Annotated in this window: 54 protein-coding genes, 1 pseudogene and 1 riboswitch (1 of these 56 only partly in view); of the genes and pseudogenes, 33 read left to right on the forward strand and 22 right to left on the reverse strand. The window is 74.0% G+C overall.

Translation table 11 applies throughout. From position 1 onward, the window contains the following. The coding region (locus tag AB0D32_RS22200) for a M4 family metallopeptidase (protein WP_357093209.1) at positions 1 to 1305 on the forward strand (1305 nt) is incomplete at its 5' end. 121 nt (positions 1306 to 1426) lie between these two features. After that, positions 1427 to 2200 (forward strand): enoyl-CoA hydratase/isomerase family protein, encoded by a 774-nt coding sequence (locus AB0D32_RS22205; RefSeq protein WP_357093509.1) that lies wholly within the window; start codon positions 1427 to 1429, stop codon positions 2198 to 2200. Positions 2201 to 2358: 158 nt separating this feature from the next. On the opposite strand, the gene AB0D32_RS22210 is transcribed toward AB0D32_RS22205, so the two are convergent. From AB0D32_RS22210 to AB0D32_RS22220, 3 genes are all read right to left on the reverse strand, one after another. Continuing rightward, complete coding sequence (locus AB0D32_RS22210) at positions 2359 to 2802, reverse strand: HNH endonuclease (RefSeq protein WP_357093212.1); 444 nt, start codon at positions 2800 to 2802, stop codon at positions 2359 to 2361. Between the two features lie 369 nt (positions 2803 to 3171). Next, on the reverse strand, positions 3172 to 4695 hold the full coding sequence (locus tag AB0D32_RS22215) for an FAD-dependent oxidoreductase (RefSeq protein WP_357093216.1): 1524 nt from the start codon (positions 4693 to 4695) through the stop codon (positions 3172 to 3174). 94 nt (positions 4696 to 4789) lie between these two features. Next, entirely contained in the window at positions 4790 to 5281 is a 492-nt protein-coding gene (locus tag AB0D32_RS22220; RefSeq protein WP_357093218.1) for an MSMEG_6728 family protein, read from the reverse strand. A 100-nt stretch (positions 5282 to 5381) separates the two neighbouring features. Here AB0D32_RS22220 and AB0D32_RS22225 point away from each other — a divergent pair, with 100 nt between their 5' ends. Further along, a complete protein-coding gene (locus tag AB0D32_RS22225) occupies positions 5382 to 7160 on the forward strand; it encodes an NAD-binding protein (RefSeq protein WP_357093220.1) in 1779 nt (592 codons plus the stop codon). 39 nt (positions 7161 to 7199) lie between these two features. Here the strand turns inward: AB0D32_RS22225 and AB0D32_RS22230 are convergent, their stop codons facing one another. After that, complete coding sequence (locus AB0D32_RS22230) at positions 7200 to 8438, reverse strand: APC family permease (RefSeq protein WP_357093223.1); 1239 nt, start codon at positions 8436 to 8438, stop codon at positions 7200 to 7202. A gap of 9 nt (positions 8439 to 8447) precedes the next feature. Then, the gene (locus AB0D32_RS22235; RefSeq protein WP_357093225.1) at positions 8448 to 9215 is read right to left on the reverse strand and encodes a phosphatase PAP2 family protein; all 768 of its coding nucleotides are present in this window, start codon (positions 9213 to 9215) and stop codon (positions 8448 to 8450) included. 111 nt (positions 9216 to 9326) lie between these two features. Here AB0D32_RS22235 and AB0D32_RS22240 point away from each other — a divergent pair, with 111 nt between their 5' ends. Further along, positions 9327 to 10538, forward strand: coding sequence for a DUF4032 domain-containing protein (locus tag AB0D32_RS22240; protein WP_357093228.1), 1212 nt, complete (start codon positions 9327 to 9329; stop codon positions 10536 to 10538). A gap of 492 nt (positions 10539 to 11030) precedes the next feature. Here the strand turns inward: AB0D32_RS22240 and nagA are convergent, their stop codons facing one another. The 3 genes from nagA to AB0D32_RS22255 are packed head-to-tail and all read right to left on the reverse strand — an operon-like array spanning position 11031 to position 13986. Continuing rightward, complete coding sequence (nagA, locus tag AB0D32_RS22245; protein ID WP_357093231.1) at positions 11031 to 12140, reverse strand: N-acetylglucosamine-6-phosphate deacetylase; 1110 nt, start codon at positions 12138 to 12140, stop codon at positions 11031 to 11033. Next, positions 12140 to 13060, reverse strand: coding sequence for an ROK family protein (locus tag AB0D32_RS22250; RefSeq protein ID WP_357093233.1), 921 nt, complete (start codon positions 13058 to 13060; stop codon positions 12140 to 12142). The genes nagA and AB0D32_RS22250 overlap by 1 nt, the downstream gene beginning before the upstream one ends. Beyond that, a complete protein-coding gene (locus AB0D32_RS22255; RefSeq protein WP_357093236.1) occupies positions 13057 to 13986 on the reverse strand; it encodes an SIS domain-containing protein in 930 nt (309 codons plus the stop codon). Before AB0D32_RS22255 ends, AB0D32_RS22250 begins: the two co-directional genes overlap by 4 nt. A 195-nt stretch (positions 13987 to 14181) precedes the next feature. Here AB0D32_RS22255 and AB0D32_RS22260 point away from each other — a divergent pair, with 195 nt between their 5' ends. The 8 genes from AB0D32_RS22260 (at position 14182) to AB0D32_RS22295 (ending at position 20929) form a co-directional block, all read left to right on the forward strand. Then, entirely contained in the window at positions 14182 to 14967 is a 786-nt protein-coding gene (locus AB0D32_RS22260) for a DeoR/GlpR family DNA-binding transcription regulator (protein ID WP_357093238.1), read from the forward strand. A 152-nt stretch (positions 14968 to 15119) separates the two neighbouring features. Then, complete coding sequence (locus tag AB0D32_RS22265) at positions 15120 to 16130, forward strand: ATP-binding cassette domain-containing protein (RefSeq protein ID WP_357093241.1); 1011 nt, start codon at positions 15120 to 15122, stop codon at positions 16128 to 16130. Beyond that, on the forward strand, positions 16127 to 17143 hold the full coding sequence (locus AB0D32_RS22270; protein WP_357093244.1) for an ABC transporter permease subunit: 1017 nt from the start codon (positions 16127 to 16129) through the stop codon (positions 17141 to 17143). Before AB0D32_RS22265 ends, AB0D32_RS22270 begins: the two co-directional genes overlap by 4 nt. A gap of 271 nt (positions 17144 to 17414) precedes the next feature. After that, entirely contained in the window at positions 17415 to 17915 is a 501-nt protein-coding gene (locus AB0D32_RS22275) for a DUF3263 domain-containing protein (protein ID WP_357093247.1), read from the forward strand. A gap of 322 nt (positions 17916 to 18237) precedes the next feature. Further along, positions 18238 to 18954, forward strand: a complete 717-nt coding sequence (locus AB0D32_RS22280; RefSeq protein ID WP_357093249.1) for a hypothetical protein — start codon at positions 18238 to 18240, stop codon at positions 18952 to 18954. After that, positions 18951 to 19343 carry a phage holin family protein gene (locus tag AB0D32_RS22285; protein WP_357093252.1) on the forward strand — a complete coding sequence of 131 codons (393 nt, stop codon included), beginning with the start codon at positions 18951 to 18953 and terminating at the stop codon, positions 19341 to 19343. The genes AB0D32_RS22280 and AB0D32_RS22285 overlap by 4 nt, the downstream gene beginning before the upstream one ends. A gap of 22 nt (positions 19344 to 19365) precedes the next feature. Next, positions 19366 to 20061, forward strand: coding sequence for a DUF3618 domain-containing protein (locus AB0D32_RS22290; RefSeq protein ID WP_357093255.1), 696 nt, complete (start codon positions 19366 to 19368; stop codon positions 20059 to 20061). Beyond that, entirely contained in the window at positions 20030 to 20929 is a 900-nt protein-coding gene (locus AB0D32_RS22295) for a hypothetical protein (RefSeq protein ID WP_357093258.1), read from the forward strand. The genes AB0D32_RS22290 and AB0D32_RS22295 overlap by 32 nt, the downstream gene beginning before the upstream one ends. Positions 20930 to 21003: 74 nt before the next feature. Here AB0D32_RS22295 and AB0D32_RS22300 read toward each other — a convergent pair whose 3' ends face one another. Beyond that, on the reverse strand, positions 21004 to 22368 hold the full coding sequence (locus tag AB0D32_RS22300) for a low temperature requirement protein A (protein ID WP_357093260.1): 1365 nt from the start codon (positions 22366 to 22368) through the stop codon (positions 21004 to 21006). A gap of 215 nt (positions 22369 to 22583) precedes the next feature. Here AB0D32_RS22300 and AB0D32_RS22305 point away from each other — a divergent pair, with 215 nt between their 5' ends. From AB0D32_RS22305 to AB0D32_RS22355, 11 genes and pseudogenes are all read left to right on the forward strand, one after another. Beyond that, a complete protein-coding gene (locus tag AB0D32_RS22305; protein ID WP_357093263.1) occupies positions 22584 to 23093 on the forward strand; it encodes a GNAT family N-acetyltransferase in 510 nt (169 codons plus the stop codon). Positions 23094 to 23381: 288 nt separating this feature from the next. Further along, positions 23382 to 23792 carry a hypothetical protein gene (locus tag AB0D32_RS22310; RefSeq protein ID WP_357093266.1) on the forward strand — a complete coding sequence of 137 codons (411 nt, stop codon included), beginning with the start codon at positions 23382 to 23384 and terminating at the stop codon, positions 23790 to 23792. A 2-nt stretch (positions 23793 to 23794) separates the two neighbouring features. Beyond that, positions 23795 to 25021, forward strand: a complete 1227-nt coding sequence (locus AB0D32_RS22315) for an SRPBCC family protein (RefSeq protein ID WP_357093269.1) — start codon at positions 23795 to 23797, stop codon at positions 25019 to 25021. A gap of 62 nt (positions 25022 to 25083) precedes the next feature. Then, a pseudogene (gene gvpJ / locus AB0D32_RS22320) lies at positions 25084 to 25233 on the forward strand (gas vesicle protein GvpJ); the annotation flags it as partial. A 206-nt stretch (positions 25234 to 25439) separates the two neighbouring features. Next, complete coding sequence (locus tag AB0D32_RS22325) at positions 25440 to 26195, forward strand: GvpL/GvpF family gas vesicle protein (RefSeq protein ID WP_357093272.1); 756 nt, start codon at positions 25440 to 25442, stop codon at positions 26193 to 26195. A gap of 3 nt (positions 26196 to 26198) precedes the next feature. Continuing rightward, the gene (locus AB0D32_RS22330) at positions 26199 to 26630 is read left to right on the forward strand and encodes a gas vesicle protein GvpG (RefSeq protein WP_357093275.1); all 432 of its coding nucleotides are present in this window, start codon (positions 26199 to 26201) and stop codon (positions 26628 to 26630) included. After that, positions 26590 to 26937, forward strand: coding sequence for a gas vesicle protein (locus tag AB0D32_RS22335; protein WP_357093277.1), 348 nt, complete (start codon positions 26590 to 26592; stop codon positions 26935 to 26937). Before AB0D32_RS22330 ends, AB0D32_RS22335 begins: the two co-directional genes overlap by 41 nt. 1 nt (position 26938) lies before the next feature. Continuing rightward, complete coding sequence (locus tag AB0D32_RS22340; RefSeq protein ID WP_357093280.1) at positions 26939 to 27307, forward strand: gas vesicle protein; 369 nt, start codon at positions 26939 to 26941, stop codon at positions 27305 to 27307. After that, positions 27291 to 28130 (forward strand): GvpL/GvpF family gas vesicle protein, encoded by an 840-nt coding sequence (locus AB0D32_RS22345; protein WP_357093283.1) that lies wholly within the window; start codon positions 27291 to 27293, stop codon positions 28128 to 28130. Before AB0D32_RS22340 ends, AB0D32_RS22345 begins: the two co-directional genes overlap by 17 nt. A 55-nt stretch (positions 28131 to 28185) precedes the next feature. Next, the gene (locus tag AB0D32_RS22350; RefSeq protein WP_357093286.1) at positions 28186 to 28440 is read left to right on the forward strand and encodes a gas vesicle protein; all 255 of its coding nucleotides are present in this window, start codon (positions 28186 to 28188) and stop codon (positions 28438 to 28440) included. After that, complete coding sequence (locus AB0D32_RS22355) at positions 28437 to 28823, forward strand: gas vesicle protein K (RefSeq protein WP_357093289.1); 387 nt, start codon at positions 28437 to 28439, stop codon at positions 28821 to 28823. Before AB0D32_RS22350 ends, AB0D32_RS22355 begins: the two co-directional genes overlap by 4 nt. Positions 28824 to 28878: 55 nt before the next feature. Here the strand turns inward: AB0D32_RS22355 and AB0D32_RS22360 are convergent, their stop codons facing one another. From AB0D32_RS22360 to AB0D32_RS22390, 7 genes are read right to left on the reverse strand one after another with little or no spacing between them, the layout of a single operon-like run. Further along, positions 28879 to 31176: an AAA family ATPase gene (locus AB0D32_RS22360; protein ID WP_357093292.1), complete on the reverse strand. Its 2298-nt coding sequence runs from the start codon at positions 31174 to 31176 to the stop codon at positions 28879 to 28881. A 22-nt stretch (positions 31177 to 31198) separates the two neighbouring features. After that, the gene (locus AB0D32_RS22365) at positions 31199 to 31747 is read right to left on the reverse strand and encodes a hypothetical protein (RefSeq protein WP_357093295.1); all 549 of its coding nucleotides are present in this window, start codon (positions 31745 to 31747) and stop codon (positions 31199 to 31201) included. 44 nt (positions 31748 to 31791) lie between these two features. Next, positions 31792 to 32529 (reverse strand): ATP/GTP-binding protein, encoded by a 738-nt coding sequence (locus AB0D32_RS22370; RefSeq protein WP_357093298.1) that lies wholly within the window; start codon positions 32527 to 32529, stop codon positions 31792 to 31794. After that, positions 32507 to 32962 carry a DUF742 domain-containing protein gene (locus AB0D32_RS22375; RefSeq protein ID WP_357093300.1) on the reverse strand — a complete coding sequence of 152 codons (456 nt, stop codon included), beginning with the start codon at positions 32960 to 32962 and terminating at the stop codon, positions 32507 to 32509. The genes AB0D32_RS22370 and AB0D32_RS22375 overlap by 23 nt, the downstream gene beginning before the upstream one ends. Further along, positions 32959 to 33429, reverse strand: coding sequence for a roadblock/LC7 domain-containing protein (locus AB0D32_RS22380; RefSeq protein WP_357093303.1), 471 nt, complete (start codon positions 33427 to 33429; stop codon positions 32959 to 32961). The genes AB0D32_RS22375 and AB0D32_RS22380 overlap by 4 nt, the downstream gene beginning before the upstream one ends. Continuing rightward, complete coding sequence (locus tag AB0D32_RS22385; RefSeq protein ID WP_357093306.1) at positions 33426 to 35936, reverse strand: nitrate- and nitrite sensing domain-containing protein; 2511 nt, start codon at positions 35934 to 35936, stop codon at positions 33426 to 33428. The genes AB0D32_RS22380 and AB0D32_RS22385 overlap by 4 nt, the downstream gene beginning before the upstream one ends. Then, positions 35923 to 37122, reverse strand: coding sequence for a hypothetical protein (locus tag AB0D32_RS22390; protein WP_357093308.1), 1200 nt, complete (start codon positions 37120 to 37122; stop codon positions 35923 to 35925). The genes AB0D32_RS22385 and AB0D32_RS22390 overlap by 14 nt, the downstream gene beginning before the upstream one ends. Before the next feature lie 361 nt (positions 37123 to 37483). On the opposite strand from AB0D32_RS22390, the gene AB0D32_RS22395 reads away from it, so the two are divergent. Both AB0D32_RS22395 and AB0D32_RS22400 read left to right on the forward strand, forming a co-directional pair. After that, a complete protein-coding gene (locus tag AB0D32_RS22395) occupies positions 37484 to 40351 on the forward strand; it encodes an alpha/beta fold hydrolase (RefSeq protein ID WP_357093311.1) in 2868 nt (955 codons plus the stop codon). Then, positions 40348 to 41223, forward strand: coding sequence for an ABC transporter permease subunit (locus AB0D32_RS22400; RefSeq protein ID WP_357093314.1), 876 nt, complete (start codon positions 40348 to 40350; stop codon positions 41221 to 41223). Before AB0D32_RS22395 ends, AB0D32_RS22400 begins: the two co-directional genes overlap by 4 nt. Before the next feature lie 13 nt (positions 41224 to 41236). Here AB0D32_RS22400 and AB0D32_RS22405 read toward each other — a convergent pair whose 3' ends face one another. Next, positions 41237 to 41953, reverse strand: coding sequence for a DUF4232 domain-containing protein (locus AB0D32_RS22405; protein WP_357093317.1), 717 nt, complete (start codon positions 41951 to 41953; stop codon positions 41237 to 41239). Between the two features lie 367 nt (positions 41954 to 42320). Here AB0D32_RS22405 and AB0D32_RS22410 point away from each other — a divergent pair, with 367 nt between their 5' ends. Then, complete coding sequence (locus tag AB0D32_RS22410; protein WP_357093320.1) at positions 42321 to 43244, forward strand: hypothetical protein; 924 nt, start codon at positions 42321 to 42323, stop codon at positions 43242 to 43244. Positions 43245 to 43266: 22 nt separating this feature from the next. Here the strand turns inward: AB0D32_RS22410 and AB0D32_RS22415 are convergent, their stop codons facing one another. Continuing rightward, complete coding sequence (locus tag AB0D32_RS22415) at positions 43267 to 44007, reverse strand: hypothetical protein (protein ID WP_357093323.1); 741 nt, start codon at positions 44005 to 44007, stop codon at positions 43267 to 43269. 171 nt (positions 44008 to 44178) lie between these two features. On the opposite strand from AB0D32_RS22415, the gene AB0D32_RS22420 reads away from it, so the two are divergent. The 4 genes from AB0D32_RS22420 (at position 44179) to paaN (ending at position 49594) form a co-directional block, all read left to right on the forward strand. Beyond that, positions 44179 to 44607 carry a DoxX family protein gene (locus AB0D32_RS22420; RefSeq protein ID WP_357093326.1) on the forward strand — a complete coding sequence of 143 codons (429 nt, stop codon included), beginning with the start codon at positions 44179 to 44181 and terminating at the stop codon, positions 44605 to 44607. Between the two features lie 120 nt (positions 44608 to 44727). Continuing rightward, positions 44728 to 44863: riboswitch (SAM riboswitch) on the forward strand. Positions 44864 to 44873: 10 nt separating this feature from the next. After that, the gene (gene thrC, locus AB0D32_RS22425; protein WP_357093328.1) at positions 44874 to 46160 is read left to right on the forward strand and encodes a threonine synthase; all 1287 of its coding nucleotides are present in this window, start codon (positions 44874 to 44876) and stop codon (positions 46158 to 46160) included. 688 nt (positions 46161 to 46848) lie between these two features. Next, positions 46849 to 47868, forward strand: a complete 1020-nt coding sequence (locus tag AB0D32_RS22430; protein ID WP_357093331.1) for a GNAT family N-acetyltransferase — start codon at positions 46849 to 46851, stop codon at positions 47866 to 47868. 52 nt (positions 47869 to 47920) lie between these two features. After that, a complete protein-coding gene (paaN, locus tag AB0D32_RS22435) occupies positions 47921 to 49594 on the forward strand; it encodes a phenylacetic acid degradation protein PaaN (protein ID WP_357093334.1) in 1674 nt (557 codons plus the stop codon). A gap of 75 nt (positions 49595 to 49669) precedes the next feature. On the opposite strand, the gene AB0D32_RS22440 is transcribed toward paaN, so the two are convergent. Further along, positions 49670 to 50203 (reverse strand): GNAT family N-acetyltransferase, encoded by a 534-nt coding sequence (locus AB0D32_RS22440; RefSeq protein WP_357093336.1) that lies wholly within the window; start codon positions 50201 to 50203, stop codon positions 49670 to 49672. A 210-nt stretch (positions 50204 to 50413) separates the two neighbouring features. Here AB0D32_RS22440 and AB0D32_RS22445 point away from each other — a divergent pair, with 210 nt between their 5' ends. From AB0D32_RS22445 to groL, 3 genes are all read left to right on the forward strand, one after another. Further along, positions 50414 to 50617: a cold-shock protein gene (locus AB0D32_RS22445; protein ID WP_067305333.1), complete on the forward strand. Its 204-nt coding sequence runs from the start codon at positions 50414 to 50416 to the stop codon at positions 50615 to 50617. An 86-nt stretch (positions 50618 to 50703) separates the two neighbouring features. After that, entirely contained in the window at positions 50704 to 51804 is a 1101-nt protein-coding gene (locus tag AB0D32_RS22450; protein ID WP_357093338.1) for a hypothetical protein, read from the forward strand. A gap of 274 nt (positions 51805 to 52078) precedes the next feature. Continuing rightward, the gene (gene groL / locus AB0D32_RS22455; protein ID WP_357093341.1) at positions 52079 to 53701 is read left to right on the forward strand and encodes a chaperonin GroEL; all 1623 of its coding nucleotides are present in this window, start codon (positions 52079 to 52081) and stop codon (positions 53699 to 53701) included. A 56-nt stretch (positions 53702 to 53757) separates the two neighbouring features. Here the strand turns inward: groL and AB0D32_RS22460 are convergent, their stop codons facing one another. The 3 genes from AB0D32_RS22460 to AB0D32_RS22470 form a co-directional block, all read right to left on the reverse strand. Then, on the reverse strand, positions 53758 to 53955 hold the full coding sequence (locus AB0D32_RS22460) for a hypothetical protein (protein ID WP_357093344.1): 198 nt from the start codon (positions 53953 to 53955) through the stop codon (positions 53758 to 53760). 90 nt (positions 53956 to 54045) lie between these two features. After that, entirely contained in the window at positions 54046 to 54978 is a 933-nt protein-coding gene (locus AB0D32_RS22465; RefSeq protein ID WP_357093346.1) for a GNAT family N-acetyltransferase, read from the reverse strand. Positions 54979 to 55024: 46 nt separating this feature from the next. After that, positions 55025 to 56049 carry the 3' end of a S8 family serine peptidase gene (locus AB0D32_RS22470; RefSeq protein ID WP_357093349.1) on the reverse strand. The gene runs 1528 nt beyond the window's last position, so 1025 of the gene's 2553 nt are visible here — the last part of the coding sequence; its start codon lies beyond the right edge, outside the window; it ends in the stop codon at positions 55025 to 55027.

Below are 56049 nucleotides of genomic sequence, written 5' to 3' on the forward strand. Positions count from 1 at the left end.
GACATCTTCGGCAACATGGTCGAGTTCTACGCCAACAGCCCTGCCGACCCGGGCGACTACCAGGTCGGCGAGAAGATCAACATCAACGGTGACGGTACGCCGCTGCGCTACATGTACAACCCGAACCTGGACGGCTCGAGCGACAGCTGCTGGTCCACCTCCACCAAGAACAAGAACGTGCACTACTCGTCCGGCGTGGCCAACCACTTCTTCTTCAACCTCGCCGAGGGCACCGGTGCCACCCCGTACGGCACCTCGCCGATCTGCGGCTCCGCCCCGGCGGTGACCGGCATCGGCCGCGTCAAGGCCGAGAAGATCTGGTGGCGGGCGCTGGACGCGTACTTCACCTCGAACACGTCGTACGTGAACACCAGCAACCCGGCGAACACTGCCCGGGCGTACACCCTGCGCGCCGCGACCGACCTGTACGGCAGCTGCTCCACCGAGTACCGGACCGTCCAGGCGGCCTGGACGGCGGTGAACGTGGCCGGCAACGACGCGCCGTGCTCGACCGGCAACGACTTCTCGGTCTCGCTCTCGCCGACCTCCGGCGCGGTCAACCCGGGCAGTTCGGTCTCCACCACCGTGGCGACCGCCATCACCAGCGGCTCGGCGCAGACCGTGACGCTGTCGGCGGCCGGCCTGCCGAGCGGGGCGACCGCCTCGTTCAGCCCGGCCTCGGTGACCTCGGGCGGCTCGTCGACCCTGACCGTCGCCACCACGGCTGCCACGCCGGCAGGCACCTACACGGTCACCGTGAACGGTGCCGGCTCGGTCACCCGTAGCGCCACCTACACGTTGACCGTGAACGGCACCGGCGGCGGCTGCACCAGCCCGGGTCAGAAGCTCGGCAACGCCGGCTTCGAGTCCGGGGCCACCACCTGGTCGCAGAGCTCGGGCGTGATCGGCCAGCACGGCGCCTCGCAGCCGGCCCGCACCGGCACCTGGAGCGCGTGGCTGAACGGGTACGGCAGCACCCGCACCGAGACGCTCTCCCAGTCGGTGAGCCTGCCGGCGGGGTGCACGTCGTACAACTTCAGCTTCTGGCTGCACATCGACTCGGCGGAGACCACCACCGGCACCGCGTACGACACGCTGCGGGTGCAGGTGCTCAACTCCTCCGGGACGGTGCTGGCGACCCTGGCCACGTACTCGAACCTGAACAAGGCCGCCGGGTACAGCCAGAAGTCGTTCTCGCTGGCCGCGTACAAGGGGCAGACCGTGACCCTGAAGTTCACCGGCACCGAGGACGTGTCGCTCCAGACGTCCTTCGTCGTGGACGACACCGCGCTCAACGTCTCCTGACGTAGCCGTACCGTCGCCGGCCCGGCGACCACCCCGCCACGGTGGTCGTCGGGCCGGCGCCGCTATGGTCGCCGCACCGACGTGCCGCCGCTCCCGGCGGCCGGGCGGGTGCCGAAGGGTGGTGACGGTGTCGGACGCGGAACTCCTCGTCGAGGTGACCGGGCCGGTGGCGACGGTGGTGATCCACAACCCGGCCCGGCGCAACGCGATGACCACCGGGATGTGGCGGCGGCTGCCGGAGCTGCTCGACGGGCTGGAGGCCGATCCGGCCGTCCGGGCACTGGTGCTCACCGGCGCCGGGGGCACCTTCTGCGCCGGTGCGGACCTGGGCGACCTGGACGAGCTGCTGGACGCCGGTGACGCCAGCATCGCGGTGGCCGCCGAGGAACGGCTCGCCGCCTTCGCCAAACCGACCGTCGCCGCCGTCCGGGGCGCGTGCGTGGGCGGCGGCTGCCAGCTCGCCGTCGCCTGCGACCTGCGGGTCGCCACCGTCGACGCGCGGTTCGGCGTGCCGCCGGCGCGGCTGGGCCTGGTGTACCCGGCACCGACCACCCGCCGGCTGGCCGGGCTGGTCGGGCCGGCCGCGGCCAAGCACCTGCTCTTCACCGCCGAGCTGATCGACGCCGAACGGGCGCTGCGGGTGGGCCTGGTCGACGAGGTGCTGCCGGTCGACCTGCTCGCCGCCCGGGTGGACGAGCTCACCGCCGCCATGGTCGCCCGGTCGCAGCTCAGCGTCGCGGCGGCCAAGGAGATCGTCGACGGCCGGGCGGACGACGACCGGATCGCCTGGTGGCACGGGCAGGTACGGGCCAGCGGTGAGGCCCGCGAGGGGGTTGCCGCCTTCCACGAGCGCCGCCCGGCCCGCTTCGGCTGGACGCCACCGGCACCACGCTGACTGTCGTTCGCAGACCGCCAACGGGGTCCGGGTCGTCGGGTCCACGTGATGGCCCGCGCCAGGAGTTCGTGGACGGACCACTGGTCCCCGGAGGGCCGGCGGGTGCCGCGCCGGGGTCGTACCCCCGACGCGGCCCCCCGTTCCCGCCGGCCGGTCCGTCACCGCCCGGTCATCGCCGCCCAGCTCGGGGCCACCGGCTCGCGCCGCAGCGGCATGCCTGCCTCGGCCGGCGTGCGGTCGCCCTTGTGCTGGTTGCAGCCGTAGCAGGCGGCCGTCGTGTTCCGCCAGGTGTTCCGGCCGCCGCGCGAGCGGGGCAGGACGTGGTCGACGGTGCCGGCCGGCCCGCCGCAGTACGCGCAGCAACGCCCGTCCCGGCGCAGCACCCCGGCACGGGACCAGGTCGGACCGGCGCTGAACCGCCACCGGGTCACCACGTAGCGGACGAGGCGCACCACCCGGGGCACCGGGAACACCCCGATCACCCGGTCCGGCTCGGCCTCGTGGATCTCGGCGACCCGCCGGCAGAGCATCCGGATCGCGTGCTGGACGGTGACCCGGTGCAGCGGGCCGAGGTCGGCGTTGACGACGAGGACGGCGTCCACCGGTGTCTCCCTTCGTGGCGGTGACGATCTGGGTGGGCCGGACAGCGAAAGAGCCGCCGGTCCGGTGCGGACGGGCGGCTCGACGTCGTGCGGGCACACGTCAGTCGGGCCGGCCGCCCCGGGGGTCTTCAGCTCGGCAACCGCCGCCGCCCGCCGGCGAGGCCAGGGGCGTGGGCAGCCACGACGGCACGTGGGTGACGTGCGACATCGACATGACCGGCTCCCGTGGCGGTGGTTGACCTTGCGCGCTCACGGTAGGTCGGCGGGGGACAGAGGGGCAACGGATTTCGATCGAGGCGCCGGCACGTCAGGGTGGCGTTGCGGTAGGCCAGGTGAGCCGAGCGATCCCGTTGCCTGTCCTGCACCCGGTCAGGCGAGCAGGCCCCGCGGCCGGATCGAGCGGACCGGCTCCGCCGCGCCGCCCTCGGCCCGCAGGATGTGGTTGGCCGCGATGATCCCGGTCGCCGCCGACCGCTCCATCAACGCGCTCGGGAAGTCGGTCCGGATGCCGTCGCCGGCCAGGTAGAGCCCGTCGGCGTCGGTGCGCACCCCCGGCCGCCAGGCGTGGCTGCCGGGCGTGAACGCCGGTGCCCGCGCCTCCACCCGGGCGCGCAGCTCGCGTACCCGCAGCCGGGCCGCCTCCGGCCAGAGCGCGGTCAGCTCGACCCGCATCCGTTCGGCCAGCTCCTCGGCGGGCACGCCCGGCTCGCAGGCGTACGCGTGCAGCTCCACGACCGAGCCGCCGGTGCGTCCGGCCCAGCGGCGGGACTCGTTCTCCAGCCGGTGGTAGAGGGTCACCGAGTCCAGGGTGGGCTGCCGGGACACCCCGCTGAACACCGCCCGGTCGGCGGCCACGTCCCCGTCGCACCAGTAGCGCGCCACCGCGTACGGCGGGCCGGGCCGGCCGAACGCGGACACCTGCGCCGCCAGCCGGGGTGCGTGGTCGGCCAGCCCGGGCGAGGCCGCGACCAGCGTGGCCAGGGCGGGCGGGTCGACGGCGAGCACCACGTGCCCGGCCGGGTACGCCGTGCCGTCGGCGGTCGCCACCCGCCAGCCGGCGCCGTCGCGGGCCAGGGCGGTGACGGCGGCGTCGGTGACGACCCGGCCGCCGTGCCTCTCCACGTGCCGGGCCAGCGGCTCCCAGATCGCCGCCGCGTAGTCCTCGTCGGGGCAGTCGAAGGCCAGCCCCTCCGGATTGCCCAGCAGGTAGAAGTGGAACTGCGCGATCATCTCGGCGGCCGACATCTCCGCCTCGTGGTTGAAGAACGAGTGGGAGAACACCTCGAAGAGCATCGCGCGGGCCCGGTCGGGCAGCCGCAGCGAGGTGAGCAGCGCGTCGGCGGTGCTGTCGTCGAACTCGGCGTAGGTGCGCCGCGGGTCGTAGGTGAGCAGCGGCAGCGCCGCGTCCCGGTCCATTCCGAGCAGGTCAGCCAGGCGCAGGCTCGGGCTGCGCAGCAGCAGCGCCAGCAGGTTCATCGGCGGCGCGGGCGGCAGCCGGCCGAACTCCTCGGTCGGCCACCGCTCGCTGAGGACCGGGTAGCCCGGAACCGGCCGGAGGAAGCCGAGCCCCGGGTCGGCGCGGCGCAGGATCGAGCGCCAGTTGTAGTACTGCCGGAAGAACGCGTGGAAGCCGTGCTCGTTCATCTGCCGCGTGCCGTCGGCGAACGTCTCCGGCCACGCCCCGAGCCGCCCGCCGAGGGTGGGCGCCGTCTCCAGCACGGTCACCGTCACCCCTCGTTCGGCCAGCACCACCGCCGCCGACATGCCGGCGATCCCGCCGCCGACCACCACGGCCCGCACGTGACGCGGCACGCGGGGGGCGCCGCCACCGCCCGGGTCGACCTCGTGCTCGCGTACGCCGATGAGCCGACCGACCACTTTCGACAGCGCCATGTGCACCTCTCCGCCAGGTGTGCCCCCAGTCTGCCCTCAGGTGAAAGGAAGGGACCCTTCTTCTACCTCAGGCGTTGACGAGGTGCCCTTCCTTTCACGCCGGCGGGGGCGGGCAGCGGCGCTCGCGGTCGGAGTCGGGCCAGACGTACTCCAGGTCGGGCGGGACGTCGTCGCCGAAGATCGGGCCGTAGTGCCCGGGGTCCTTGCGCAGCAGTGACGAGCGGTGGCTCAGGTGCAGGTCGTCGCGGCCCAGCCACGGCGGCAGTTCCCCGGCCTCGGCGAGCTCACGCTGGGTGCGGACCCGGGTCAGGCCGCAGGCGGTGGCGAGATCGGCGGTCATCGTGGCCGCGCAGGTGTCGGCCCGACCGGGCTCGCACCAGACCGCGCAGACGTCCAACCCGTACCGGGTGAGGGCCTCCTCGTACCCGGCCCACATCTTCACCGCCGGATGGTTGCGCCAGCCGTACGTGGGCCAGGTCAGCCCGCGCAGCACCTGGATGGTCTCCACCCGCTGCTTGCCGAGCCGCCTCTGGTCCAGCGTCCGGGCACTGGCCAGAAAGTCCGGGTACGGCAGGAACGTCTGCATGCCGGTGCCCTACCCGTCTCCGGCCGGGACATGCCGGCGCGACCAGTTTTCATGATCAAGGGGCTGCGCCCGGAGCGACCGGCTGACTACGATTCGGCACATGGCGGAGCCCCTGCTGGATCGTGCGCGGCGTGCCAGCCGGCGGCTCCGGGTCAACGGTGACGCGCGGGCGCACTACGTGGTCTGTGGACGCGACGCCCTCGCCTACTGGGTGGTGCGGGCGTTGCTCGCCACCGAGTTCCAGGACGGACGCGTCCGGATCACCCTGGTCGTGCCGGAACGACCGCGCTCCGACGAGCCCGACGGGCGGGGCCTCCAGGGCGTCGAGGTGGTGCGCGCCGACCGGCTGGACGAGGTCACCTTCCGCCGGGCCGGGCTGGCCGGCGCCGACGGGCTGGCCCTGCTGCACCAGGACGACGTCGGCAACATGCACGCCGCGCTGTGCGCGCAGGAGGTCGAGCCCCGGCTGCGCCTGGTGGTACGGATGTTCAACACCGGCCTCGCCAACGGGGTGCGGCGGATCTTCCCCGACTCGGCGGTGCTCTCCGACGCCTCCATGGCCGCCCCCGCCTTCGTGGCCGCCGCCCTCGGCGAGGTCGCACCCACCCACTTCCGGCACGGCGGACGCACCCTCTACGTGGCCCGCCGCGACGACGTACGCCCCACCGACGTGGTCTGCGGGGTGGCCGACACCCGCGACTCCCAGCAGGTCCGCCTGCTGCCCGCCGACGAACCCGTGGCCGACCTGGTGATCGCCGAGGCGACCGGGACGCCACCCGGGACGGAGTTGGCCGCCCGCCGCCTGGTGCGGGCCCGCCGACGCCGCCGCCCCCTGACCGTGCTGCTGCGTGCGGTACGCAGCTTCGCCACCCGCAAGATCGGCCTCGCGGTGATCGTGCTGCTGATGGTGATCGGCGTGCTCGGCTGGCTCAACGGGTACGCCTCGCACAAAGGCTGGGCCGACTCGCTCTACCTCACGCTGGTCACCACGCTCACCGGGCAGGATCCGGACCCGGACAAGTCGGCGGCCGAGCAGGTCATGCAGGTGGTGCTCAACCTGGCCGGGCTGGCGCTGATCCCGCTGATCACCGCCGTGGTGGTGGACGGCATAGTCAACGCCCGGCTGGCCCTGCACTCCGGCCGCATCCAGCCCGAGCGCTCCGGGCACGTGGTGGTGGTCGGGCTGGGCAACGTCGGCACCCGGGTGATGGCCCAGCTCTGCGACTTCGGCGTCGAGGTGGTGGCGATCGACAGGGTGCCCGAGCCGCGCGGTGGCGCGCTGGCCCGGCGGCTGGGCGTACCGCTGATCGTGGGGGACGCCGCGCTGGAGGAGACCCTCCAGTCCGCGTCCGTGGGTGGCTGCCAGGCGCTGGTGGTGGTCTCCACCGACGACGAGACCAACCTCCAGGCGGCGCTCAACGGCCTGGCCGTCAACCCGGAACTCCAGGTGGTGCTGCGCCTCTTCGACGGCCACTTCGCCGAACGCATCCAGCAGGCGTTCGGCATAGGCGTCTCGCGCAGCGTGTCCTACCTCGCCGCGCCGTCGTTCGCCGCCGCGCTGCTGGACCGCGCGGTGATAGCCACCATCCCGGTCGGCCGACACGCGCTGCTGGTCACCGAGGTCTCGGTCGCCGCCGGCTCGTCGCTGGACGGTCGACCGCTCGCCGTCGTCGGGCGGGCCGAGAGCGTACGCCTGCTGGCGCACGCCCGGGCCGGTCAGCGCCTCGACTGGGCACCCGATTCGCGCCTGGTGATCGTCGCGGGCGACCGGCTGACGGTGGTGGCCCGCCGGGCCGGCCTGAACGCCCTGCTCCGCGAGGCCGCGCCACCCCCGCCGGAGGACCCGGTCGCGCCGGTGCCCCGGCAGCCGGAGGAGTGACGGCCCGTCCGACCGGCCGGCATCCCGGCGCCTCGGCGGTCAGCCCCGCCGGGGGCGCAGGGCGTACCAGGCGGTGCCGGCGGCCAGCACGGCGAAGCCGGTGAGCACGCTGGAGAGCGGCAGGTTGACCGCGAGCAGCAGGCAGCCGACCAGCCCCAGCACGGCCAGCGCCCGCACCGGCAGCCGGCGGCCCGGGTCGCGGCCCAGCGTCAGCGCGGCGGCGTTGGTGATCGCGTAGTAGACCAGCACGGTGCAGCTGGAGAAGCCGATGGCGTCGCGGACGTCGCCCAGCAGCACGATCAGCACCACCACCGCGGCCACGGCCAGCTCCGCCCGGTGCGGCACCCGGTGCACGGGGTGGACGGCGGCGAGCGCCCCCGGCAGGTCGCGGCGGCGGGCCATCGCCAGCGCGGTGCGCCCCACCCCGGCGAGCAGGGAGAGCAGGACGCCCGTCACCGCCACGGTCGCCCCGGCCCGGACCAGCCAGGCCAGGCCGGGCAGCCCGGCGGCGGTCACCACGTCGGCCAGGGGCGCGGCGGAACCGGCCAGCCGGTCGGCCCCGAGCACGCCGACCGTCACCACGGCGAGCACCAGGTAGACCGCCAGCACCACGCCGAGGGCCAGCGGGACCGCCCGGGGGATGGTCCGCTGCGGGTCGCGTACCTCCTCGCCGAGGGTGGCGATCCGGGCGTACCCGGCGAAGGCGAAGAAGAGCAGCCCGGCGGCGGTGAGCACGCCCCGCCCGGAAGCGTCGAGGTCGCCGAGCCGGTCGAGCGAGACGCCGCCGCCGACCGCGCCGACCACCGCGACCAGGGCCAGCACCGCGAGCACCACGCCGACCAGCACCTTCGTCGCGGTCGCGGTCCGGCCGATGCCGCGCAGGTTCACGGCGGTCACCGCCAGCACCGCGCCGACCGCCACGAGCCGGGCCTGCCCCGGCCAGAGGTACGCCCCGATGGTCAGCGCCATCGCCGCACAGCTCGCCGTCTTGCCGACCACGAAACCCCAGCCGGCCAGGAAACCGGCGAACGGGCCGAGTCGCTCCCGCCCGTACACGTAGGTGCCGCCGGACTCCGGGTAGCGGGCGGCCAGCCGGGCCGAGCTGGTCGCGTTGCAGAAGGCGATGAAGCCGGCCAGCACGAGCGCCGCCAGCAGCCCGGCCCCGCCGGCCGCCGCCGCGGCGGGCGCGAAGACGACGAAGACGCCCGCGCCGAGCATCGAGCCCAGACCGATGACCACCGCATCTCGTACGCCCAGCCGGCGCGCCAGTTGCTCCACGGCGGGACCCTAGGGGGCGGAGATGAACGGCCGGTTCCAGTCCCGCAGCGCCCCCGGCAACGGCAGGTCGTCCCACGGCACCCGGTGCACCAGCCGGTCCAGGAGGAGCCCGAGCAGCAGCCCGGCGACCGAGTCGGTCAGCCAGTGCCAGCCCAGGTAGGTGGTGGTGCAGAGCACGACGACCGGCGGCACCACCCGGACGACGGTGACCAGCCGGGGCGGCACGGTCCGGCCGTACGTGCGCAGCAGCGGGGCGAGCAGCAGCGCGATGACGCCGTACCAGAGGATCGCGTTCGCGACGTGGCCGGAGGGGTAGGACTGGGCGAAGCGGAGTGGCAGTTCGTCCTGGAACAGCGGGAGGGTCTGCTCGGCGGGCAGGAAGGGATCCTTGACGCTCGCGCTGGGCGCGGGTCGGGCGGTCCACACCTTGAGCGGGCCGATGGTGAGATAGCTGAGGGCGAAGGCGAGCACCGGTGGCAGCACCGGGCGGACCGATCTCAGCCGCACCGCGAGTAGCACCCCGAGCCCCAGGGCGATCAACGTCAGCGGGGTGCCCTGGCCGAGATAGTTGAGGATCACCGCCGTCCAGTGCGCGGCCGTCGGCCGGTGCGCCGCCGACCAGTCGGCGATCGCGCGGTCGATCCCGAAGAGCCGTTCGGCGGCGAGCGCCACGGTCAACCCGATCAGGGCGGTGAGCAGGAGCGCGTCGAACCACCAGCCGGCCGGCCGGACCGGCCTGAGCCGCACCTTTCCCCGTACCGCCGTGGTCTCCCGCACCCCGACCACGCTACCGGCCCCGGTCGGCGCCGGACCGGGACGGGCCGGGGCGGCTGTGTGCCCAGCCACGATGGGAGGCGCTCGATGGGTACACCCGTCAGACTTGTCCCCGTGCGGATCACCTCGGCCCTCGTGGACCCGGCGTTGCTCGATCTCCCCTGGTCGACTCCGCTGGAGGAGTGGCCTGCGCAACACCTGGTGGCGCTGCCCCAGGGCATCTCCCGGCACATCGTCCGCTTCGTCCGGCTGGGCGGCTACGTCTACGCGGTCAAGGAGACCGGCGAGCGGGTCGCCGAGCGGGAGTACGACCTGCTGCGCGCCCTGGAGCGGATCGACTTCCCGTCGGTGGAGGCGGTGGCGATCGTCGCCGACCGGCAGACCGACGACGGCGAACCGCTCGACCCGGTGCTGATCACCCGGCACCTCCAGTTCTCGCTGCCCTACCGGGCGCTCTTCTCGCACACACTGCGCCCGGAGACGCTGGGCCGGCTGCTCGACGCGTTGGCGGCCCTGATCGTGCGGATGCACCTGACGGGCTTCTTCTGGGGCGACTGCTCGCTGTCGAACACGCTGTTCCGGCGGGACGCCGGCGCGTTCGCCGCCTACCTGGTGGACGCCGAGACCGGCGCCCTGCACCACTCCCTCTCCAACGGCCAGCGCGGCGAGGACCTGGAGATCGCCCGGGTCAACATCTTCGGCGAGGCGCTCGACCTCCAGGCCGCCGGGCTGCTGCACGAGTCGATCGACCCGGAGGTGGTCTGCGAGGAGGTCGTGCAGCGCTACGAGCGGCTGTGGCACGAGATAACGTACGAGCAGCAGGTCGAGCGGGAGGCCCGGCACGACATAGAGGGGCGGATCCGCCGCCTCAACGAGCTGGGCTTCGACGTGGCCGAGGTGGCCATGTCCACGATCGACAACGGGCGCTACCTGGTCCGGCCGAAGGTGGTCGACGCCGGCTACCACACCCGGCGGCTGCTTCGCCTGACCGGCCTGGACGCCGAGGAGAACCAGGCCCGCCGGCTGCTCAACAACCTCGACGCCTACCGGGCCGAGAGTTACCTGACCGACGAGCAGCAGGCCGCGCACCGCTGGCTGACCGAGGTCTTCGAGCCGGTGGTCCGGGCCGTGCCCGCGCACCTGCGCCGCAAGTTGGAGCCGCAGGAGCTCTTCTCGCAGATCATCGAGCACAAGTGGCTGCTCTCCGAGCGGGCCGGCCGGGACGTCGGGATGGGCCCGGCCGTGCAGTCGTTCCTCTCCGACGTGCTGGTGCACCGCCCCGACGAGCAGGCCGTGCTCGGCGTCGAGGTCCCCACCGTCGGCTGACGGTCCGTCGCCCGCCCGTCGTTTGCCCGTCGCTCGTCGCTCGTCGTTCGTGTCCGTCCCGACGTGCTTTGGCTGGCGCTGTCGAGCTGCCCCTACAGACGGGGCAGACCCGAGGGTGCCACCGCCTCGTCACCCGGTGAATCCCGAACGCCCCTCGTCGCAGCTCGATGCCAGTGCCCGCTCCAGCCGCCGCTTGCCGATGTACGCCCACGCGCAGACGACGTCGGTCCAGAGCTCGATTCGCATGGCTGACGGATGCCGTAGCCGATGACGCGACACAGTGGCAGGGCGCAGGAGTGCGATGGACACCGCATCGCGGTCTCAGCGGGTGACCTCGCGCCTGATGGCCCCGGCCAATTCGAAGGGGCACCCCGGGGGCATCGGCGACAGCATCAGGCCGGCGGGGGTGGTCTCACAGATGGGGCAGCTCGACAGCGCCCGGACCGAGTAGGCCGGTCCGAGCAGGCCGGCCCGAGCAGGCCGGCCGTCCGATCACTCCACCCAGGAGCCGCCGCGCATCACCCGGACCACGTTCAGGTCGTCGTCGAGCACCACCAGGTCGGCCCGGAGCCCGACCTGGAGCGCGCCCAGCTGGTCGCCGAGGCCGATCGCGCGGGCCGGCGTGGTGGCGGCCATCCGCACGGCGTCCGCGATCGGGATCCCGGCGGCCACCGCGTGCCGCAGCGCGGCGTCCATGGTCAGGGTGCTGCCCGCGATCGCGCCGTCGCGGGCCAGCCGGGCCACGCCGTCCGCCACCGTGACGGTCTGGCCGCCCAGGTCGTACTCGCCGTCGGACATGCCGGCGGCGGCCATCGCGTCGGTGATCAGGGCGGCCCGCTCGGGGCCCGCCGTCGAGGTGGCGAAGGTCAGCATTCCGTCGTGCAGGTGCACGCCGTCGGCGACCAGCTCGCAGACCACGTTCGGGGCGTCCAGCAGGGCCACCACCGGGCCGGGCTCGCGGTGGTGCACCGGCCGCATCCCGTTGAACAGGTGGGTGCCGACGCTCGCGCCCGCCGCGACCGCGGCGCGGGTCTCGTCGTACGTGGCGTCGGTGTGGCCGACCGCGGCGACCACCCGGTGCGCGGTGAGCAGCTTGATCGCCGCCAGTGCGCCGTCCCGCTCGGGGGCGAGGGTGACCATCCGGACCGCCCCGCCGCCCAGCTCGATCAGCTCCGCCAGCTCGTCCGTCGACGGGTCGCGCAGGTACTCGGGGTTCTGCGCGCCGCAGCGGGCGGAGGAGAGATACGGCCCCTCGAAGTGGATCCCGGCCAGCACCCCCTCGGCGACGAGCGGGGCGAACGCCTCGGTGGCCGAGCGCATGAGCGCGAAAGGCGAGCTGACCAGGCTGGCCAGCAGGGTGGTGGTGCCGTGCCGCAGGTGGAAGTCGGCGGCCTGCCGGGCCTGCTCGGCGTCGCCGGTGGTGAAGGTGTGCCCGCCGCCGCCGTGCGTGTGCATGTCGACGAAGCCCGGCACGATCCAGTGCCCGTCGCGGACCGACGGGTATTCGGCCACCGCCCGGATCCGGCCCTCTTCCAACTCCACGCAGCCCTGCCGGATCACGCCGGTCGGCGTCACCACCTTGCCGTTCACCCGGTTGGCCATCACTTCTCCAGAGTGTCGAGGGCGAGCAGGGCGGCGCCGAGGCAGCCGGCCTCGTCGCCGAGGGCCGCCGCGACCAGGCGCGGCTCCCGGTGGAACGTCATCCGCTCGTGCAACGCGGCCCGCAGCGGGTCGAACAGCAGCGCGCCGGCCCGCGTCAGCCCGCCGCCGAGCACGACGGTCTGCACGTCGTAGAGGGCCTGGCCGGCGGCGAGGCCGTCGGCGAGCGCCTCGACGGCTTCCCGCCAGACGTCCGCCGCCAGCGGCTCGCCGGCCGCCGCCCGTTCGGCGACCTCGGCGGCGGTCGCCGGTACGCCGGCCAGTGCCGAGTAGCGCCGTCCGATCGCGGCGGCGGAGGACACCGCCTCCAGGCAGCCGGGACGGCCGCAGCCGCAGCGCGGCCCGCCGGGGCGTACCTGGATGTGGCCGATCTCGCCCGCGGCGCCGTGCGCGCCGGTGGCGGCCGTGCCGCCGACCACGTGCGCGGCGGCGATCCCGGTGCCGATCGCGACGAAGAGGACGTGCCCGGCGTCGCGGCCGGCGCCGAGCCGGGCCTCGGCCAGGCCGCCGGCGCGCACGTCGTGGCCGAGCGCCGTCGGCAGCCCGAGCCGCTCGTGGGCCAGGTCCCGCAGCGGTACGTCCCGGAAGCCCAGGTTCGCCGACCAGGCGGCGATCCCGCGCGCCTCGTCGATCACCCCGGGCACCGCGATGCCGGCCGCGACCGGGTCGAGCCCGTCGGCGCGGGCCTTGCCGGCGAGCCCCTCGGCGACCGCCAGGACGGTGTCGACCACGGCGTCCGGGCCGCGCCCGGCGTCGGTGGCGTGCCGCTCGGCGTGCAGTACGACACCGTCGGCCCGGACCAGCGCGCACTTCATCCCGGTGCCGCCGACGTCCAGCGCGACGACGACGTCGGTGGGCCTCACGCGAGTACCACGGACCGGCTCAGGTGCCGGGGCGCGTCGGGGTCGAGGCCCCGGCTGGTGGCGAGAGCGACGGCGAACCGCTGCGCCAGGATCAGGTCGGCCATCGGGTCGACCGGCGTACGGCCGGCCGCCCAGCTGCCCAGCACGGTGCGGCAGCCGTGGGTGCGGCTGTGCACGAACGCCGCCCCCGTCGCCGCGACGTCCTCCGGTAGCCCGTCGGGCAGCTCGCCGAACGCCCAGACCAGCCGGCCCGGCGCCGCGATCGAGATCGGCCCGTGCCGGTAGTCCATCGCCGGGTACGCCTCGGCCCAGAAGGTGGCCGCCTCGCGGCACTTCAGCGCGGCCTCCTGGGCCAGCCCGACCGTCCAGCCGCGGCCGAGGAAGGTGACCTGCTCGATCTGGGTCGGGTCGATCGGCAGCGGCGCACGTACGGCCACCTCCGCGTCGGCGGCGAGCACGTCGATGTTGTCGCCGAGGTGGGCGCGGAGCAGCGCCAGCGCGGTGGTCGCGAAGCGGGTCTGCACCACCGAGCGCTCGTCGGCGAAGGGCATGGGCACCGCCGCGTCGGCCAGCGCGACGGCGGGGGAGTCGGGGTCGCCGACCAGGACGGTGGTCGGCACCTGCCCGCGCAGGGCGGCGATCAGCTCGGTGACCTCGGTGGTGGTGCCGGAGCGGGTGATCGCGACGAGCCGGTCGTAGCGCCGCCCGGCGGGGAACTCGGAGGCCTGGAAGGCGTCGGTCTCGCCCTGGCCGAGGTGCTCGCGGCGGGCCGCGTACGCCATCGCCATGAACCACGACGTGCCGCAACCCACGACGGCGACCCGCTCGCCGGGGCGGGGGAGACGGTCGGCGGCGGTGGCGGCGAGTCGTGCGGCCTCCCGCCAGCAGTCGGGCTGGCTCGCGATCTCGGCGTCGACGTACGACATGAGAACTCCTACGCAGGGGAGCGGTGCGCAATACGGCTCGTTAGAGCCGCCTTTCGCGCGTTATTCTGCGCGAAACCGACTGGCTGTGGCAACCGGCCTCGGCATCGCGCAGGCCAGGGTTTTGCGCCCTCGTAGTTTCGCGCACTACTGTGCACGCAATCAATCACCGACCGCGCAGTAGCTGGAGGGCCCGGGGTGGACCGGTACGCCAGATGGAACGCCCTGCTCGAGATGTTGACCGACAACGGCCGGGTCAGCGTCGAGGAGGCCGCCGAGCGGCTGGACGTCTCCCAGGCCACCATCCGGCGCGACTTCGACCAGCTCGCCCAACAGCAGATGATCACCCGGACCCGGGGTGGCGCGGTCGCCAACGGCGTCTCGTACGACCTGCCGCTGCGCTACAAGACCGCGAAGCACTCGGCGGAGAAGCAGCGGATCGGCACCGCCGCCGCCGCGCTGGTCTCGCCGGGCACCGTGGTGGGCCTCAACGGCGGCACGACCAGCACGGAGGTGGCCCGGGCCCTCGCCGTCCGGCCCGACCTGAACACCAGCGCCGAGGGTGCCCAGCTCACCGTGGTCACCAACGCGCTGAACATCGCCAACGAGCTGCTGGTCCGCTCCCGGATGAAGGTCGTGGTGGCCGGCGGCGTGGTCCGCCCGAAGTCGTTCGAGCTGGTCGGCCCGCTGGGCGGGGCGTTGCTGCGCGAGGTCACCCTGGACGTCGCCCTGCTCGGCGTGGACGCGATCGACCCGCAGCTCGGCGCCGCCGCCCACCACGAGGGTGAGGCGGCGATGAACAACCTGATGGTGGCCCGGGCCAAGCGGGTCGTGATAATCGCCGACTCGTCCAAGCTGGGTGGTCACGCCTTCGCCCGGATCTGCCCGGTGGACCGGGTGGAGACGTTGGTCACCGACTCCGGGGCCAGCCCCGAGGTGGTGGAGGCGTTCCGCGCCGCCGGCGTGACCGTCGTCTGCGCCTGAGGTGAAAGGGAGGGCAACCTTCCTGACGCCTGGCGCATAGGAAGGGGCCCTTCCTTTCACCCGATCGGCGTGGCGATGCATACCGGGTATTGCGGCCCGGTGCATACCGCGTATGGTGTCGCGTGTCATACACCCATCGGGGGAGGTGCAGCTTGCCAGCTGTCCTGGAGATCGAAGGTCTCCGCAAGACGTACAAGAGCCGTCGGCGCGGCACCCGCAACGCGCTCGACGGTTTCGACATGCGGGTCGAAGAGGGGCAGGTGCACGGCTTCCTCGGCCCCAACGGGTCGGGCAAGACCACCACTCTGCGTACGCTGCTCGGCCTCATCCGGCCCGACGGCGGCCGGATGACGATCCTCGGGCACGAGGTGCCCGCAGCGCTGTCCACCGTCGCCGGCCAGGTCGGCGCGATCGTGGAGAGCCCGCAGTTCTTCCCGCACTTCACGGCGCGGGACACGCTGTCCCTGCTCGCCGGCGCCGGCGACGTGCCGCGACACCGGATCGACGAGGTGCTGGAACTGGTCGGGCTGCGCGACCGTGCCGGCGAGCGGGTCAAGACCTACTCGCTCGGCATGAAGCAGCGGCTCGCCGTCGCCTCGGCCCTGCTGAAGGACCCGAGGCTGCTGATCCTCGACGAGCCGGCCAACGGCCTCGACCCGGGCGGCATCCGGGAGATGCGCACGCTGACGCGCAACCTCGCCGAGTCGGGGATGACCGTGGTGCTGTCCAGCCACATCCTCGGCGAGATCCAGCTCATCTGCGACTCGGTCACCATCATCTCGCTCGGCCGGCGGGTGTCCCACGGGCCGGTCGAGCAGGTGCTCGCCCAGCACTCCTCCGGCGCGGTCCGGGTGCGGCTGGAGGCGGTCACCGACCTGCCGGTCGCCGCCGAAGCCCTGACCCGCGCCGGGATCCGGGTGGACGGCCAGGCCGACCACCTGATGCTCGCCGGGGTCGACAAGCCGGCAACGGTGACCCGGCTCCTCGCCGAGCAGGGCCTCTACGTCAGCGAGCTCGTCCCGGTCGCCGTCGACCTGGAGAGCGTCTTCCTCGAACTGACCGCCACCGCGCCGGTACCCGGCCAGCACCGGCAGGTCGACCAGTCCACGAAGGTCGGTGGGGCGGGGCAGCCCGGTGCCACCGGAGGAGGGTGGGGCGCGTGAGCCTCTACCGTACGGAGTTGCGCCGGCTCGCCAAGCGGCGCTTCACCCGCTGGATGAGCGTGCTGGGCCTGCTGGTGCTCGCGGCCGTGGTGGTCGGGGTCTTCTTCACGAACGAGAAGATCGACGCCGCCGTGCTGGCGAAGGCCGAGCGGGCCGCCGAGCAGCAGTGGCAGCAGGATGTACGCGCGAACCAGCAGTACCGCGCCGCGTGCGAGAAGGCGACGGCCGCTGGGACGAGCAAGTCCGAGGGCTTCCCGGAGGACTGTTCGGTCATCCAGCCGCCGCCGCGTGAGGCGATCCAGGCCGACTGGTTCCTGCCCTCCACCTTCGACTTCCGGAAGAGCTTCGACGCCACCCTGCTGCCGCTCGCGGCGATCCTGGCGCTGGTCGGGTTCGTCGTCGGCGCCTCCTTCGTCGGGGCGGAGTGGAACACCGGCGGCATGATGAACCTGCTGTTGTGGCGGCCGAAGCGGCTGACCGTACTGCTGACGAAGCTGGCGGCGCTGCTCACCGGGCTGGTCGCCCTGGCGGTGCCCACGACGGCGCTCTGGTTCGGCAGTTTCTGGCTGGTCGCCACCTTCCGCGGCAGCACGGCGAAGATGACCTCCGGGGCCTGGCAGTCCTTCGCCCTGACCGGGCTACGCGGGTTGGTGCTCGCCATGGTCGTCACGACCATCGGGTTCGCGCTCGCGTCGCTGGGGCGGCACACCGCGATGGCCCTCGGCGGGGTGATCGCCCTGATGGTCGTCGGCCAGTTCGGCCTCGGCATCCTCCTCGCGATGGCGGGCGTGCGTTTCGCCGAGGCGTGGCTGCTGCCCACCTACGCCACGGCGTGGTTGCAGAAGAAGGTGACGCTGGAGGACTGGAACGCCTGCCAGGCCACCTACTTCGGTGAGTGCAAACCGGACACGTTGGAAATCACCTGGCAGCAGTCCTCGGTGATGATGGCGGTCGGGTTCACGGTGATCCTCGGCGCGGCCCTCTGGGCGATGCGCCGGCGCGACATCTCCTGACTGGGCGGTGCGACCGGCGGCTCTCCCCGGCCTCCGGTCGCACCGCACGGCCCCGGAGCGGCGTGTCGCCCTCCGGGGCCGGCGCGTCGCCTCGCGCCGGTCGCCCGGGCTTGCCGCCCGGGCGGTGTAGGGGAGCCGCCCGGGCACGGCGTGAACCGGGGCGGTCACGTTCCGGCGCCGTCGTCCGATGCGAACCGGGTCTGCCCTGGTTAGGCTGGTGGTCCCCCGGTCGGCGTCGTGGTGTGCCGCCCGCCAGCCCACGAGGAGCGCCATGCAACCCGCCGACGCCGCCCCGGCCGCCACCGAGCCGCCCGTGGCGGATCGGCCCGGCGTGGCGGATCGGGCGAGCGGGGCGGGTACGACCGGTGAGGCGGTCGACGCCGACGGCGTCGTCCCGCAGCCCCGCACCGGTGCGGATGCCGGGGCGGCCGTCGTTCCGCACCCCCGCCCGGCGGCAGACCCGGCCATCGCCCCGGTGCCGTCCGGCGACACCGGCGCCCCGCCCGGTGACGGCGTCGACGTCTCGGTGGAAGCCCGGCCGGACGGCCTCACCGAGCGGGAACGGGGCATCCTCGCCTTCGAGCAGCAGTGGTGGCGGCATGCCGGCGCCAAGGAACAGGCCATCCGGGACACCTTCGGCCTCTCGGCCACCCGCTACTACCAGTTGCTGAACGCGCTGCTCGACAACCCGGCCGCCCTGGCGGCCGAGCCGGTGCTGATCGGGCGGTTGCGCCGCTTGCGATCCTCCCGAGCCCGCAACCGCCGCCGCTGACCCCATCGCGCGGGACCAACCCTGGTGACCGAGACAGGCTATCGCGGCAAAAACTGGACAAAACGCAGGCGTGGGCAGGTCAACAGTTGAGATCTTGGTGCGAAACGGCCCTCGGAGGGGCCCTTTCGTACCAAGATCTCGTGGTAGCCCGCGTCACCGCGGCCGTCACCGCGTCACCGCGATCCGCAGTACCGCTCAGCGCAGTGGTGGCCGGGTCGCCGTGGCCGGGGCGCCGGGACGGCATGCCGGCGATCCGGGCGGGTACGCGGCAGTCGTTCCGGGCCGTGACCCTGCGGCCCGGGGCCGACGGAGGGAGCGGGCGATGACACAGATCAACCCGAACCGGCCATCGGACGGCGCGACCGGCAGAGCCCAACAGGCCCGACAGGAGGCGTCCCGGGTCGGGCACCAGGCGACCCAGGCCGGCGGGCAGGTCGCGCACACCGCTGCCGAACAGGGCGCGCAGGTGGCGTCGGAGGCCCGCCGACAGGCGCGCAACCTGACGGGCGAGGCCGGCACGCAGTTGCGCGACCAGGCCCGGGCACAGCAGCACCGGGCGGCCGACGGGCTGCGCGGCATCGGGCGCGAACTCGATTCGATGGCGGAGCGGAGTGCGGACTCCGGGATGGCCGGTCAGGCGGTCCGCCGGGTGGCGGACGCCGCCCAGCAGGCGGCCGGCTGGCTCGACGAGCGCGAACCCGGCGCGGTGGCCGACGAGGTGCGGGCGTACGCGCGCCGGCACCCGGGCACCTTCCTGGCCGGGGCGGCCGTGGCCGGCGTACTGGTCGGGCGGCTCACCCGGAACCTGACCGCCTCGGGCGACGGGGCACGGGGCGCCAGCCAGCCGTCGACCCCGCAGCGGGCCGCCGCACCGACCATGCCGGCCAACGCGCCCGCCATGACCGGGCCGCGGCCGTACGAGCGGACGGTCGAGGCGCCGTACCTGCCCGAGGAGGCGTACACGGGGATGGCCCGGGTGCGCAACGCCTCGCCACCCGGCCGGCAGGGGCCGGACATCCCGGGCGGGGTGGCGCCGTGAGTGCCCCGGAGAAGGAACGGACGCAGTCGGTCGGCGACCTGCTGGGCGACGTGACCCGCGACTTCTCCACGCTGGTCCGCAAGGAGGTCGAGCTGGCCAAGGCGGAGTTGCGCGAGGAGGCGGGTCAGGCCGGCAAGGCCGGCGGCATGTTCGGCGGGGCCGCGCTGGCCGGTTTCCTGACGGTGCTGTTCGTGTCGTACGCGCTGTGGTGGGGGCTGTCCAACGTGATGGACCAGGGCTGGGCCGCACTGATCGTGGCCGTCGTCTGGGCCGCCGTCACGGGTGTCCTGCTCGCCAACGCGCGGGCGAAGCTGGCGCAGTTGCGCTCGGTGCTGCCCCGGACGAAGCAGACCGTACGGGACATGCCGAATGCGGCGCGAGGCCGGTGAACCAGTCGGGAGGGAGCAGATCATGTCCAACGATCCGGACCGGATCCGGTGGGAGATCGAGAACACCCGGAACGAACTGAGCAGCGACGTCGACGCGCTGGCCGACAGGGTCAACCCGCGACGGATCGCCGGTGAGCGCGTCGGGCAGACCCGTGGCGTGCTCACCCGGGCCAGGGAGAAGGTGATGGGCGTGCAGCCGGACGGGCACGGTGCCGGTCAGCGGATGCCGCAGGCGGCAGGTCAGCGGATGTCGTACGCGGCCGAGTCGACGCGGGCGCTCGGGGAGCAGTCCCGGGAGCAGATGTCCCATGCCGCGGTCTCGGTGCGGGACGAGGCCCGCTCGCTCGGGCAGCAGTCCCGCCGGCAGGCGGAAGGCAATCCCCTCGCCGCCGGCCTGATCGCCTTCGGAGCCGGGCTGCTGGTCTCGTCGCTGATCCCGCCCAGCCGTCCCGAACGGCAGCTGGCCGGGCAGGCCAGGGGCATGGTCAGCGAGCATTCCGACCAGCTGCGCGCGCAGGCCGGGCAGCTGCGGGAGCAGGCGAGCCACGTCGGCCACGAGATGCGCGACAACCTGCGCGAGCCGGCGCAGCAGGCGGCCGAGTCGGTGCGTTCCACCGCCGCAGGGGGCGCGTCCGCAGTCCGGGAGCAGGGCCGTGCGGCGACCCACCAGATGCAGGGGCAGGCGCATGAGGCCGCCGACGACCTCCGTCGCCGCTGAGGCGACCCGGGTGGTCGGGGCGGCGCGGACGATGCGGGTACGCTCCGCGTCCGCGCCGCCGCCCGGCCGGCCGGTCAACGAGGATCTGGTCTTCCGGTTCGGGCCGCTGGTCGGCGTGCTGGACGGCGCCAGCGCGCCGGAGGGCTTCGACACCGGTTGCGTGCACGGGACCGCCTGGTACGTCCGGCATCTCGCGGCCCGGCTCGGACTGGCGGAGGCGATCCGCCCGACGGCGACCCTGATGAGCAACCTGGCGGCGGCGATCCTCGCGGTCCGGGCCGACCACGGCGACGAGTGCGACCTCGACCACCCGGGCACCCCGTCGAGCACCGTCTGCCTGCTGCGCGACGGCGGCGACCACGTCGACCACCTGGTGCTCTGCGACAGCCCACTGGTGCTCGACGCGGGCGGCCAGGTCAGCGTGGTCACCGACGACCGGCTGGACGCCGCGACGGCGGACCTGCGGACCATGGTCGCGGCCCTGCCGGCTGGAGCCGCGGACCGGGCCACCCGGATCCGGCAGGCGGTCGACATGCAGCGGGCGCGGATGAACCGGACCCACGGCTACTGGGTGGCCGCCGCCGACCCGGACGCGGCGTTCCACGCGGTGACCGGGACGCTGCCGTTGCGTGGGCCCGGCGCGGTACGCCGGGCGGCGCTGCTCAGCGACGGCACGTCGGCGCTGGTGGAGCAGTTCCGGCTCGTCGACTGGGCGGGGCTGCTGGACGTGGCGACGGCCGAGGGACCGGGCGCGTTGATCGACCGGGTACGCGCCGCGGAGCGCGACCACCAGGACCGCCTGCGCCGGCACAAGCACGCGGACGACGCCTCGGTGGTGTTCTGCGAGTTCGACACCGGCCCGTCCTGACCGGCCCGCCCGCCTGGGCCGGCAGCGCCGCGGCCGGTTCCAGCCCGGTCGGGCCCGCCGTCGATCGGGGTCGCTCAAGGCGCGACGGCTGCCTCCGGCGGATGGTCCTCGCGGGGCGTGTGCTGCTGTTCCAGGTAGCGGCGGCGCCACTCGGTCTCCCCGGCCTCCAACGCCCGTTCCTCGTCGAACTTCTCCTGACGCAGCAGCCGCCGGTGATGTCGGTACCGGACGCTGTCCACGGTTGCCACGAGCACGATGACCACCGCCAGCAGGGCCAGCGCCCCGAAGGCCGGTAGCGCGGTGGCCAGTGGGATCAGCGCGAACAGCACCGCCACCGAGACCATCTGGAGCCGGCTGACCCGGTGCACGGTCCGGTACTGGAATCCCAGCACCGCCAGGAGGTAGAGGCCCACGCCCCCGTACAGCACGATGGCGTCGAGCCTGTCGACCCGCTCGTGCAACCCGATGCCCGTGGGGTCGCCGATCTCCGCCAGGACCCGCTTCAGGCCCAGGGCGAAGAGGATGGTCCCGGCGATCATCGGCAGGTGCAGGTAGGTGTAGGCGTCCCGGGCGAGCGCGATCCGGGCGGGGCCGTGGACGCGGTGCAGCGCACGCTCCCCGGCGATCGCGCGGCTGTCGAAGTAGATCCACCAGAGGGCGGCGATCACCACGATGCCGAGCGTCGCCGCGCCGATGATCGGCCAGGTGAGCGGCAGCCCGGTGTCGAGGCCCGGGCCCAGCCCGAGGGAGATGATCGACTCACCGAGCGCGATGAGCACTATCTGGGCGTGCCGCTCCGCCCAGTGCCCGGCCGACACGACGGTCAGCCCCTGGAAGCGGGTCTGCTGGGTCATCCCGAACGCCACGGCGATGGCCAGCACCCACAGCCCGGCCCGGACGGCTGCCTCCGCGTCGCCGTCGAAGAGGCGGTGCGGCACCAATGCAGCGAGGAGCAGCAGGGACACGGTGACCAGCGGCGGCACGGCGATCCTGTGCCAGCGGGGCCGCAGGCGCGGGTCGTTGCGCAGCGCGTACCAGAAGGCCAGCAGTTGAAGGTTGCGGACCACCAGGTAGCAGCCCACGAAGACCAGGTCGCCGGGCAGCCCCGGGGGTTTGTCGGTGAACGCCTCCGGCAGCGACACCGACGCCACGAAGATCACGGCCATGGTGGCGAACCCAAACAGGGGCATGATGCCCCGGTCGGCGCGGATGACGTTACCGAGCGTGGCGAAACCCGTCCAGGCGCTCCACAGCAGCGCCAGCACCAGGAGGCTGCCCAGCACGCCACCCTCGCGGAGGGTCTTGGCGGAGGCGGTGGTGACATTGATGAACGCGAAGACGAACACGAGGTCGTAGAAGAGCTCCAGCCGGGTCACCCTGGCCCCGGGGGCCGCCGGCGCCAACCGCCGGGTGTTCACCCGGACCTCGTTAGTGCTCACGGGCCAAGTTTCGCAGCGGCCGGGGCGTCCCGGCGGGGAACCGGGGGAACGCCGGCACCCCGGCACGCCGCCACGCTGGCCCGGCCGGACGGCGGTCGACAGCGGAGCGTGAGGTGGAAACGACGCGGGCCGACCGGCCGGTACCTGCCGCCGGATCGCCAGTCGCCGCCCGACGGGGTGGACTTGGGGCCGGTGGCGGCGGCAGACTGCGGCACGTGGCAGGAACGGTCCGGTTGGAGCCGGTGGACGAGCGGAACCTCGAGCCGTTGCTCTCCGTGGCGGCTGCCGAGGCGGAGCCGGGCGACGTGATGCCGCCGGTGGAGGCTCCGGCAGGGTGGTCGCACGCCCGGCGGGAGGCGTTCCGGGAGTTCCACCGGGCGAGCTTCGGTGGCCTGGACGGCCCGAGCCGCACCCGGATGTACGCGATCCTGGCCGGCGGCGAGGTGGTCGGCGTGATCCGGATGGCCCGCCGCGACGAGCCGGGCACCGTCGAGACCGGGATGTGGCTGGGGCGCTCCGCGCGGGGTCAGGGGATCGGCGCGGCCGCCCTGCGTGAGTTGCTGAACGAGGCGGCTGCGGCCGGAATGCGGCTCGTGGTGGCGGAGACCACAGCCGACAATCACGGAGCTGTTTCCGTGCTGGAGAAGTGCGGCGCGAAATTGTGCGAGGACGGCAGTAAGGTGCACGCCGAGATGTGCCTGGATTCGACGCTTCCGGCGTTGTGACGGCAATTCTGCGGCCTTCTGTCGGGCGCCACTCTGTCTGGCGTTCTTCCTGCTCAATCCTGCCTTGACGTCCTTTTTCGGGCGCCTTGACGGGTGTCGACCCCGGCTTCGGTCGAATGTGCCCGGGAAAGCGTGGAAATGTTTCGCCGATAGGGCGCCGGGTAGTGATCGTCGGGTCCGATTGAGTGGGACACCTGTTTTGCGGTCCGGCATGTTCCGATCCCCGGCGGCCATTGTTCCGACCATTACCGTCAGGTGTCCGGCGCTCCGGGGAGCGAAGGAGTACTGATGAACAGCGGATCACGAATCGGGCTCGCGGTCGGCTTCGGCTACCTGCTCGGCCGCCGGCGCAAGCTGCGTACCGCTCTCGTCCTGGCCGCCGCGGTCGCGGCCGGGCGGGCCAGTCGGGAGCCCGGCGGACTCCTGAAGGCAGGTGGCAACCTGCTCCAGTCGTCCCCGCAGTTGAGCAACCTCGGCCGTCTCGGCGGCCCGCTCGCCGCCGCCTCGAAGGCGGCGGCGACCGCCGCGGCCGGCAGCGGCATCGACGCGCTCAGTGGCAAGCTGCGCGGCTCGGCCGACACGCTGCGCCGCAAGGGCGGCGCCGGCACGCCCGACGGCAGGTCGGCCGACGGCGACCAGCCGGACCGGGACACCGCCGCTGAGCAGCGGGACACCGACACCGAGCAGCGGAGGCGGTGACCGTGGCGGACACGACGAACCCCGGCGGCCTCGGGAACAAGGTCCGGGGCCAACTCGCCGGGGAGGCACGGAACCTGGCCAGCGCCATCGGCGAACGCGCGGTGCAGGCGGTGACGGAGCGGATCACGGGTGCGACCGGCCGACTCAGCGACTACGCGAAGCAGGGCGGGGGGCCTGGCCTGATCGCCGCCGCCACGGGTGCGCAGAAACTCGCCGAGGGCAGCTCACCGGTGAAGGCGATGGTCCATGCCGGGCTGGCCGGCGGTAAGGAGAAGGTGATGTCGGCTCTCGGCAAGGGCGGCAAGGGCGGCGGTGGCGGCGGTGGCAAGAAGCCCAAGGTCACCAACATCGTGGAGACCATCGAGGTCGGCGTGCCGGCCCGGGTCGCGTACGACCAGTGGACCCAGTTCGGCGACTTCCCGAGCTTCATGAAGAAGGTGGAGAACGTCGACACCGAGTCGGACGAGAAGCTGACCTGGAAGGCGCAGGTCCTCTGGTCGCACCGCACCTGGGAGTCCACCGTCGTGCGGCAGATCCCGGACAGGCTGATCCACTGGCGCTCCAAGGGCGAGAAGGGCTCCGTCGACGGCACGGTCAGCTTCCACGAGCTGACACCCGATCTGACCCGGATCCTGGTGGTGCTGGAGTACCACCCGCAGGGTCTCTTCGAGCACACCGGCAACCTGTGGCGTGCCCAGGGCCGCCGCGTCCGGCTGGAGTTGAAGCACTTCGTCCGGCACGTGATGACCCGGACCGTCCTCGACCCGGACTCGGTGCAGGGCTGGCGCGGTGAGATCGAGGACTCGCAGGTGGTCCGGGACCACGAGACCGCGCTGCGCGAGGAGCAGGAGGAACACGAGCGGCAGCGGGAGGGCGAGGGCCGGGAGGAGCGCGAGCCGCGCGGCCGGCGCGAGCCCGAGCCGGAGGAGGAGGCCGAGGAGGAACCGCGCGAGGAACGCCGGCCCGCCGAGCGTGGCCGTCGCCGGCCGCCGCAGCGCCGCCGCCCGGCGGAGGAGGAGTACGCGGACGAGTACGACGAGGGCGACTACGACGAGTACGAGGAGGAACCGGAGGAGGAGCAGGCCCCGCCGCGTCGCCGTGCCCCGGAGCGGGCGCGCCGCCCGCAGCCGAGGGAGGAGCCCCGCCCCCGTGAGGAGCCCCGGGCCCGCCGTTCCCCGGAGGCGCCCCGCCGACCCGTGGTCCGCCGTCGACGGGAGGAGCGCGAGTGACGGTCGCGACGAGTACGGGTCAGGCCGGCGGCGCCCTCGAACGCGGTGGCGGGGGCGCCAGCCTGGCGGATGTCGTGGAGACCGTGCTGGACAAGGGCGTGGTGATCGACGCCCAGGTCTCGATCGCCGTGGTCGGCATCCAGCTACTGGAGATCAATGCCCGGATCGTCATCGCCAGCGTGGAGACCTACCTGCGCTTCGCGGAGGCGGTCGACCGGTTCGACATCACCCCGAAGAACCAGAAGGGGCTGCCCGACCTGGTGGAGGGAGCCTCGGGGGCGGTCGGCGCCGGAAAGGCGGCGTCCGGGATCGGCAAGACGGTCGGGGCGATCGGCGGCGCGGTCAAGGACGCCGTCGACGAGTTGGGATCGGACGACCGGGACCGGCCCCGGCGACGCCGGGACGAGGAGCGCTGAGCATGACCGAGGAGACCGGACTGTTCATCTACGGCATCGTCCCCGCCGACGTGGAGCCGACCCCGGACGCCGTCGGGGTCGGCGACCCGCCCGGAGAGGTGACGGTGGTCCGGCACGGCGAGCTGGCCGCGCTGGTCAGCGGGATGAGCCTGACCGAGCCGATCGGCCGGCCGGCGGACCTGACCGCGTACCAGGAACTGGTGGACGGCACGGCGGCGGTGGCGCCGGTGCTGCCGGTGCGCTTCGGCACGGTCGTCACCGGGCCCGACGGGGCCGCCGACCTGCTGTCCGCGCACCACGACCGGTTCGCCGCCGCCCTCGACGAGTTCGAGGGCCGGATCCAGTACACGGTGCACGGGCGCTACGACGAGGCGAACCTGATCGCGGCGGTGCTGGCGGACGACCCGGCCGCCGCCGGACTGGCGGACCAGGTGCGCGGGCAGCCGGAGGCGGCCACCCGGCCGCAGCGGATCCGCCTCGGCGAGATCATCAGCCAGGCGGTGGAACTGCGCCGGGAGGCGGAGAACCGGCAGCTGGTCGACGCGCTCGGCCCGCTCGTCGTGGCGAGCGCCACGAGGCCGCCGAGCAACGAGCTGGACGCGGCGAACGCCGCCTTCCTGGTCGGACAGGACCGGGAGGACGAGTTCGTCGCGGCGGTCGAGGAGTACGCCGAGCAGCGCCGGGAGCTGATCCGGATGCGGTTGCTCGGCCCGCTCGCCCCGTACGACTTCGTCAGCGCCCACCAGTTGACGGGGTGACGGATGGACATCCTGTGGACGCTGCTGACCCTGCCGTACGCGCCGATGCGTGGGCTGACCGCGGTGGTGAAGGTGATCGCCCGGGAGGCGGAGTCGCGGCAGCACGACCCCGTCAACGTCCGGCGGGAGCTGGAGGCGCTGGACGCGGCGGAGGCCGCCGGCGAGATCAGCGCCGCGGAACGGGACCGGGGGCAGCAGCAGGTGCTGGAACGGCTGACCGGCGGTGCCCGCCGACCGGTGCCCGGGCGGGGCCGGAGCCCGGCCCGGAACGGTCCCGGGCCCCGCCGGGAGAACGGCGGGACCCGGCGCCAGCCCGGCCCGGAGCGGGCCCGGCAGGCCGGTACGGAACGGGCGCGGCGGGTGTCGCGCGGCGGCGGTGAGGGAGGTGAGCGCGATGGTGGATCTGATCCGCGGCGACGGCGGTCGGGCGCGTAGGAGCGAGCCCGTCGAAGACCGGTACGACGACGAGGAGGAGTACCTCGAACCGATCCCGGCCGCCGAGGCGGCGCGCGAGGGAATGCGGCAGATCGTCGAGTTGACCGGCCGGGACCCGGTGGGTACCACCTCGCTGAAGGCGTCGCGGGACGGCTGGCTGGTCGGGGTGGAGGTGGTCGAGGACCGCCGTATCCCCAGCTCCACCGACCTGCTCGGCCTCTACGAGGTGGAGCTGGACCTGGAGGGCGGCCTGCTCGGCTACCGGCGGGTGCGGCGCTACCAGCGTGGGAAGGGCGAGGTGGGGTGAGGTGAGCGTGCAGCCGCCGCCGGTGGTGCAGAACTCCGGCCAGGTCCTGCCGGCCGGGCACGAGCCGGCCAATCTCGGCGACATCCTGGAACGCGTGCTCGACCGGGGCATCGTGATCGCCGGCGACATCCGGGTCAGCCTGCTCGACATCGAACTGCTGACGCTCAAGCTGCGGCTGGTCATCGCGTCGGTCGACACGGCCCGGCAGATCGGCATCGACTGGTGGGAGCACGACCCGTGGCTCAGCTCCCGGGCGAGGCCGCCGGTGGAGCCCGGCCCACGGGACCCGGAGCAGGTGGAGGCGGAACGCCGTCCCCGGGTCGCCCGGGAGGCCGCCCGCAGGGAGGAGTGGGATGAGTTCGACGGCTGACCTCGTGCCGGCCACCGGGCCGGCGGGCCCCGGCGTCGGGGTGTGGCTGCACGGCGTGACGCGGGACGTCGATGCGGCCCTGCTCGCCACGACCTTCGGGATGGACGGTGCTGCGGTGCGGGCGGTGCGGGCCGCCGGCCTGGTCGCCGTCGTCAGCGCCGCGCCGCTGTCCGAGTACGGCGAGGAAGCGCTGCGCCGCAACCTGGAGGACCTGGCCTGGCTGGAGCGGGCGGCCCGGACGCACCACGCGGTGGTCGCGGCCCTGTCCCGCGGCGGCGCCGTGGTGCCCGCCCGGCTGGCCACCGTGCACCACGACGACGCCCGGGTGGCGGGGCAGCTCACCGCCCGCCGGGTCGAACTGACCGCCGTCCTGGACCGGCTCACCGGCCACGACGAGTGGGGCGTCAAGGGGTACGTGGTGCCGGGCGCGACGCCCCGTCCGGCGGAGCCCGCCGGGTCCGGCGGCGCCGGGGCGGCGTACCTGCGGCGGCGGCGGGCCCAGCTCACCGCCCGCGAGGAGGGCCAGCGGATCGCCGCCGACGCCGCCTCCGCCGTGCACGGGGCACTGGCCGGGCACGCGGTGGCCGTCCGGCGGCACGCCCCGCAGGACCGCCGGCTCTCCGGCGCGCCGACCGCGATGGTGCTCAACGGCGCGTACCTGGTCGGGCACGGGGCGGTCGACGGATTCCGCCGACTTGCCGCCGCGCTGGCCGGGCGGCACCCGGAGATCCGACTGGAGCTGACCGGCCCGTGGCCGCCGTACTCCTTCGCCGAGGAGCGGCCCGCCGAGCCGGCGCTCACCGTACGGGAGCCGTCGTGCTGACCGCCCGGGTGACCGCCTGGCGGCCAGCCCGGGTGACCGTCCGGGGGGCGGCGCGGTGACCACGTCGCTCGCGCCGAGCAGCGCCGACGACCCGCTCGCCTACCGACCGGTGGCCCTGGTCGACCTGCTGGACCGGGTCCTCGCGACCGGCGTGGTCATCAGCGGCGACATCACCATCGCCATCGCCGACGTCGACCTGGTCAGGATCTCCCTGCGCGCGCTGGTCGCCTCCGTCGGCGCGCTGGCCCCGCCGGAACTGCGGGACGCCGCCGCTGGCGGTGCCCCCGGGACGCCGGGAACGCCGGCATGACCGCCCCCGGCAACCGTGCGGACGGCGATGGCATCCGCCGGGACGAGGCCGCCGAACTCGCCGCCGCGCTCGGTGACACCCGGTGGCAGCCACCCCGGGTGACCCCGCTGGACCGCCGGCTCGCCGTCGACCGGGACTCCGTCGAGCGGGGGCTGGCCAGCCTCGTGCTCACCGTGATCGAGCTGCTGCGGCAGCTCATGGAGCGACAGGCGCTGCGCCGGGTCGACCTCGGCGACCTCACCGAGGAGCAGGTCGAGCGGATCGGCACCACGCTGATGGCGCTGGAGGAGCAGATGACGGGGCTGCGGGAGTACTTCGGCCTCGCCCCCGAGGACCTGAACCTCGACCTCGGGCCCCTCGGCCCCCTCCTGCCCACCGACTGACCGCCCGCCCACCGCTGACCGCCCGCCCGGCGTGCCGCGCCGGATCAGCCGGCGCTCAGCCGGCCCGTTTCTCGGCGTAGGCGGCGAGCCAGGCGACCTGGGCCGGGTCGAGGGACGGGCGGACCCGGGAGCGGGCCGCCGCCACGTGCGCGGCGGTGACCGTGGACGCGGTCAGCGACTCCCGCATGGCGGCCAGCGCCGCCTCCCGGACCAGCGCGGCGCAGTCCGCCGCCGAGAAGCCGTCCAGCTCACCGCCCAGCGCCGCGAGATCCACCTCGGATGCCAGCGGCACGTTCCGCGACGAGGCGCGCAGGATCTCCGCCCGCGCCGGCCCGTCCGGCGGCGGCACGTAGACGAGCCGTTCCAGCCGCCCCGGGCGTAGCAGCGCCGGGTCCACCAGGTCGGGTCGGTTCGTCGCGCCGACGACCACCACGTTGCGCAGCGCCTCGACGCCGTCCAGCTCGGTCAGCAGCGCGGCCACCACCCGGTCCGTGGTGCCGCCGTCGCTGGCCTGGCCGCGTACCGGGGCGAGCGCGTCCACCTCGTCCAGGAAGATCAGGGTGGGCGCGGCGTCCCGGGCCCGGCGGAACAGCTCGCGGACCGCGCGCTCGCTCTCGCCCACCCACTTCGACAGCAGTTCCGCGCCCTTCACCGAGAGCACGTTCGCCCGCCCCGAGCCGGCCAGCGCCGTCACCAGGTAGGTCTTCCCGCAGCCGGGCGGGCCGTAGAGGAGCACCCCGCGCGGCGGCTGCACGCCGAGCCGGGCGAAGGTGTCCGGGTAGGTCAGCGGCCAGAGCACCGACTCGGTCAGCGTCTCCTTGACCTCCGTCAGGTCGCCCACGTCGTCCAGCGTCACCGAGGCCAGCTCCAGGGTGGACGCGGCCATGGTGGTCGGGCGCACCACCTCCAGCGCGGCGGTGAAGTCGGCCATCGCCACCGTCGGCGTCTCGGCCGCCTTCTGCCGCAGCGCCGCGCGGACCCCGGCCTCGCGGACCAGCGCGGCCAGGTCGGCGGCGACGAATCCGGGGGTACGCCCGGCGACCTCGTCGAGCCGTACGTCGTCGGCGAGCGGGACCTGCCGGGTCAGCACCGTCAACTGTTCCCGGCGCAGGGCCGCGTCCGGCAGCGGGACGCTGATCCGCAGCGAGAGCAGGTCCGGGGCGCGTAGCGCGGGGTCGACGGCCTCGGGCCGGCCCGTGGTGCAGACGACCGCCGCCCCCGCCCGTACGGTCTCGGCGACCACCTGCCGGAACACGGTGGCCACCGGCCCCGGCTCGTCGGCGGGGGCGAGCGCCTCCACGTCGGTGACCAGCAGCACCCCGGGGCCGTCCGCGCGTGCCTCGGCCGCGGCGGCGCGCAGCCGGTCGGCGGCGGCCTGGTTGGTCAGGGCGGCCACCTCGGGCGCCCAGAGCGGACTGACCCGGGCCCCGACGCGGGCGGCCACGGCGCGCACCAGCGCCGCCTTGCCGGAGCCGGCCGGCCCGGCGATCAGCACGCCCAGGGAGACGGTGGTGCCCAGCCGGCCGAGCACCTCCCGGTGGTGGAAGCCGAGGTCGAGCAGCTCGGTGAGCTCCTCGGCCTGCGCCCGCAGCCCGGGCAGTTCGTCCACCGCCGGTGCCCCGTCGTCGATGCCGCCGGGCCGTCCGGTGGCGTCCACGGCGGTCGGAAGGCGCACGTCCCCCGGGCCCGTGGGACGCAGCCGGCCCGGGACTGGCGCGCCGCCTGCCCGGGCGCGCGCCGAGCCCGGGGTGGGCCCGGTGCCGGCGGAGCCGTGGGTCGTCTGGCCGTGCTCCCAGCCGACCACGGTGTCCATCGTGACCAGCGAACCGGTGTCGGGTTCGGCCGCGACCACCGTGAGCAGGGTGCTGGTCCACGCGTAACCGACGCTGTTGGAGAGGCTGCGCCGGGCGGCTTCCACCAGGCTGCGTACCGAGGCGTCCGGCAGCACGTCCTGCGGCAGCAGCGACACGTCGTCCCCGGTCGTCACCACCTTGCCCAGCAGGGCCAGCCGGAGCATCTCGGGGGAGACCACGGCGGCGATCTGCGCCGGCCCGGCGAGGAGCACCCGGCTGGCCGGCGTGACCGGCAGGCGGCTCACCGTCACCTGGCCGCCGTCGCGGATCCCGAGGTTGCCCAGCATCAGGTCGTCCGCGTAGACCAGCGCGGTGCTCGCGGTCGGCTCGGCCGGTGCGACGATGCCGGCGGTCGTTCGCCGGCCGGCCAGCCGCACCGGGTCGCCGGGGCGCAGCGCCAGCGCGGTGAGCACCTCCGGGTGCAGCCGGACGATGCCCCGTCGGGCGTCCAGGGCCGCCGGCCGCAGGCTCGCGGTCAGGGTCAGGTCGGGTTCCGCCACCGCCCGACCCTAGCCGCCCTGGTCACGCCGCGCCCGACCCCGGTGCGTCCCGTGGCCCGCCGGACAGGTCGTCGTCGCCGAGCAGGGACGGATCGCGGCGGATCAGCTCGGCCAGCCGCGCCGCCGGGTCGGGGTTCAGCCCCGCCCTGGCCGGCGTCCAGGCCGGCACCGTCTTGACCGACATCGGCCACGCCGGCGGTGGCGCGGCGGCCACCGCGTCGACCGTCACGCCCGCGTCGGTCCAGGCGACCCGCAGCGGGTACGCCTGTCCGTCGTGCTCGACGCGGATGCTGACCGCCGTGCCGGGGTGACCGGCCACCACCCGACGGACGGCCTCGGTGACCTCCGCCACCGGGTCGCGGGGTGCCACGCCCCGCCGGGTGTCGGCCCAGCCGGGTCCGGCGTTGCGCCCCTCGCCCCGGGCATCCGCGCGGCCCGGGTCGGCTCCGTCTCGCGCCTGCGGCGCCACGACAGCCTCCCCGCCCGCCGCCTCCGCCTCGGCGGCCCGGCGCCGCAGCGCCTCCTCGCGGCGGGCCATCCGGGCCAGTGTCTCGTCCAGTCCACCTCTCATCACGACCACCCCTTCTCGTGAAACGGGTCGAACCGCCGGAACGTTCAGGACTTCCTCTCCCGGGTGGCCCGATCGAGTGCGCGGTCCAGGACGACCAGCAGGGCGTCCCGCACCGAGAGCCGGTCCCGGGCGTCGAACTGCACCAGGGGCACGTGGTCGCCGACGGCCAGCGCCCACCGGACCGCGTCGAGGTCGTGCGCCAGCCGCCCGTCGAAGGCGTTCACCCCGACCACGAAGGGCAGGCCGGCCCGCTCGAAGAAGTCGATCGCCGGATAGCAGTCGTCCAGGCGGGCGCTGTCCACCACGACGAGCGCACCGAGCGCCCCGCGGGCCAGGTCGTCCCACATGAAACCGAACCGGGCCTGCCCCGGCGTGCCGAACAGGTACAGCTTCAGGCTGCGGTCGATGGTGACGCAGCCGAAGTCCATCGCCACCGTGGTGGTGGTCTTCGCGGAGCGTACGCCCGGATCGTCGATCCCGATCCCGGCGGTGGTCATCTCCGCCTCGGTGGTCAGCGGGGCGATCTCGGAGATCGCGCCGACCGTGGTGGTCTTGCCGACCCCGAAGCCACCGGCGATGAGGATCTTGACCGGGATCGGCGGCGCGGCGCCCGGCGCGGGCCGGGGCACCGCGGCCACGCCGGTGGCCGGCGACCGGTGTGGCGGTGGGACCGACGCGGCGGGTTGCGGCCCCGTCGGGGTGCCGTACCGGGCGGCGGCGTTGTTGGCGGCGATCCCGCCCAGCGGGGCGACCGGCCATTCAGGAGATCGCACGGAGTCCATCAATCACTCGCAGGATGACGTCGGGGTCGAGGGCGTCGGCGTGGTCGTGCACGTCCAGGTGACCCGCGGCGCGGAGGTCGCCGACCAGCACCCTGGTCACGCCGAAGTGCAACCGGGTACGGGCGGAGATCTCGGCGACCGAGATCGGCTCGTCGCAGAGCGCGACGATCGCCTGCAACTCGGGCGCCAGCCAGGTGAGCGGCGCCGGCCGGTCGGTCGCCGGCCGGACGGTCACCTGCGTCTCCAGCCCGATCGCCGGGTCGGCGCCGGCCACCCGCCCGGCGGTGAGCACGAACGGGCGCGGGCCGGCCGGCCCCTCCTCGGTCGCCGGCAGGCCGGGCCGGGCGTCGTACGGTGACGACGTGCGCAGGTAGGGCCGGATCCGGATGGTGGGCTCCGGGTCCGGTTCCCCGCCGGCGACCTCGTGGGTCATTGCTGAACGGCGTTCTTCAACTCGGCGATCAGTTTCGGGGTGAGGGCGCCACCGGCCCGCCCGGCGAAGAGCGTCATCTCGTAGGCGACGGTGCCGAGGTTCGCCGACCGGTCGGCAACCACCCCGAGCACGGAGCCGCTGCTGATCGCGCTGATCAGCAGGTAGCCCTCGGCCATGTCCACGATCACCCGGTTCAGCCCGCCGAGGGCGTACCAGCTCGCGGCGCCGCCGGCGAGGCTCGTCATGCCGGAGACCACCGCGGCGAGCCGTTCCGCGTTGGACCGGTCCTTGATCGCCGACATGGCCATCAGCAGCCCGTCCGAGGAGACGGCGATCGCCTCCACTACGCCGGCGGTGCTGGAGGTGAAGGAGTCCAGCAACCAGTTGAAGGTGCGCGCCTCCGGGCTCAGCTCACCGGTGTCCGGGTGCTGCTGGTCGACGTTGTCGTGCAGGAAGGGGCTGGTCAACGTGATGTTCCCTCTTCGTAGCGGCGGTCTTGGCTGACTTCACGCAGAGCGCGGGCGACGCCCGCCTCGAACTCGGTGAGGAGGTCGCGGACCTTGTCCGGGTCTTCCGGTGTCGGGCTGTCGGGCTGTCGGGCCGGGGCGACGGTGAGGTTCGCCCCGGGCACCCGCCGGGTCAGCAGCGTCGGCACCGTGCCGGCCGGTGGCCGGCCCAGTTCGGCCCGGCGTACGCCGGACTCGACCGCCTCGACGAGGGCGCGGGCGGCGGCGGGGTCCGCGACCTCCGTCGACCCCCGCACCTGCCCGCCCGTCGGCCGGCCAGCGGTCGGGGCCGGCGGGCCGGCCGGGCGCAGGGTGGCCCCCGGCACCCGCTGCCGGATGCCCGCCGGGGCGGGACCGGCCGGTGCGGCGGACCCCGTCGGCGCCTGCGGCGCGGCCTCGGCCAGCTCGCCACCGGCGCCGAACGCGTCCCAGGGAGCGCCGGACGCCAGGCTGCGGGTGGCGCGGCTCAGCAGCGTCGTGTCGAGCCCGGACGGCGGGGGCTCCGGCACCGCCCCGACCGCCGCGCGGGGCCGGGCGGCCTGCGCGTCGACGGGGGAGCGCCGGTCCCGGGCGGGTACGGCGGCCCGGGCCACGGTCACCCCGGCCCGTTCGGCGCGGTGGATCACCAGCGACGTCTCCGGGACCTCCAGGTGCGCGGTCACCCCGCTGCCGGCGGTCGGCGTCAGCCGCACCGCCCAGCCGTGCCGGCGGGCCAGCCGGCCCACCACGAAGAGCCCCAGCACCTCGGTCGGCGCGAGATCGAGGCGCTCCCGCCGGGTGAGCCGGGCGTTCTCCTCCGCCAGCCGTTCCGGGGTCATGCCGATGCCCCGGTCCACCACGGTCAGTCGCGCCCCGGACCCGGTCGGCTCGCCGCTTACGGTGACCCGGGTGTGCGGCGGGGAGAAGACGGTCGCGTTCTCCATCAGTTCGGCCAGCGCCAGGACGAGGTCGCCGACGGTGCCGGGCGCCACGGACACGCCGGGCGGGACCTGCACGTCGACCCGGGTGTAGTCCTCGATCTCGCCGAGCGCCAGCCGGACCACGTCGCCGAGCGGCACCGGCGCCACGTGGGGGTCCGCGCCGGCCGAGCCGGAGAGCACCACCAGGCTGCCGGCGTTGCGGCGCAGGCGGCTGGAGATGTGGTCGAGCCGGTACAGGTGCTCGAGCCGTTCGGAGTCGGTCTCCTGCCGCTCCAGCCGGTCGATCAGCGCGATCTGCCGGCCGACGAGGTTCTGCGTACGGCGGCCGACATGGCCGAACATCTGCGCCACGTTGCGCCGGCCGGCGACCTGCCGTTCGACGAGCCGGGCGGCGGTGCTCTGCACCCGGTCGAACGCGCGGGCCAGGTCGCCGATCTCGTCGCGGGCCCGCACGTCCACGGGGTCGAGGCGTACCGGCGGGGTGCCCTCGGCCTCGTCGTCGACGACCCGGGTCAGCTCCGCCTCGGCGACCCGGGCCACCCGGTCGGCCGAGTGGGTGAGCCGGGTCAGCGGCCGGGTCACCGTCCGGGCGACGGCCGCGCTGAGCAGCATCACCACGGCGAGGATCAGTGCGGCGACCCCACCGACCAGGTACGCCTCGGTGAGCGCCCGGCGTTGCTGCGTGGTCACCTCGGCGATGACGTCGGCGACGAGTTTCTTCTCGATGAACTGCCCGAAGGTGATCATCGAGCGGACCGAGGGGAAGAGCGCGTCCAGCGGGATGTTCCTGGTCGCGCCGGCCGGGTCCAGCGCGCTCCTGCTGAGGAAGTCGGCACTGGTCCGGGCGGCCACCGCCGCGTCGTTGAGCGTCACCAGCTCCAACTGCTCCGGCGTGATCAGATTGCGGAACCGCTGGTTGTCCGCCCGGAGTCCCGCCATGCAGGCGACGTACGAGGCGGCCGACCGGGGGGAGTTGGTCGCCTTGACCAGCACGATCAGGGTGGCGCAGGCGCCCATCGCCTCGTCGACGCGGAGCAGCCCGTCCAGGGCCAGCACCTGCCGCCCGGCCGCCGTGTCGGTGTCCACCCCGAACGGCAGCCGCAGCGCGTCGATGAGTCTCGTGCTCACCGGCCCGTAGGCGCCCATGATCTGGTCCGGCGTGGCGGTCCCGGCGAGCACCGCGGCCCGCAGGTCGGTCAGCCCGCGTACGCCGCGCAGGGCCTCGGTGGCCTGCGGCGACAGCAGGTCGCCCAGGGTGGCCCGCAGGTCGGCGACCCGGTCGTCCACGCTGGCGGTCCGCTGCATCAGCTCGGTCCGGGTGACCCGGCCGAGCAGCAGGCCGACGGAGAGGACGCGCTCCTGTTGCAGGTCCTGCACGAGGGTGCCGATCCGGCTGGCGACGCGGACCCGGTCGGCGGTGTCGCCGGCCCGTTGTGCGGCGGCCACCCGGTCGAGCACCGCCGGCACGGCCAGCCCCACCATGCTGAGCAGTGGGATGACGACGAGCAGCGCGAGCTTGCCCCGGATCCGGAGCCTAGCGAGCAGCATCGAGGGGCCCCCACTGCGCGGTCCCGGGCTCGCGGGCCGGCCCCGCCGGCTGGAGTTGACGGGGTCGCCCGCCCGGGGCGGCGCTCGGCGGCCACGACGTGTCGGCGGCCCGCTGCTGCTCGCCGTGTTCCTGCCCCTGGTCGCCGTCCGGCTCGCGCCGGGTCTCCGCCGCGTGCCGCCGGGCGGCGGCGAGCCACACCGCGCCGAGTGCCGCCCACAGCAGGAGGGCCAGCACCCCGGCCGCCACCGTCAGCCAGCGCCTACGGTCGAGGTCGTCGACGCGTCCGGCGAGCAGGGCGTCGAGTTCACCGAGGATGACGGGCTGGAGCTTCCTGGCAGCCGCCTGGGCGTCGACTCGGGCGCCGGCGATCCGGGTCTGGTCCACCACCGGGCTGCGGTCGGTCGGCGCGGAGTGGGCCGCGAGCGCCTCGACGGCGCGCTGGTAGGTGTCGAGCGGGGTCAGGATGCTCGGGCCGAGGTCGGCGCTCTCCGAGCTGTCCACCGCGGCCCTCAGGTCGGTGACCAGGTCGCCGGCCGGAGTGAGAGCGGCCATCCGGAGGGCGGCGAGTTCGCCCGTGGTGCGGTTCCGGTCGGCGGCGGGCCGGCGGCCGGCGAGCAGGGCCAGGTCGACCAGCCGTCCGGCCGCCACCATCGCCTCGGGCAGCTCCTCGCCGGCGCCGTCCTGGAGGAAGAAGGAGTCCGACCGGGGGTCGCTGACCAGCCCGGAGGTCTCCCGGACCTTGCGGTACAGCGCCAGCAGCAGGTCGGTGGCCTCGCCGTACGCGGCGAAGGCGGCCTCCGGGTCGGCCGGGCCCCGGGCGCCCAGCGCCTCGATCCTGGCGCGCAGGCCGGCCCAGCGTTCCTGGCTGCGCAGCTCGTCGCCGATCCGCGCGTCGACCGAGGCGGCGGCCTCGACCGCGTGGGTCAGCGCCGTGCCGGAGACGGGGCGGCCGGCGACGGCGGCGGACTGGGCGTCCACCAGGGCGTCGGTGACCGGGGCGAGGGCGCGCAGGTACTCCACGCCGAGTCGTTCCCGGCTGACCAGGTCCCGGTCGTCGGCTGTGAGCCGCCAGGTCTGGACGAACAGCAGGGTCATCGGCGCGAGCAGGGCGACGAGGAGCAGCAGCGGCAGTACGCGGCCCACCGCGGGGGGCCGCCGGCGGGCCGGTGGCGCGGGGACTGTCATGTCTGTCTCCTCGGGCGGGCGCGCGGGATCGGCGGGTGTCGGGGTCGACGGCGAGGTCCCGTGCACCGGACCGGAAAAATAGCGGACCAGCGCGGAGCTGTTCCGCTCGTCGGGCAGTCAGCTTTGTGTCATGAGGCCCGATGTGACCGCCACGTGGTCCGTCCGGCACACTGCGTGCCGGCGCGGTGATGGACATGGATGGATCGGAGCGGATTTCTGCCGAACATCGGAATTCACGTGATCCGAATTCCTCTTCCTGGGACGGGCTGGACCGCGTCGCTGCGACACCGATCGGATCAACCGGACGGCCGTACGGAGGATCTCAGCCAACGCTCAGGATCCGGGCCGTACCGTGTGCCGAATGAGATCGCCGTTGTCGGCCGCGTGGATCCGGCGCGCACTACCCACCCGCCGGCGCGTCGTCGCCACGACGGCGGTCGTCGTGCTGCTCGCCGCCGCCGTGACCTGGGCGGTCCTGCCGCAGGGGCCGGACGTCCGCACCGAGGCGGCGATCCTGAACGTCCGCTCCGGGCCGGCCGGCGACGAGCCCGTCGACCTGGACACCACGCTCTACCTGCCCGAGGGCGCCTCGGCGGGTAACAAGGTGCCGGCGGTGCTGCTGGCGCACGGCTTCGGCGGCACCAAGGAGTCCGTCCGCGCCGACGCCGAGGAGTTCGCCGGCCGCGGCTACGCGGTGCTCACCTGGACGGCGCGGGGCTTCGGCCGCAGCGGCGGGCAGATCCACCTGGACCACCCGGACTACGAGGTGCGGGACGCCGAGCGCCTGCTGGACTGGCTCGCCGCCCGCCCCGAGATCCGCACCGACGCCGCCGGGGACCCGAAGGTCGGCGTCGTCGGCGGCTCGTACGGCGGCGGGCTGGCGCTGCTGCTCGCCGCACAGGACCAGCGTGTCGACGCGATCGTGCCGATGATCACCTGGAACGACCTGTCCCGCTCCTTCCTGCCGGAGAGCACCGGGAAACAGCCCACCGAGGGCGTGTTCAAGTCCGGCTGGGCGGGCCTCTTCTTCGGCGGCGGCGGCAACGTCGGCTCCGGGCCGGCCGGGCTCTCCGGGGCCGGCGCGGCCCAGCCCGAGGGGGCGCCCGCCTCCGCCGGCCCGCCCAGCCCGGGGCCGGGCGCCGGCCCGGGCACCGGGCCGGGGCGGGGTCCGGCGGGGGCAGCCGACCCGGCGTGCGGCCGGTTCGCCGCCGACATCTGCGCCGCGTACCTGCGGATCGCCACCACCGGCCGGGCCGACCAGGCGGCCGTGGACCTGCTGCGTCGCTCCAGCCCGGCCGGAGTGCTCGACCGGATCAAGGCGCCGACCCTGCTGGTGCAGGGCGAGGCGGACACCCTCTTCCCGCTCAGCGAGGCGGACGCCAACGCGCGCGGCATCGCCGCCGCCGGCACGCCCGTCCGGGTGGCCTGGTTCACCGGGGGGCACGACGGCGGCGAGGGCCCGAAGACCGACTCGGACCGGGTGAAGTTCCTGACCGTGCAGTGGCTCGACCACTACGTCAAGGGCGAGGGTCAGGCCCCGGGCAACGACTTCACCTGGTCCCGTATCGCCGGCTTCGACGCCCTCGACCGGGGCCTGGTGGCCACCGGCTACCGCTACGCCGACTACCCGGGGGTCGCCGGGACGGCCCGGCGGGACGTGCCGGTGACCGGCCCCGCCCAGCCCGTCGCCAACCCGCCGGCCGGCAATCCGGCAGCCATCTCCTCGGTGCCCTTCGCCGGCGAGCTGTCGGCGCTGCTCGGCGGCGTGGCGGGAGACATCCCCGGCCAGCACGCCCGGTTCGAGTCGGAGCCGCTGGCCGAGGCGGTGGACGTGGTCGGCGCCCCGACCGTCGACATCCGGGCGGCGTCGCCGACCGGGGAGGCGGTGCTCTTCGTCAAGCTCTACGACGTCGACTCCAACGGCGCGGCCACCCTGCCCAACGGCCTGGTCGCCCCGGTCCGCCTCACCGGCCTCCCGCAGACCATCGACGCGGCGCGACCGGTCACCGTCACCCTGCCGGCGATCGTCCGCCGGTTCGAGGCCGGGCACCGGCTGCGCGTGGTGGTGGCGACCTCCGACCAGGCGTACGCCACTCCGGTCGAGCCGACCGTGCACACCGTCGAGGCCGGCGGCGGCGCGGTCAGCCTGCCGACCGTCGCCGGCGACCCGATCCCCACCTCCGCCGTCGTGTGGCGCTGGGTGCTGGCCGGGCTGGTCACGGCGATCGCCGTCGGGCTCGTCGTGGTCGTCGCCGTGGTCCGCCGCCGGCACCGCCGCCAGGACAGCTCCGTGCACCCGGCGTACGCGGGCGTCCCGCTGGCCGTGCGGCAGCTCCGCAAGGAGTACGCGGACGGCTTCGTCGCCGTCTCGAACGTGGACTTCGAGGTGCACCCCGGTCAGGTGGTCGGCCTGCTCGGCCCGAACGGCGCGGGCAAGACCACCACGCTGCGGGTGCTGATGGGGCTGACCCAGCCGACCGCCGGCGAGATCTACGTCTTCGGGCACCGGCTGGTGCCCGGCTCGCCGGTGCTGTCGCGGATCGGCGCGCTGGTCGAGGGGCCGGGCTTCCTGCCGCACCTGTCGGGGCTTGCGAACCTGAGGGCGTACTGGCGGGCCACCGGGCGGCCGGCCGAGGACGCGCACTTCGAGGAGGCCCTGGAGATCGCGGGCCTGGGCGACTCCGTGCACCGCAGGATCAAGAACTACAGCCACGGCATGAAGCAGCGCCTCGCCATCGCGCAGGCCATGCTGGGCCTGCCCGAGCTGCTGGTGCTGGACGAGCCGACCGACGGGCTCGACCCGCCGCAGATCGCGGAGATGCGTCGGGTGTTGCAGCGCTACGCCACCGACGGCCGGTCGGTGCTGGTCTCCAGTCACCTGCTGGCCGAGGTGGAGCAGACCTGCACGCACGCGGTGGTGGTGAACAAGGGCCGCATCGTCGCGTCGGGCCCGGTGGAGGAGATCGTCGGCGAGTCGCCGAGCGTGCTCTTCGACGTGACCGACCCGGAGGCGGCCCGGGCGGTGCTGGACGGCCTGCACGGGGTGCGGGTGCTCCCCGACGGCGAGGGCCAGCTCGTGGTGGACACCAACGGCACCGCCCGCAGCGAGGTGGTCGCCGAGCTGGTCCGGGCCGGCATCGGGGTGGACCGGGTGGTGCCGCGGCGCCGCCTGGAGGACGCGTTCCTCGCGCTGGTGGGCGAGAACTCTCGGGGAAGCGGGGACCGATGATGGCGGGCACGTCACCCACGGCGGGAGCGGCGGCCGGCTACCGGCCCTCGGCGACCCTGCCGTTCGGCGCCGAGTTCCGGCGGCAGGCATCCCGGCGGCGTACGCAGCTCGCGCTCGGGTTCATGGTGCTGCTGCCGCTGATCATCCTGATCTCGTTCCAGTTCGACACGGGCGACGACGACGACAACGGGCGTGGGGAGTTCGGCAGCCTGGTCGAGTTCGCCACGTCGGGCGGGCTGAACTTCACCCTCTTCACCATCTTCGTCTCGGCGTCGTTCCTGATGGTCGTGGTGGTGGCGCTGTTCTGCGGGGACACGGTGGCCAGCGAGGCGAGCTGGGGCAGCCTGCGCTATCTGCTGGCGGTGCCGGTGCCCCGGGCCCGCCTGCTGGCGGTGAAGCTGCTCGTTGCGCTCGTCTACTCGGCCCTGGCTCTGCTGCTGCTTGCCGGCACCGCCCTGCTGATCGGCACCCTCCGCTACGGCTGGGAGCCGCTGCGCAGCACCGTGGCCGCCCAGCTCGAACCGGGCGAGGGCCTGCTGCGGCTGCTGGGGGTGCTCGGCTACCTGGCGGTCGTACTCCTGGTGGTGGCCGGCCTGGCGTTCCTGCTGTCGGTGGTGACGGACGCCGCGCTCGGTGCGGTCGGCGGCGCGGTGCTGCTCTGGATCCTGTCCAGCATCCTCGACCAGATCACCGCGCTGGGGGCGCTGCGGGCGTTCCTGCCGACGCACTACAGCACCGCCTGGCTGGGGCTGCTGTCGACGCCGGTGCAGACCGACGACGTGGTACGCGGCGCGATCTCCGCGATCAGCTATGCGACGTTGTTCTGGGGGCTGGCGTTCTGGCGGTTCACCCGCAAGGACGTCACCAGCTGACACGCCGGACGCCTCACGGCAGCGGCACCGGGCTGCTCGGCGCCGAGGTGTCCGGCAGCGGCCGGGCCGGCGTCGGTGCCGGTTCGGTCGCCTTCTTCCAGGCGCTGACCCCGATCCGGCCCGTGTTGCCGAGGTCGATCGGCCCGTCCAGGCCGACGATCTGCGCGGGCCGGCCCTCGGCGGGCGCGACCTCGAGACGCTCACCGTTGGTGGCGACGACCGTCGGGTCGGTGACCAGGTTGCGCCAGAGCACGGCGGCGCCGGCCCGTTCGCCGGGTTGCAGGGTCAGCGGCCGGGGTGGGTCGTCGAAGCCCGACGTGATCTCCTTGGCCCCGTTCACCAGCCGGACCGGTATCGGCTTGCCGTCGGCGTCGTGCAGGCGCAGCACGGGGTAGCCGTTCAGCGGGTAGGGCGTCGTGCCGCAGTTGACCAGTTGCAGGCCGAGCGCGCGCAGGCCCATCGCGGCGCTGGTGCCCGGCGAACTGATCCGGACGCCGGATTCCGGGCACTCGGCCCCGGTCGCCGTCGTGCTCGGTGTCTCTGTCGGGATGGCCGTCGGCAGCGGGGGCGACGCCCGATCGGCCCCCGACGGGTCGGCCGCGAACGGGTCGGCCGCCGGCGCACAGGCGCCGAGCAGGACGAGGCCGGTGATCGCGAGCCCGACCGTCCGGGCCGGACCTGGAACTCCACCGGGCGAGCGCGGTGCGGGTCGGTGTGCGGGGAGTACCATCGCCCGATCATCGCACCGGCCGGTGCCCCGTTGAGCCTCGGACACCCGCCCGGCGGGGGTGATTCTGTAAGGGCATGGTGCCCGTGAGTGAGAATCGGGTATGGCTACTTCGCCCGCAGCGCCACCGCCCGAGCCGCCAGCCGAGCCGCCGACTGAGCCGCTGCCCGAGCCGCCGTCCGTGTCCTCGCCTGTGCCGCCGGCTGAGCCGCCGCCCGTGTCCTCGCCTGTGCGGCCGGCTGAGCCGTCGTCCACGTCCGTGCCACCACCGGAACCGCCATCCGGGCCGCCGCCCAGGCCGAAAGCCTGGGCCCTGCTGGCGGACGAACGCCTGCCCGGGTTCCGCAGGCTCCCGCCGAAGCAGCGCGCGGTGTACGCGACCGCCGCCGCAGTCGTCGTCGTGGTCGGCGTGCTGCTCACCTACCAGGCCAACCTTCTCCTGGACCGGTCGACGGCCACCGATCGGGCCCGCTCGGACAAGCAGGCCGAAAAGGCGGTCGACCGTGAACAACCCGCGTTCGTGTCCACCGTCACCCCCCTCGACTACGACCAGTACCTTCCCGAGGCCTTCACCGTGCTTCTCGACCGGCCGCTGACCGAAGGCGAGCAGGCCGTCCTCACCGGCCTGAACGGCGATGCGTCGCGGGTGTGGGAGTTCATGAAGCCGCTCGGCGGGCGGATCGTCGAGGACGCGTCCTATGTGGCGCCGCGTGAGGATGGGAACGAGAACCGCGGCGACGCCCAGACGTTCGACCTGAACCTGAACAGCGACCGCGCCGCCGGACTGACGATCAACAACATGACTGCCGTCAAGGACTCGTGCCACGCACCCACGGCGCAGACCGTCGTCGTCATCCCCCCGGCGGGTTCCGAGCCCCGGCAGGGCCTGCTGTGGGACCTGACCGGTGGGCCGACGGACAGACCGCACGGCCCGTACGTCCTTGACGAGGGCGAGCCGGAGGAGGGCGAGCTGTACTTCCGCCGCAACGTCGTCGAGCTGGGCAACGGTCAGTCGAACATGGCGTTCCGTATCCAGCCGGAGGTGTCCACCCACACCTGCCGGTGGCACATCGTCGCCTCGTACACCGACACGACCGGCTCCCACGAGCAACGCATCCCGAGCGGTACCGGAACGTTCACCACCGAGGCCGTCCCGTCGCAGCCCGTCCAGTACTTCGTGCGCGTTCCCACCTCGGGGTGGGGCTGCATCGGCAGGGTGAACCAGCAGAACTGCGCGGCCACCGATGTCGTACGGCTACCGAGGCCACCGACTTACCGGCCGGTCCCGGACTGAGCCGAGCACGGTCGCGGGGACGTCAGCGGGAGCGGAACTTGCGCTTCCGGGTGGACGAGTCGGCGTCCCCCGCGCCCGGGGCGTCAGCGGAGCCCCCGTCGCCGGACACCCCGGCCACCCGGGCGTCGGTGTGGCTCAACTCGGCCAGCGTCGTGCCCCTGAGCTGGTAGACGGCGGTGCGGCGGATGCTCAGCTCCGCCATCGGGCCGTCCGCGGGTCGGGTCAGGTAGACCACCGTCGCCCTGCCGTCGCGCACGCTGACGCTCTCCACCGGCGTACGGTCGCCGAGGTCGACCTGGGCCTGGTAGTCCGGCTCGCCCCTGACGTTGCGCCAGGCGGCGAGGGTGAAGAAGCGGCCGGTGCCGCCGCCGTCGAGCACGACCACGCCGATCGCGTCGCCCGCACCGTCGCCGTCGAGGTCACCCACGGCGCACGGCCGCTGCAACTCCACCGTCGTGCCGTCCCGGTCGGACCAGCGGCCGTCGGTGAGGCGGATGGGGGCGGCGTACTTCCGGTAGCGGACCTTGCGGCTGCCGACGCGGGTGTTGCCCAGTTCGAGGCAGGTGAGCTGGTCGCCCGTACGCCGGGGGGTCGGGGTGGCCCGGGTGGTCGCCGTGTCGACGTCGTCCCGCTTGGCGGCGGTGCCGACCGACCCGTCGGCGGACCGGTTCCGCTTCTTCCGGCTGCTCGGGGAGCATGCGGCGGTGACCGCCAGCAGGCAGGCCATGGAGAGCGCCACCACCGGGACGAGCTTGCGACGCATCGCGCGATTCCTTCCATCGACGAGCCCGCACGGTAACCGGTGCCCGCCAGTCCGCTCGACGGCGGCAGGGGACAGCACCGAAGTCTTCCCGCAGAGAGGGAAGGGATCGACACCGCCGAATGTCGGGCGACATTCTTGGGCCATCCTGTCGTCCCTACCGGAGGTACCCGAATGTTCACTGACCGGATCGGTGGCCCGGCCCTGTCCCTGTTCCGAGCCGTCGTCGGCCTGCTCTTCCTCTGCCACGGCCTGGCTTCGCTGCTCGGGATCCTCGGCGGCAGCGGGGGCACCGGTGAGGCGGTCCCGCTCGGCGAGTGGCCGGGCTGGTGGGCCGCGCTGATCCAGGCGGTCTGCGGCGGGCTGGTGCTCGTCGGGCTGCTGACCCGGGCGGCGGCCCTGCTGGCGTCCGGGTCGATGGCCTACGCGTACTTCGTGGTGCACCAGCCCGACGCGCTGCTCCCGTTACACAACGGTGGTGAGCTGGCCGTCCTGTTCTGCTGGTCGTTCCTGCTGATCGCCGTGTTCGGTCCCGGCGCGTGGGCGGTCGACACCCTGCTCCGTGCCCGGCAACCCGGCGGCTCCCGCTCGGTGACCGCCTGATCCCGTACCGCCGCCGGGGAGGTCCGCCGGCCCCGACGGAGGCTGCGGCATCGCTCACAGCGTGGGATCTGCCGTCGATTCGCGCGGCGACAGCGCCTAGACTCGACGGCACAACTGCATACCTCATCCAGAGGGGCTGAGGGATACGGCCCGACGACGCCCCGGCAACCACCCCGCGCGCTCATCGCAGAGCGACCCGCGGGGCAGGTGCCAATTCCGTCCCCGCCGCAGGGTGCGATGTGGGGAAAGATGAGAGGACTCTCGACATGACGTCGACGTACGCCCCCTCCGGCATCGACACCACCGCCAGCCCCGCCCGCGCCCTGGTCTGCCGCGCCTGCTCGGCCCGCTACCCGTTGGCCGCCCAGCACGCCTGCTACGACTGTTTCGGCCCGCTGGAGGTCGACTACGACGCCGCCGCGCTCGCGACGGTCACCCGTGAGCAGATCGAGGCGGGCCCGCAGAACATCTGGCGGTACGCGGCGCTGCTGCCCGCCGGCCAGGACCCGGCCACCCGGGTCACTCTCGACCCCGGCTTCACCCCGCTGGTCGCCGCCGGGCACCTCGCCGCCGAACTCGGCATCACCGCCCCGCTCTGGGTCAAGGACGACAGCGCCAACCCGACCCACTCGTTCAAGGACCGGGTCGTCTCGGTGGCGTTGACCGCCGCCCGCGCGCTCGGCTTCAGCCGCTACGCCTGCGCCTCCACCGGCAACCTGGCCAACTCGGTCGCCGCGCACGCGGCCCGGGCCGGCGCGCCGTCGGTGGTCTTCATCCCCAGTGACCTGGAACAGGGCAAGGTCGTCACCACGGCCGTCTACGGCGGCGAACTGGTCGCCATCGACGGCTCGTACGACGACGTGAACCGGCTCTGCGGCGAGCTGGTGGAGACGGACGAGTTCGAGGACACCGCGTTCGTCAACGTCAACGTGCGCCCCTACTACGCCGAGGGGTCGAAGACGCTCGGCTACGAGGTGGCCGAGCAGCTCGGCTGGCGGATCCCGGCGCAGGTGGTGATCCCGATGGCCTCCGGTGAGCTGCTCACCAAGATCGACAAAGCGTTCTCCGAGCTGGTCGAGATCGGCCTGGTCGAGGCGCCGGCCGGCGGCTGGAAAGTGTTCGGCGCCCAGTCGGCCGGCTGCAACCCGATCGCCACCGCCCTGCACGCCGACACCGACACCATCGTCCCGGTCAAGCCGACCGGCATCGCCAAGTCGCTGAACATCGGCGACCCGGCGGCCGGCCTCTACGCGCTGGAGGCGGTGCGCCGCACCGGGGGCTGGATGGAGTACGTCGACGACGACGAGATCCGCGCCGGCATCCGGCTGCTGGCCCGGACCACCGGCATCTTCGCCGAGACCGCCGGCGGGGTGACCGTGGCGGTGCTGCGCAAGCTGGTCGAGTCGGGCCGCCTCGACCCGGCGGCGGAGACCGTCGTCTTCAACACCGGCGAGGGCCTCAAGACCCTCGACGCGGTCGCCGCCCAGGTCGGCCCCACCCACCGCATCAAGCCCTCGCTGCGCGCCGCCCGCGACGCCGGCCTCCTGGGCTGACCACCCACCCCCCGCTACCCCCACCCCCCGCTACCCCCACCCCGCCGTCCCCCGCCTCGCCCCGCGCTCCGCCCCCGCCGTCCGCCACCCGCGCTCCGCCCCCGCCGTCCGCCACCCCGCCGTTCGCCGCCTCGCCCGCGCTGTTCGCCGCCGCGCCCCGCGCCCCGCCCCCGCCGTCCGCCGCCGCGCCCCGCGCCCCGCCCCCGCCGTCCCCGCCCGATCCCACCCCCGCGATCTTGCACATACTGCCCGGATGCTTCGGACTTTCGGGGCATATCGAGGGCGCAAAGTGCAAGATCGCGGGGGGCGGGACGGGGCGGGACGGGGCGGGACGGGGCGGGGCGGGCCGGGGCGGGCCGGGGCGGTGGGCGCGGGCGCGGGGCGGGGGCGCGGGGCGGGGGGAGTCGCGGGGCGATGGGTGCGGCGGGCGGGTGCGAAGGCGGGTGAGAAGGATTCGGGGGGTGACTGGGATTTTGCTGTGCGTGTGGAAAACCCGGCGGCGAGGACTTGACGGCAGGAACCGGACGGCGCAAGATGCTCCGTGCGGGAGGGCGTTTCGCCCGAGACTTTCTAGTTCTTGCGACCCAACGCCGGAGGCGTTGTGCGAGCGTCCCTCCCGACCAACTTCCGATCGGGCCAGCGGTTAATTCGCTGGCCCGATCGTCGTCTGATGGCGCACTCTCGCGCAATGAGCATCACGATCGCGCCGCTCGACGCCGCTGACCAAGCCGCGATCGACGAGGTCTACCGGATCGGCGCGGCAGCCAACGAGGCCGACCTGCCCGACTTCCCGCCCTTCTGCCGGCGGCACTTCGAGGCGGCGCTGCGGCACCCGATGCCGGGCAGCCTCCCGCTCTGGGCGCTGGCCCGGGTCGACGGCGGGCCGGCCGGCTACCTCGCGCTGGACCTGCCGCAGCTCGACAACACCGAGAACGCCACGGCTGAGATCGTTGTCCACCCCGGGTGCCGGCGTCGCGGCGTCGGTCGCGCGTTGCACGAGCATGCCGTACGCCTGCTGCGGGAGCGGGGCCGCAAGCGGGTGCTGGCGATGGCGGTCTCCGCGCTGCCCGGCGGCCCGGCCCGCTCCGGGGCCGCCGGCGCCTTCGCCGCGTCGACCGGCGCCCGGCCCGCGCTGGCCGAGGTCCGCCGCCGGCTCGACACCACCCGGCTCGACGACGAGGGCCTGGCCGCGTCGCTGGCCGAGGCCCGGTCCCGCGCCGCCGGGTACCGCACCGTCCGCTGGCAGGGGCACACCCCGGAGGAGTACGTCGCCGACATCGCCTACCTCGACGGCCGGCTGTCGACCGACGCGCCGCTGGGCGACGTGCAGTGGGAGCCGGAGCGGGTCGACGCAGACCGGCTCCGGGGCGCCGATCGGGCGCTGGCGGCGCGGGGTCGGCGGCGCTACCACACGGCGGTCCGGCATGAGGCGTCCGGACGGCTGGTCGCCTGGAGCCTGCTCGACGTGGGCGCCACGGTTGACTGGCACGCGTTCCAGCAGATCACGATCGTCGACCCGGAGCACCGCGGTCACCGGCTCGGCCTGCTCAGCAAGGTCGAGAACCTGCGTCACCTGCTGGCCCACGAGCCGGCGGTACGGGCGATCGACACCTTCAACGCGGCCGAGAACGCCCACATGGTACGCATCAACGAACAGCTCGGGTTCCGCCCTATCGACGGGTGGACCGACTGGCAGCTCACGATCTGAGTTGTGACACGGCCCTACTGATCCTGGGGCTTCCTGTTGCATGATGGCGGGCATGACGGAGACCCCGCACCCCCTGTACGACAGGCACGCCGACACCCTCAACCGGGCGCTGACCGCCATCACGGAGCGCGGGTACTGGTCCGCCTATCCCGAGTCGCCCAGCCCTCGGGTCTACGGTGAGACCGCCGCCGCCGACGGCAAGGCCGCGTTCGAGGCGTACCTCGGCGGTGACTTCCCCCTCGACCAGCCGGGCACCGGCGACCGGATCGCCACCGAGACGAGCCCGTTCGGCGTCGAGCTGGGCGTCCGCTATCCGCACGCCGGGGCCGACGAGCTGGTGGCCGCAGCCTCCGCCGCGCTGCCCGGCTGGCGCGACGCCGGCCCGCAGGCCCGAGTGGGGGTCTGCCTGGAGATCCTCGACCGGCTGCACAGGCACATCTTCGAGCTGGCCAACGCGGTGCAGTTCACCAGTGGCCAGGCCTTCGTGATGGCCTTCCAGGCCGGCGGCGCGCACGCGCTGGACCGCGCACTGGAGGCGGTCGCCTACGCGTACGCGGAGATGACCCGGCACCCGGGGACGGCGGCCTGGGAGAAGGCGGCCGGCAAGGGCGACCCGCTGCGGATGACCAAGACCTTCCACGTGGTGCCCCGCGGGGTCGCGCTGCTGGTCGGCTGCAACACCTTCCCGACCTGGAACTCGTACCCGGGGCTGTTCGCCTCGCTGGTCACCGGCAACCCGGTGGTCGTCAAGCCGCACCCGCGCGCGGTGCTGCCGCTGGCGATCACGGTGAAGTACGCCCGGGAGGTGCTCGCCGAGGCCGGCTTCGACCCGAACCTGGTGCTGCTCGCGCCCGAGGCGCCCGGCGAGAAGCTCGCCTCCACGCTGGCCCTGCACCCCGCCGTGAAGATCATCGACTTCACCGGCTCCACCGAGTACGGCGACTGGCTGGAGGCCAACGCCCGGCAGGCGGCGGTCTACACCGAGAAGGCCGGGCTGAACACGGTGGTGATCGACTCCACCGACGACTTCGCCGGGATGTGCCGCAACCTCGGCTTCACCCTGACCCTCTACAGCGGCCAGATGTGCACCACCTCGCAGAACATCCTCATCCCCTCCGGCGGAATCGCCACCGACCAGGGGCACAAGAGCTTCGACGAGGTGGCCGGCGGGATCGCCGCGGCGATCGCCAAGATCACTGCCGACCCGGCGCGCGGGGTGGAGATGACCGGCGCGATCGTCAACGACGGGGTGCTGGAGCGACTCGACGAGGTCACCAAGGTCGGCGAGACGGTGCTGGAGTCGCGTACGGTCGAGCACCCCGCCTTCCCCGGCGCGGTGGTCCGCACCCCGACGGTGGTCCGGCTGGCGGCCGGCGACACCGCGACGTACTCGCGGGAGTGGTTCGGGCCGATCTCGTTCGCCATCGCGACGGACTCCACCGCGCACAGCCTGGAGATCCTGCGCTCCACCGTCGGCGAGAAGGGTGCGCTGACGGCGGCGGTCTACTCCACCGACGACGCGGTCCTCGACGCGGCGGAGGCCGCGGCGATCGAGGTCGGGGTGCACCTGTCCTGCAACCTGACCGGCGGGGTCTTCGTCAACCAGTCGGCGGCCTTCTCCGACTTCCACGGCAGCGGCGCCAACGCGGCGGCCAACTCGGCGCTGACCGACGGCGCCTACGTGGCCAACCGGTTCCGCATCGTGCAGTCCCGCCGCCACGCCTGACCCTGTCGTGGCTGTCCGGATCGGCCCCAGGCGGGCCGATCCGGGCGGTCGCGCGGGCGGGTGCGGGTGGCCGGATCAGGCCGGGCGGCGCATCTGGAGCTCGGTGAGCGCCCCGACGGTGGGGTGCGGGACGCGTACCCCGGTGTCGACGAAGCCCAGCCGCCGGTACGCGCGGTAGGCCCGGTCGTTGCCGACCACGACCTCCAGCATCAGTTCGGGGCGCCCGCAGGCCCGGGACCAGGCCGCGACCGCCTCGACCAGGTCGCCGAGGAGGCCGGTGCCCCGCCATCGCGGGGTGACGTAGACGGCGTACACCACGGTCAGTCCCGGCTCCCCGGGGGCCACCGTGCCACCGGCGTGCCCGACGAGCCGGTCGCCTGGGTCCGCGACGAACTGCGCGGTGCCCGCCCCGGCGGAGACGGCCTCGATCCGGGCCGCGTAGTCGGCGTGCGACCGGGAGGCCGCGTCGGCGAGGGTCTCCAGGAAGGCCAGTGGCGCGTCGGCGAGCATCTCCAGCCGTAGGGCCCGCATCCGGGCCGCGTCACGCGGCCGGACCCGCCGGATCTCCGCCGACCGCGCCGGCGGAGACCCGTCGGGCGTGCTCGTCATGACGCATGCCTACCACAGCGACGAGGACCGATGGATGACCGTCGGAATATGCCCGATTTGTGGTCGTGCGCCGTCGTCACGCTTCGTGTAGCGTGCGACTTCGGTCACCGTTTCAGCGGCCGTCGTCGATCGCCGAGCCGGTGGTCCTCCGGTGCCGGTCAGCCCGGCCTCCGGGGTCGTGGAACGCCGCGCAGAGTGAGGAAGTGCACCGTGGCACAGGGCACCGTGAAGTGGTTCAACTCCGAAAAGGGCTACGGCTTCATCGCCGTCGACGGCGGGCAGGACGTCTTCGTCCACTTCTCCGCGATCGAGATGGACGGCTACAAGGCGCTGGACGACGGCCAGCGCGTCGAGTTCGAGATCGCCCAGGGCCAGAAGGGTCCTCAGGCCGAGCGCGTGCGCGTCATCGCCTGACCGGCCGCCGCCCGGGGGCGGGCTCGGCGCGGTTGCGCCGGCAGGGAAGGATCGTGAGCCGTTCCAGCCAACGCTGAGGAGGGTTCATGTCCGACCAGCCGCCCCAGGCCGCGCCGCCCCCGGGAGAGCCCGACCCCTCCGCGACGCCACCCGGTGCGCCGGTGGGCCCGCAGCAGCCGCAGGACTGGGTCTTCCCGCCCACCGGTGGCTACCCGCCCGGATCCGGCCCGTACGGCGGGCAGCCGTGGTACCCGGGCGCCCCGGTCGCCTATCCCGGGCCGGGCGCCCCGGTCGCGTACCCCGGGCAGCCGGTCCACGGGTGGTACCCGCCCGGTCACGGCCTCGACCCGGCCGACCTGCTCGTCACCCCGCCCGGCGCCGGCGTCAGCGGCTGGTTCGACCGGTGCGTCGGCGCGGTGCGCCGGGGCTGGCGGCTCCTGCTGCCGATCCTGCTGCTCACCCAGGTGCTGCCGGCCGCGGTGGTGTCGGTGCTCACGCTGGCCATCGACCCGTCCGCGAAGTGGGAGGAGTCGCTGGCCGACGACTCCGCCGCGCTGCCCGACACCTTCCTGGCCGACCTGGGCATCATGCTGGCCGTGCTGATCGGCAGTGCTGTCGTCTTCGGCCTGGTGCAGAGCCTGGGCTGGGCGGCCGGCAGTTGGGCGATCGCCCGGCAGGCGGCCGGCCAGCCGGTGAGCATGGGCGAGGCCCTCTCCTACGGCGCGCGCCGGGCACTGGGCCTCTGGGGCTGGACCCTGTTGATGAGCGTGATCATCGGGCTCGGCATCTGCTTCTGCTTCATCCCCGGCATCTACGCCGCCTTCGCGCTGAGCATGGCCGGCCCGGTCTATCTCTTCGAGCGGCAGGCTCCGATCGGCCGCTCCTTCCGGATGTTCCACGACCGGCTGGGGCTGATGCTCGGCCGGGTGGCGCTGGTGGCGGCGGCGGTGATCGTCGGCGGCGGAGTGGCCGGCATGGTGGAGGGCATCGGCGTGCTGCCGTTCGGCACCACCCCGCTGGAGTCGCCGGGCACGGCGGTGGGCGTGATCGTGGTGACGCTGGTGGGCGCGGTGCTGGCCCTGCCGACCCACCTCGCCCAGCTGGTCGGTCTGGTCGTCACGTATGCCGAGCAGCGTGCCCACGAGGGTCCAGTGGACAGCGCGCGGCTGGCCGGTGAACTCGGCTGACCGGGCCGATCGTGCTTGCACTCGACAGGGGAGAGTGCTAAACAAGTCATTGGCACTCGCATACCGCGAGTGCCAATGGTCGGGGCGGTAGGGCCACGGCCGCAGCAGCGTCCACACGCGGGTGCGGCACATGGCCGGTCGTCGCGGGCTATCCGGCCCGGCCGAGGAGACGTCGTCGTCGCCAGGTGGCGACGTCCCAAGGTGCGTACACCAGGCGGCCCATCCGGGACACACACTCCGGGTGGCCCGTGAGTGTCCAGGAGGACAACGCCGTATGGCCAAGATGATCGCGTTCGACGAAGAGGCGCGCCGCGGCCTCGAGCGGGGCATGAACCAGCTCGCCGACGCCGTGAAGGTGACCCTCGGCCCCAAGGGCCGCAACGTCGTCCTCGAGAAGAAGTGGGGTGCCCCCACCATCACCAACGATGGTGTGAGCATCGCCAAGGAGATCGAGCTCGAGGACCCCTACGAGAAGATCGGCGCCGAGCTGGTCAAGGAGGTCGCGAAGAAGACCGACGACGTCGCCGGTGACGGCACGACGACGGCGACCGTCCTGGCCCAGGCCCTGGTCCGCGAGGGCCTGCGCAACGTGGCCGCCGGTGCCAACCCGATGGCCCTGAAGCGGGGCATCGAGGCCGCCGTGGCCAGCGTCTCGGAGGAGCTGCTCAAGCTCGCCAAGGACGTCGAGACCAAGGAGCAGATCGCCTCCACCGCCTCCATCTCTGCCGGTGACAACACCGTCGGCGAGATCATCGCCGAGGCGATGGACAAGGTCGGCAAGGAAGGCGTCATCACCGTCGAGGAGAGCAACACCTTCGGGCTGGAGCTGGAGCTCACCGAGGGTATGCGCTTCGACAAGGGCTACATCTCGGCCTACTTCATGACCGACCCGGAGCGCATGGAGGCCGTCTTCGACGACCCCTACCTCCTGATCGTCAACAGCAAGATCTCGTCGGTGAAGGACCTGCTCCCGATCCTCGAGAAGGTCATGCAGTCGGGCAAGCCGCTGCTGATCATCTCCGAGGACATCGAGGGCGAGGCCCTGGCCACCCTGGTCGTCAACAAGGTCCGCGGCACGTTCAAGTCGGTCGCCGTCAAGGCGCCGGGCTTCGGCGACCGCCGCAAGGCCATGCTGGCCGACATCGCCATCCTCACCGGTGGCCAGGTCATCAGCGAGGAGGTCGGCCTCAAGCTGGACGCCGTCGGCCTCGACATGCTGGGCCGCGCCCGCAAGGTCGTGGTGACCAAGGACGAGACCACCATCGTCGACGGTGCCGGCGACGCCGAGCAGATCCAGGGCCGGGTCAACCAGATCCGGGCCGAGATCGACAAGAGCGACTCCGACTACGACCGCGAGAAGCTGCAGGAGCGGCTGGCCAAGCTGGCCGGCGGCGTTGCGGTGATCAAGGTCGGCGCGGCCACCGAGGTCGAGCTGAAGGAGCGCAAGCACCGCATCGAGGACGCCGTCCGCAACGCGAAGGCCGCCGTCGAGGAGGGTATCGTCCCGGGTGGTGGCGTCGCGCTGGTGCAGGCCGGCAAGACCGCCTTCGACAAGCTGGACCTGGCCGGCGACGAGGCGACCGGCGCGCAGATCGTCAAGATCGCGCTGGACGCCCCGCTGCGGCAGATCGCCGTCAACGCCGGCCTCGAGGGCGGCGTGGTCGTCGAGCACGTCCGCAACATCGAGGCGGGCCACGGCCTGAACGCCGCCAACGGTGAGTACGTCGACCTGCTGGCCGCGGGCATCATCGACCCGGCCAAGGTGACCCGGTCGGCGCTGCAGAACGCCGCTTCCATCGCGGCGCTCTTCCTCACCACCGAGGCCGTCGTGGCGGACAAGCCGGAGAAGACCCCGGCCGCCCCGGCTGGTCCGGGTGGCGGGGACATGGACTTCTGAGTCCAGCTCCAACGCCGAAAGGGGCGGGCCGCGTCAGCGGTCCGCCCCTTTCGCTGTCACGTCGGCAGTGGCCGCTGGTTACGCCGCTTCTGCGTCCGGTCGTACGGCTGTGGGATCTGCACCGGCTCGTCGACCAGCGTCACCGGATCGTCGGCCGGCTCGTCCACGCCGGCCATCTCCGCCTGCTGCTCGGCGTCGCCGTAGTCGAGCCGGTCGAACGGCAACGGGCCGGGGCGTTCGTCGTCCGTGGTCATGGCTGCCTCCTCTACCGAAACGGTAGGGCGCGACGATCACCGATGCGGGCGAATGGTGCTATCAGGATCTATATCCCATTCGCCCTGCTATCAGCCCCCGAGTGTCCTGCGATAGAGGAAGAAGACCCGCTCGACCCGGGCGCCCGCGCTGCCCGAGTAGAACGGGATCGGCCCCACCCAGCCGATCTGCGCCGACGGCAGGCCCGCCGCCCGCTGGTCGCGTAGGCACCGGCGCAGCAGCACCCCGCCGATCCCCGAGCCCTCGGCCGCCGGGGCGGTGCCCATCGGGCCGAACCAGCTCGGCCGGGACGACCCGTACGCGGCGAAACCGAGCACCTCGCCGTCGCGTTCGGCCAGGTGGCAGCCCGCCCCCTCCCGGCCAACCGAGCCGGCCAGCTCGGCGTCCCAGGCCCCGCCGAAGGTGCCGCGGGCGAACTCCGTCAGCGCCGGCAAGTCGGCCGCCTCGGCGCGGCGGACCGTCACGCCCCGCCCGGCCAGTCGCGCCTCCGCGGCGTCCGTCGGGCGCAGCGCGGGCGAGCCGTCGTACGACAGGTCGGCCGTCATGTTCCACGCCGTCCGGTCCTGCTGGTAGCCGAGCGCCAGCGCGGCGCAGAGCGCCGGGGTGTAGCGCACGTCGATGCCGGGCCAGCCGTAGTGCGGCGGGTTGCCGGCGAGCAGCACCTCGGCCGCGCCGAGACCGGCGAGGGTGCGCTCGGCCGACGACAGCAGCGCCCGTCCCGCGCCCCGCCGCCGGTGGGCGGGGTCCACCGCCACCAGGTCCACGTACCCGAGCCGGGGGTCCTGGGCGGAGACCGAGCAGACCAGCGCCCCGACGAGCTCCGCCCCCCGGTACGCGCCGAGCGCCACCACCGGCCGGTCGACGGCCGCCCGGGTCCAGAGCGTGTCCACGAGTTCCGGCGCCTCGGCCGCATCCTCGGGTAGGTCCAGCGACCGGCGGAACAGCTCCACCACGGCGGGCGTCCGGTCGGCGGTCAGCTCGGCGACGATGATCTCCGCGTCCATGGTCGCCGACCCTAGAGCACCGGGTACGGGGAAGGGCAAGACCTGCTCACCCTCTGGCCGCCCGGACCGCCGCGTACGCGTCGACCAGTCCGGCCCCGGTGATGTTCCGGTCGCCCCCGCAGGTCTGCGTCCGGGAGGCGTACGTCGCCCCGACCGGGGTCGCGGTGTCCCGCAGGATCTGCCGGGTGCGGGGCAGGTCGCCGACGAGCGCCGGGTTGGCCGACCACATCAGCGCCACCACGCCGGCCACCTGCGGGGTCGCCATCGACGTGCCGCTCAGGATGGCGTACCCGCCGCCCGGCATCGCCGACAGCACCTCGTCGCCCGGCGCGACCAGGTCCGGCTTGGCCGCCCCCGGCACCGGGCCCCGGGAGGAGAACATGGTGACCCGTCGCTGCCGGTCCACCGCGCCGACCGTCAGCACGTCCGCGTACGGGGCGGGCGGGTCGTCGATCGACTCGCAGTACGGCCCGGTGTTGCCGGCCGCGGCCACCACCAGGATGCCGGCGGCCTCCAGGGCTGCGGTGGCCGGCCGGAGCACCCCCGGGTCGCAACCCTCGATCGACGGGCAGCCCCACGAGTTGGTGAGGATCTCCGGGGCGCGTGCCGGGCGCCCGTCGGTGAACGGGTCCCCGCCGGCGGGAAAGGGCGCGAGCATGAACTGGAGGCAGTCCAGGTAGTACGCGGGGTTGCCGAGGTTGCGGTCCAGGTTGACGCAGCCGACCCACCGGGAGCCCGGGGCCACCCCGATGCCGCCCCGGCCCACCGCGCTGCCCGTCGTGTGGGTGCCGTGCCCGCCCTGGTCGGTCGGCGCCCGGGTGCCGTTCCACGCGTCGTGCCAGGAGTCGTCGCCGCCCCGGAAGCCGCCGGCCAGCGCGGGATGCCCCCCGTCCACGCCCGAGTCCGAGCTGCCCACCACGATCCCGGAGCCGTTCACCCCGAGCTGGGACCAGACCCGGTCCGCGCCGAGCATCCGGACGTTCCACTCCGGGCCGGCGGGCGCGGGCGCGGTGCCGCGACTGCGGCCGGCCGGCGCGGGCAGCGGTCGTACCCGCTGGCTGATCAGCACCC

It is taken from the genome of Micromonospora sp. NPDC048170, assembly GCF_040652795.1.
GTDB lineage: Bacteria > Actinomycetota > Actinomycetes > Mycobacteriales > Micromonosporaceae > Micromonospora.

Excerpts from the sequence above, each read along its gene's own strand:
- nagA (WP_357093231.1), bottom strand. The coding sequence starts at position 12,140 with ATGGCCAACCGGGTGAACGGCAAGGTGGTGACGCCGACCGGCGTGATC.
- thrC (WP_357093328.1), top strand. The coding sequence starts at position 44,874 with ATGACGTCGACGTACGCCCCCTCCGGCATCGACACCACCGCCAGCCCC.
- AB0D32_RS22450 (WP_357093338.1), top strand. The coding sequence starts at position 50,704 with ATGTCCGACCAGCCGCCCCAGGCCGCGCCGCCCCCGGGAGAGCCCGAC.
- AB0D32_RS22440 (WP_357093336.1), bottom strand. The coding sequence starts at position 50,203 with ATGACGAGCACGCCCGACGGGTCTCCGCCGGCGCGGTCGGCGGAGATC.
- AB0D32_RS22220 (WP_357093218.1), bottom strand. The coding sequence starts at position 5,281 with ATGCAGACGTTCCTGCCGTACCCGGACTTTCTGGCCAGTGCCCGGACG.
- AB0D32_RS22295 (WP_357093258.1), top strand. The coding sequence starts at position 20,030 with ATGAGGCCGCCGACGACCTCCGTCGCCGCTGAGGCGACCCGGGTGGTC.
- AB0D32_RS22255 (WP_357093236.1), bottom strand. The coding sequence starts at position 13,986 with ATGTCGTACGTCGACGCCGAGATCGCGAGCCAGCCCGACTGCTGGCGG.
- AB0D32_RS22375 (WP_357093300.1), bottom strand. The coding sequence starts at position 32,962 with ATGACCCACGAGGTCGCCGGCGGGGAACCGGACCCGGAGCCCACCATC.
- AB0D32_RS22215 (WP_357093216.1), bottom strand. The coding sequence starts at position 4,695 with ATGGCGCTGTCGAAAGTGGTCGGTCGGCTCATCGGCGTACGCGAGCAC.
- AB0D32_RS22460 (WP_357093344.1), bottom strand. The coding sequence starts at position 53,955 with ATGACCACGGACGACGAACGCCCCGGCCCGTTGCCGTTCGACCGGCTC.
- AB0D32_RS22365 (WP_357093295.1), bottom strand. The coding sequence starts at position 31,747 with ATGAGAGGTGGACTGGACGAGACACTGGCCCGGATGGCCCGCCGCGAG.
- AB0D32_RS22325 (WP_357093272.1), top strand. The coding sequence starts at position 25,440 with ATGACCGAGGAGACCGGACTGTTCATCTACGGCATCGTCCCCGCCGAC.
- AB0D32_RS22280 (WP_357093249.1), top strand. The coding sequence starts at position 18,238 with ATGACACAGATCAACCCGAACCGGCCATCGGACGGCGCGACCGGCAGA.
- AB0D32_RS22310 (WP_357093266.1), top strand. The coding sequence starts at position 23,382 with ATGAACAGCGGATCACGAATCGGGCTCGCGGTCGGCTTCGGCTACCTG.
- groL (WP_357093341.1), top strand. The coding sequence starts at position 52,079 with ATGGCCAAGATGATCGCGTTCGACGAAGAGGCGCGCCGCGGCCTCGAG.
- AB0D32_RS22405 (WP_357093317.1), bottom strand. The coding sequence starts at position 41,953 with ATGGTACTCCCCGCACACCGACCCGCACCGCGCTCGCCCGGTGGAGTT.
- AB0D32_RS22400 (WP_357093314.1), top strand. The coding sequence starts at position 40,348 with ATGATGGCGGGCACGTCACCCACGGCGGGAGCGGCGGCCGGCTACCGG.
- AB0D32_RS22465 (WP_357093346.1), bottom strand. The coding sequence starts at position 54,978 with ATGGACGCGGAGATCATCGTCGCCGAGCTGACCGCCGACCGGACGCCC.
- AB0D32_RS22225 (WP_357093220.1), top strand. The coding sequence starts at position 5,382 with ATGGCGGAGCCCCTGCTGGATCGTGCGCGGCGTGCCAGCCGGCGGCTC.
- paaN (WP_357093334.1), top strand. The coding sequence starts at position 47,921 with ATGACGGAGACCCCGCACCCCCTGTACGACAGGCACGCCGACACCCTC.
- AB0D32_RS22290 (WP_357093255.1), top strand. The coding sequence starts at position 19,366 with ATGTCCAACGATCCGGACCGGATCCGGTGGGAGATCGAGAACACCCGG.
- AB0D32_RS22430 (WP_357093331.1), top strand. The coding sequence starts at position 46,849 with ATGAGCATCACGATCGCGCCGCTCGACGCCGCTGACCAAGCCGCGATC.
- AB0D32_RS22390 (WP_357093308.1), bottom strand. The coding sequence starts at position 37,122 with ATGACAGTCCCCGCGCCACCGGCCCGCCGGCGGCCCCCCGCGGTGGGC.
- AB0D32_RS22335 (WP_357093277.1), top strand. The coding sequence starts at position 26,590 with ATGGTGGATCTGATCCGCGGCGACGGCGGTCGGGCGCGTAGGAGCGAG.
- AB0D32_RS22330 (WP_357093275.1), top strand. The coding sequence starts at position 26,199 with ATGGACATCCTGTGGACGCTGCTGACCCTGCCGTACGCGCCGATGCGT.
- AB0D32_RS22370 (WP_357093298.1), bottom strand. The coding sequence starts at position 32,529 with ATGGACTCCGTGCGATCTCCTGAATGGCCGGTCGCCCCGCTGGGCGGG.
- AB0D32_RS22415 (WP_357093323.1), bottom strand. The coding sequence starts at position 44,007 with ATGCGTCGCAAGCTCGTCCCGGTGGTGGCGCTCTCCATGGCCTGCCTG.
- AB0D32_RS22275 (WP_357093247.1), top strand. The coding sequence starts at position 17,415 with ATGCAACCCGCCGACGCCGCCCCGGCCGCCACCGAGCCGCCCGTGGCG.
- AB0D32_RS22385 (WP_357093306.1), bottom strand. The coding sequence starts at position 35,936 with ATGCTGCTCGCTAGGCTCCGGATCCGGGGCAAGCTCGCGCTGCTCGTC.
- AB0D32_RS22420 (WP_357093326.1), top strand. The coding sequence starts at position 44,179 with ATGTTCACTGACCGGATCGGTGGCCCGGCCCTGTCCCTGTTCCGAGCC.
- AB0D32_RS22355 (WP_357093289.1), top strand. The coding sequence starts at position 28,437 with ATGACCGCCCCCGGCAACCGTGCGGACGGCGATGGCATCCGCCGGGAC.
- AB0D32_RS22345 (WP_357093283.1), top strand. The coding sequence starts at position 27,291 with ATGAGTTCGACGGCTGACCTCGTGCCGGCCACCGGGCCGGCGGGCCCC.
- AB0D32_RS22395 (WP_357093311.1), top strand. The coding sequence starts at position 37,484 with ATGAGATCGCCGTTGTCGGCCGCGTGGATCCGGCGCGCACTACCCACC.